Here is a 49,906-nt window from a genome sequence, read left to right as displayed (position 1 = left end):
CCCCGTCAACCTCCAGCGCGTTCTACAAGTCCAGACCCACCCGCGGTGAAAGAGACGCCTCGACTGCCCGCGTACCATCGACCGGCGTCATCCGCGAAAGCGAACTCATGAATAAGACGGGCTAGCGGTCGTGTGCCAGCCGGCGCGGTCCAGGATCAGCACGGCATGCGCGCCCCTGGCGACGTGCCGGCTGATCTCGTCGATGTGTTTCTGCATGGCCTCGGTGTCGACATAGGGCATGGTTAGCGCCGCCCCCGTGCTCCGTGCGGGACAGATGGCGCCGAACAGGTAGGCCGAGGAGTAGCGTTGGTCGGCGGGCTGGCGGGGCCGGGTGCCGCGGCGCGCCCACTGCCGAACCACGCCGTTCGCAGGGAAATCGATCCACCGGATCGATTTCTCGTCCTGCTCACTCTGGCCGATACGGTTCGGCGGGAAATCGCGGGTCCATCCACGATTTCTTTTCCGCCTCACCATCCTGGAACCAGATCTCGACCGGCTTGTCCTTCGGCAGGTCGGCGAGGTGGGCGCTCAGCGTGCGCGCGAAGTTTTTTTATAGGCCTCGACGATCTCGCCATCCTGCGCCGGATGGCGCGGTCGCGCGCTGACGTGGGTGAAGCCCAACTGCTTCAGGAGCTTGCCGACATAGCGCTCGTGAAAGGTCACCCCGAAACGCTGCTCGATGACCCGCTTGAGATCGACGCGACGCCACCGCACCACGCCGTCGACCGCAAGGTCGGAACCTTGCTCCACGATCCGCGCAAGCTCTGCCTTCTGCTCGGCCGAGAGCCGCTGATTGCGGCCGGCGCGGTGGCCGTCGGTCAGCCCGTCCGGACCCAGCTCGTTGAAGCGATGCACCCAATCGCGCAGCGTCTGGCGATCCATCCCGCCGGTCCGGGCTGCCTCCTCGCGGCTCATCCCGGCCACCGCCGCCAGCGGCAGGAGCCGCCGGCTCTGCCGTACGTCCTTCGTCCGCCTCGCAGCCCGCCGCAAATCGTCGGCCGTGTAGTCCGCCCGCATCTTCACCGCTGATCCCATGGCGAATCTCCTTTCGCGACAGGGAATCACGAAACGGAGGCGGGCGGAATTGCGGAGAGTCTGCGGGAAGAGCCGTTGGTATTAGGTATTCTTCCGAGAGCAGTCTGTCAGACTGACCGGCCGATCAGTATCACCGAAAATCGTCCCGCGCAGGCCGTCGCACGAGAATTGCCGGCGTAGTGCCAAGACTTTCGGGATCGGATGGTTTGGTGTGCATCTTTTTTCGGCGCTTGGCTGGCGGACGAGCAACGAACTGGATGCTCGCCAAATCCCCTTGCGGCCGATGCTCATTTCTGCGAAACCCTGCAGACGTCACTCCCGGTCGATCACCCGGGAGTGCGGTAGCCGTGCAGCTAGCCACGGGCAGGCGGCACAAGAAAAAAGTCGAGAAACGAGTTGCTGAGAACAGTAGCCTAGATAAAAGCACCCATTGCGGTCGGCTCCGGAGGGGCACATGGACTGATCGCGAAAGCAGTGGAGAATCCGGGTTGATCTCGATCCCAATGACGGGACCTGTCGTTGCGCCCCCACGACACCGGTTCCTGCGCGTCCGCTATCAGCTTCTCGGAGGCCTGCTATTCGCAGTCGGGCTGCCCGTCCTTCTTCGTAGCCTCGACGGGACGTGGGTTCTCGCAGCAGAGACGACGCAGAACACGGTTCTCGCCGCTGTCTGCGCCCATGTCCTCGGCTTCCTCGCCTTCCGGCGGCTCGGCAGCTTTCCAGGCGTCGCTGCCGCGGGCTTCATCCTGCCTACCTTCGCGCTCACCTATGGGTTCATCTTCGCAGTCATCTTCTTCTTCCGCATCGACTACAGCCGGTTTCAGGCTGGCGGCAGCTTCATTCTTTCGACCCTTTGGTATTTCGGCTGGAGCATTGCGGCGCGGCGTGTCGTGCGGCACAGACTCGCCATCGTGCCGGGCGGCAGCGTAGCGGGCATCGAGCGTATCCAGAACGTGGCCTGGCACTACCTCTCGTCTCCGGATCAGGCGCTGCCGGGCATAAACGGCATCGTTGCGGACCTCAGGGCCGATCTTTCCGAGGAATGGGAGCGCTACATCGCCGACGCCGCCTTGGCGGGAATCCGGGTCTACCACGTCAAGCAGGTGACGGAATCGCTGACCGGGCGGACCGAAATCGAGCACCTGTCCGAGAACACGCTGGGCTCGCTCAATCCCGACCAGTTCTACCTGTCGTTCAAGGAACTGGCCGACCGGCTAGCCGCCGTGGCCGTGCTGGCGCTGCTCGCCCCGCTCTTCGCGGCGATCGCGCTCGCGATCCGGCTGGATACACCTGGGCCGGTCCTCTTCCGCCAAAAGCGGATGGGCTATCGCGGCAAGGTCTTCACTGTCTACAAGTTCCGCTCGATGCGGGTGGGGCCGGCCGGGGAGGGCGGCCGCGAGCACGCGATGACGCGCCCGGGCGACGGCCGGATCACGAGGGTTGGCCGCTTCCTTCGCCACTCCCGGCTCGACGAGCTGCCGCAGGCGCTGAACATCATTCGCGGCGAGATGAGCTGGATCGGGCCGCGGCCGGAAGCGCTCTCGCTCTCGAACTGGTACGAAGGCGAACTGCCGTTCTACCGCTACCGGCATATCGTACGCCCGGGCATTACCGGCTGGGCCCAGGTCAACCAGGGCCACGTGACGGAGGTGGACGATGTGCTCGAGAAGCTCCACTACGACTTCTACTACATCAAGAACTTCTCGCCCTGGCTGGACTTGGTGATCTTCCTACGGACCATCCGGGTGATGGTCAGCGGCCATGGTGCGGTATGAAGGGCGGCCGCGGCCACGGCGCACGTGACAGGCCGCGGCCTCGGCAATCGTGCCCCGGAGTTTGCGTTATCGGGCGTTTGGGGAAAATCGGATCAATAAAAGGGCAGGAGATCGCCCGCATGGGCGTGACGCACCCCTCGTCCGGGCTGACACTTGAAGAGGTGTCCATATGGGATTGAGCCAGACGCTGCGCTTCATCGTGAAGCACCCCATGACCGTGGGCGTCCGGTCTCGGCACTTGCGCGGTTCGCCAGGTGGCAGGTGCAGAGCCGTCTGCAGGACGAGGTCATTATCGACTGGATCGACGGAGCCAAGCTTGCCGTCCGGCGCGGTATGATCGGCGCCACCGGCAACATCTACTGCGGCCTGCACGAATACGTCGACATGCGCTTCGTGCTCGACACGCTCCAGCCCGGAGATCTCTTTGTCGATATCGGGGCGCCTGTAGTAAGCTACACGGTCCTGGCCTCGAAGGTCCGTTGAGCGCGGACGATCGCTGTGGAGCCCGATCCTGATACCGCGCGAGCACTGCACCGCAATATCGAGCTGAACGAAATCGGCGGCAGGGTGCGCGTGGTCGAGGCCGCACTTGGCACCAAGGAAGGCACGTTATCTTTCAACCGTGGGACAGGACACCGTCAATCGCGTCGCGCGAGAGGCAGAAGGGCAGACCCGGCAGGTCCCCCTGAAAACGCTCGACGGCGTCCTCGGCGGCGAGGTGCCGAGGATCATCAAGGTCGACGTCGAGCGGTTCGAGGCGGAGGTCTTCAAGGGCGCGATACGGACACTCGGCGATCCGCGGCTCCGGGCGATCATCACCGAAGGGCAGGACGGAGGGGTTCTGGGCATGCTGCAGCCGGCGGGGTTCGAGCGGAAGATGTACTTTCCGGGGGGCGGGGCGCTGGAGACCGGTCAGAGCGTCATGTCCAGCAACGCCCTGTTGGTTCGCGCACTTGTCTGAGCAACCGGCCGTCCAGATGCTCGCTTCCGCCATCGTCCAGAACGTCACGATTGCCGAATCGCAAGTCCAGCGCATGACTGACCTCTCCATCCGCCCCCTGCCCTCTATAGCCCGCCGCATAGCCCACGGCAGCTTCTGGACCGTGCTGGGCACGGGCACGGGCCGTGTGTTGAACCTTGTGGCGATGATCTTCGCCGCGCGGCTTCTGGGGACGGAGGGGTTCGGCGGATTCGGGCTCGTGCAATCGACACTGGGCCTGTTCGGGATGTTCGCGGGCGCCGCCCTGGGTGCGACGGCGACGCGGTTCATCGCGGCGACGCACCGCACCGATCCCGAACGCACCGGCCGGATCATCGGCCTCGTCACCGGCTCGGCCCTCGTCTCGGCGGCGCTGTTCGGGGTCGCGATGATTGCGCTCGCGCCCTGGCTGGCGCGGGCGGTCCTCGAGGACCCCGACCTGACCCTCGCCGTCGCGCTCGGGGCAGGTCTCGTGGGGATGGGCGTGCTGCGCGGGGTGCAGGATGCGACGCTGGCCGGGTTCGAAGCGTTCCGGCGGATCGCGGTCCTGCGCTTCGTCGAGGGGGCCGCGGCGCTCGCCCTTATCCCCCTGCTCGTGGCGCAGTTCGGGCCCGCAGGCGGAATCGCCGCGCTTGTACTGGCTGGCAGCATCGCCTTCCTGCCGGGGATGCATTTCGCGCGGCGGGAACTGCAGGCCCATGGGGTAGCGACGCGCTGGCGCGGGGCGTTGGCGGAGAGGCGACTGCTTCAGGATTTCAGCGCGCCGTCGCTGCTCGCCAACAGTGTAGCGACGCCGGTGCTCTGGATTTGCATGCTGATGCTGAGCCGCACACCGGACGGGCTTGCCGAGGTCGGCATCTACAACGCGGCCTATCTGTGGCACGGGACGCTCGTCTTCGTGCCGATGGCCATCACCTCGGTCAGCCTGCCAATCCTTGCGCATGCCTGGGAAAAGGGAAATCGCGCCGCCTTCCGTCGGCTGTTCCTCAGGGTGCTGGCGCTCGGTACCTTGATTGCCCTCGTTCCCGCGCTGGCCGTCGCCGCGCTGAGCCCGCTGTTCATGTTTGCATATGGCGAGGGGTTTGAGTCGGGTTACCTCGTTCTCGTTCTGCTCGCTCTCTCAGCACCATTTCACGTGGCCACGAATATCGCGACGGCGGCGATCCAGAGCATGAATCGAGCATGGTTCCTTCCGGTCACCCATGTTGTTTGGGGCGCTGCTTTGCTGATAATCTCTACTCTTGCGATCAGTTCCCACGGCGTGGAGGGGCTCGCCCTCGCCTTTCTGACAAGCTATTGCTTGCTCGCAGTGTTAAAGATTTTACTGATAATGTTCTTAATTCCCGTACATGGCTTTCATGCTTGATTTTCAATTTTTGTCTGATCTGGAGGCAGTCTCTCAATGCAGCTCGAACAGCTGATGTACTTCATTCAAGGATTTGCAGGGGGCTTCGGTACAAAGCCGGTATGTCCTAGCTGTGCCAGTCAACAGGCAGAAGGCATAGATCGGAAATACTTCCACCAACTCCTGAGATGTACCAATTGTGGTCTACTTTTCCGCTTTCCTCGTGAGACTGAGCGCGATATGGTCCGCTTCTATCAGACAGGTTACCAGCAATCGGGCCTGACTACCGATCTGCCCGATGATGAAACGCTCGCGACCCTGATGACGTCAAATTTCGTAGGTACAGCGAAAGATTTCACTAGGTTCATTGATCTCTTCGGGGTTCTCTCAATTGCCCCTGGGGCGAGGGTTCTAGATTTTGGTGCGAATTGGGGGTACGGGATGCACCAATTTCAGAATGCTGGGTTCTCCGTGACGGGCTTTGAGGTCTCTGTGCCACGTGCAGCATTCGGTGAGAAGCTCGGTCTCAAGATTCATACTATTTGGTCAAATGTGGTCAGTGCGTCGCCATTCGATGTGGCTTTCTCGGCCCATGTGCTTGAGCATACACCGGATCCGGCAGAGGCAATCAAACGTCAAATCTCTGTCCTCAAGCCGGGTGGCTATCTCATAGCTGTGTTTCCGCATGGATCGCCAATTTACCGTGACAGCGACTTTGAGGGGTTCCATAAGCTTTGGGGACGGGTGCACCCAGTGCTTCCTACTGTTGAATTTCTAACCAATACCCTCCCTTCATCAAATTGCTTCATCGGAGCCCTGACCGACGCCGACCTGAAGAGGATAGCGAGTTGGAATGGAACATCCAAATTCATCGGCGATACGACTCGAAGTGAGCTTCTTGTTGTTTTTCGTGCATGATCAGTAGATCTCAACGAGATCCGGCCTCCCCGCAGATTCCCGCAGATGTTGCGAGAGCTTCAGTCTCCGTCCTCGTGATTCAGATGGGCGCCCGCCGCGCCTACGAACTCGCCCGGATGCTTGAGGATCGCGGCGCGCTCGCGGCCCTGCACACCTCGACGGCCTGGCGCGAGGGCGAAACGCCGTCCCGGCTCTATAGCCAGTTCTTTGGAATGACGGACAGCATCGTGAAGCGGCGCACCGTGCTGGGCATTCCGGCGCACAAGGTCCGCACGATCTTCCTGTCGGAGCCGGTGGGCAAGCTCTGCGAACGCCTTGGGACGGGCCATCAGACCCGGTTCCGGGTAGAGGACTGGGTGCTCGGCCGGTCGGCCCGCAGGGCCGGGCTTGCGGGCGCCTCCGTCGTGCTCAACACCACCGGCAACGGCGGAACCGCTTTCCTGCGCTGGGCGCGCGGGCAGGGCGCGCGCATTGCCACCGACATCGTGATCACCCCGAGCGTGTACGACATCCTGGCCGAGGAACGGCGGCGCTGGCCGGGGTGGGAACCTGCGCCGGGTTTCGCGACCGACGCCGTCCGCTATCGCCGCCATATCGAGGAGGTGGTCGCGGTCTCGGATCTGCTGCTCAGCCCCTCGGAAACGGTAGATGACGGACTTGCCACCGTGACAGGGTTCGATGCGGGCAAACTCGCACGCGTTCCCTACGGCCTGGGCTCGGCCATCCTGCAGGCGGGTGCGCCGGTGCCGAAGCGCGTGCTGTTCGCCGGGCAGGCGGGGCTGCGCAAGGGCCTGCCCTATCTGGCCGAGGCTGCGCGTCTGCTCACCCCGCTGGGATACGACATACGCGTCGCGGGGACGACGCCGGCGGGGATCCGGGAGCGCCCGGACTGCGCGGCCCTGACGTTCCTCGGCCACCTGGGACCCGACGAGATGGCCCAGGGATTCCGAACCGCCGACGTCTTCTGCCTGCCGTCGCTGGCCGAGGGGATGGCGAGCGTGACGCTTGAGGCGCTTGCCTCCGGCCTGCCGTGCGTCGTCACGCGGTCGGCGGGCGCGCCGGTACGGGACGGGGTGGACGGGGCGATCGTACCCGAGCGGAACGGCCCGGCCATCGCCGCGGCGATCCGGGCCATCTGCGAGGACCGGCCGACGCGCGCCCGCATGTCCGAGGCCGCCCTGTGGACCGCCTCGGCGCATAGGCTGGAGGTGGTCGGCGACCGGCTTCATGCGGTGTTGGCGGGGCTGGTAGGGGCGCATGGTTCGGCGGACCTATCGCACCCGTGCCTGCCACCAAAATCTTTCAGGTGAAAGGGATAGATCAAGTGGAGCAGAGTGTCGTTTTTGCTTGCGCTCTGCTCAACATTTTATTGATGTTCGTTGCTTTTCGTAGACAGATGCTATTCGTTTTTTTTTCGGCATCTTTTTCATTCGCATATTTCATGTTGCGCCCAATTCTTGTATATCACGGCTTTTATTTTCGATACCGGGCTCTTTATCCAGAGTTTCTTTTGATCCCGCCATCATACTGGGGCATCGCAGCGCTTCTCGCTATTATCAATGTTGTCTTCCTGTTTTGGCTATACCTCCGCTTCGGAAAGCAAGAGCAATCGATCTGGGCCAACTGGACGCGGATTCCGGAAAGAAACCCTGACCGCGCAGGCTTTTTCGCTGCCATCCTTGCTGCATTATTTGTGCATGGAGAAGCTGCATACTACTTCTGCCTTGCCTATCTTATTGTCTACAAAGCTCGCGTATCTACAAAGCTTTCCGCTGCGGCCATAGTCATGATATTTGCTGTCACGACAGAAGATCGGCGCCACTTCGTTGGGGTACTCATTCTTGTCTTGGTTGCTTTGATCCAGGCCAACAAGAACAGCTTCACGAAAGCGTCGATATCGAGCCTCCTGACACGGACAGTATATCTGGCTATCGGAGTCATTGGCGTGATATTAATCGTCATACTGTCGATCTATTATCGCAGTCCTGAGAACCTACAATCAATCATGAACTGGCGCAATGCGACCGTCATTATCGAAATGCAGCTTGACTTCGCGCATATCCCCGAGGTCATGGTCAAGATGCGGATAGGCGGAGAAAGCAACCGATCCATTGGCAAGATTTTTCTGAAAAGTCGGGAAGACCTGCGCGCGTTGCGTCGACACGACGTAGGATCATTTGTCGCGCTATCTGCAAAAAATATCCGGAAGATAGTACAGTTTATATGAGAATGCGATCTGTGTAGAGAGAATGTTTTTATACCATCGCTGCCTTTCATGATGCGCGTGCGGGAGTGAATTATTTTCGGGGAGATGGCGTAGCGATTGGAAATATTCACCTCATCTTGCGAGGCCGGTTATTGGCTCGTCGACGACATGAGCGTCCTGCGCCGAATGCCGCGCTCGCGCTGATCTGCGAGAAGCCGAGCTTGTGCGGCATGTGAGCGTCTGCTTGACGCGGTCGCAGCCTTGCGCACATTGTTTCGGGCGCCGCGCGTTGCGGCACGGCGACACGAGAGGTGGCTCGGTCAGGCCCTGCAAGGTATGGACGGCTCGTCGTGGCGAAACTACCGGCCTCCCTTGTGTCCACGGCGATTCATCGCCATTCAGTGAACGCGCTATCGTAGGCCAGCCATCGAAACGGATTCGGGCGCCATGAACCATGAAGATCCGAAGCCATTCGCCTATGGCCTTTTCGAGAGGCTAGGCCGGCGCACGGCTGTCGTTGGGGTGATCGGCCTCGGCTACGTCGGCCTGCCGCTTGCTGCGGCCTGCGCGCGGGGCGGCTTCAGGACCATCGGGTTCGACGTCGACGCCTCCAAGGTCGAGATGCTGAACGGCGGGCGTTCATATATCGACGCCGTCGTGTCCAGCGACCTCGCCGTCTTGGTCGGTGACGGGCGGTTCCTTGCGAAGGGGGAATTCTCGTATTTGGCGGAATGTGACGTTGTCGTGATCTGCGTGCCGACGCCGCTGACCCGCCATCGCGAGCCGGACCTCAGGTACGTCACCGCCACGGCCGAAACCATAGGCATCCTCCGCCTGCGCGGCGCGCATGTCGACTACCACGATCCGCACGTGCCCGTGATACCTCCGACCCGCGAGCACGGTCAGTACGAAGGCGTCCGGTCGATCGAAATCACCGCCGAAGCGCTGAGGGGCTGCCACGCTGTCGTCGTCTCGACCGACCACGACGCGGTCGACTACGGCCTGGTCGCCGAACACTCCAGGCTGGTCATCGACACCAGGAACGTCTTCCGGCGAAAGGGGATCGAGTCCAGCGCAGTGGTCAAGTCCTGAGACACGGGCAAGAGCCTCCTTTGGGACTACGGCGCCTTACAGCGGCTGGCTGACGGCTTTCGGACATGCGGTTCAAGGCCGAAGCCATCATGCCGCGTTTCCAGGGTTGCGCTCGACGCTGCCCCCGGCGAGGAACGCCTGGTACGCCATGGCGATTCCCTCCTCCAGGCCGATGGTCGGGGACCAGCCGAGCGCCCGCAGCCGCCCGGCGCTCATAAGCTTGCGCGGCGTGCCGTCCGGCTTTGTGAGGTCATGTACGATGCCCCCCTCGTAGCCGACCGCCCTGCACACGAGCCTGGTTAGATCGAGGATGGTGACGTCCTCGCCGGAGCCGACGTTCACGTGCCCGTCGTCCGAATAGGAAGTCATCAGATGAACGCAGGCGTCGGCGCAGTCGTCGACATGCAGGAATTCGCGTCGCGGCGTACCCGTGCCCCAGACCACGATCTCCGGCGCGCCGCGGACCTTGGCTTCGTGCGCCTTTCGGATCAGCGCCGGCATGACGTGGCTAGACGAGAGGTCGAAGTTGTCGCCCGGCCCGTAGAGGTTCGTCGGCATCGCGGAGATGAAGTCTCGCCCATGCTGGCGCCGGTACGCCTGGCATAGCTTGATGCCTGCGATCTTGGCGATCGCGTACCACTCGTTGGTTGGCTCCAGCGGCCCCGTCAGCAGGGCCTCCTCGACGATCGGCTGCTCTGCGAACTTGGGGTATATGCAGGACGAACCGAGGAAGAGCAGCTTCTCCACGCCCGCGCGGTGCGCCGCATGGATGACGTTCGCCTCCAGGATCAGGTTCTCGTAGATGAAATCCGCCGGATAGCGGTCGTTGGCGAGGATGCCGCCCACCTTCGCCGCGGCGAGGAACACCACTTCCGGCCTATGCGCCTCGAACCAGCGCTCGACCTGGTCCTGGCGGGTGAGATCGACCTCGGCGCGCCCGGCAGTCAGGACCGTGCATCCCTCCGACGCCAGCCGCCGCACGATGGCCGAACCGACCATTCCGCGATGGCCGGCGACGTAGACCTTCTTTCCGGCAAGGGAAAACATGGATGTCAGGCGTCCTTCATCACCGTCGCGGTCTGCATGACCCTGAGATCCTCCTCTACCATCTCCCGGCATAGGTCGCGCACGGAAGTCTCGTGTCGCCAGCCTAGCTTTTCCTGCGCCTTGCGCGGGTCGCCGATCAGGAGGTCCACCTCGGTCGGGCGGAAGTAGCGGGGATCGACCTCCACCATGCACCTGCCCGAGAGAGCGTCAAAACCCTTCTCCTCGACGCCCGACCCGCGCCATTCGAGCCGGATGCCGACGTCCTCGAAGGCCCACTCCACGAAGGTGCGCACCTGCGTCGTCTCGCCGGTGGCGAGCACGTAGTCGTCGGGTTCGTCCTGCTGCGTCATCAGCCACATACCGCGCACGTACTCGCGCGCATGGCCCCAGTCGCGCCTGGCGTCGAGGTTGCCCAGGAAGAGCCGCTCCTGCTTGCCCAGCCTGATGGCCGCCGCCGCACGCGTGATCTTGCGGGTCACGAAGGTTTCGCCGCGAAGCGGGCTCTCGTGGTTGAACAGGATGCCGTTCGACGCGTGCATGCCGTAGGCCTCGCGGTAGTTGACCGTGATCCAGTAGGCATAGAGCTTGGCCGCTGCATACGGGCTGCGCGGATAGAACGGCGTCTTCTCGGACTGCGGCACTTCCTGCACCAGGCCATAAAGCTCGGACGTGGACGCCTGGTAGAAACGCGTCTTCTTCTCCATTCCCAGGATGCGGATGGCTTCCAGGAAGCGCAGGGTGCCGACCGCGTCGGCGTTCGCGGTGTACTCCGGGGTCTCGAACGACACCATCACATGGCTCTGGGCCGCAAGGTTATAGATCTCGTCCGGCTGGCTCTCCTGGACGATCCTGATCAGGTTCGTGGAATCCGTCATGTCGCCGTAGTGCAGGAAGAAGCGGCGGTCCTCGGCGTGCGGATCCTGGTAGATGTGCTCGATACGGCTCGTGTTGAACGAGGACGACCTTCTCTTGATCCCGTGGACGACGTAGCCCTTCTTGAGCAGCAGGTCGGCGAGATAGGCCCCGTCCTGGCCGGTTATCCCCGACACGAGCGCGACCTTGCGGCCTTCTGTATTGGCGTTGATCATCTTTGGGGGCCTGCCTCGTATCCGCTCCGTGGGTGGTCAAGCCACCCATATATTCACAGTTGCGCCGACACAACCTCGGCGCAGAAGACCCAGCAAATTAACGGCTTCTCTCGCAAACATCGTGCTTGCGAGATGGTCGATGCCGTCCTGGAAGAAGTTATTGTTACGGGCGCATGAAAGTAGGGGAGCTTGCCCCTTGGTGCGGAGCTATGGCCGCATGGTCTTCGGAGCCATTTCCTTTTCGGTGAATAGAGAAAGAACCTCAGGGAACGACGCGAACCCGGCTTCCCGTATTTTTCCATGGCACCTCGAGAAGCGCGGGGCAATGGCAGGCTGCAGAAGTTCTCCGACCCGGACGTGAGCACTGCGGGCCTTGTTGCCTGGATGCGACAGCGCTTCGGATATCGTCAGGACGGGAGTTACGCAGGCGTCCGTTCCTGCGAAATGCTCCGCCCAATCGTCCCGTGACCGGAGGGCGAACCGCCCGGCGATGAGGCTCGTGAGATCCTTCCATGAGGAACGGTCGTGCTGGACGATGGACGCTGGCTCCAGACCGAGCCCGGCAAGCAGCTGCTGGAAAAACTGCGGCTCGATCGCGCCGACTGCGACATGACGCCCATCGGCGCATTCGTAGCAGCGATAGAAGGGTGCGGCGCCGTCGAGCAGGTTGTCGCCGCGGGCGTCGCTCCAGCCGCCCTGCTGTCTAAGGGCGACGAACATGCTCATGAGGACGCCAACGCCGTCCGTCATCGCCACGTCTACGACGTCGCCGCGACCGGTGTCCCGCGCCGCAAGGACGCCCGCGAGGACGCCGGTCACAAGGAACATGGCGCCGCCACCATAGTCGCCGACCAGGTTGAGCGGCGGGGGAGGGCAGCCGTCCGAGTTGCCGATGGCGCCGAGGGCGCCCGAGAGGGCTATGTAGTTGATGTCGTGGCCTGCCGTTGCAGCCAGCGGCCCGGTCTGGCCCCAGCCGGTGCTCCGGGCATAGACCAGTCTTGGATTCCGGGCGAGGCAGGTTTCCGGGCCAAGCCCCAGACGCTCCATCACTCCTGGCCGGTAGCCTTCGAGAAGCGCGTCGGCATGGTCGACGAGCTCCAGCGCCCGAGCCACGTCCCCGGGCTGCTTCATGTCGAGCGTCAGGCGCATCCGCCCGCGGTGCACGATGTCCTCGCCGAGATTGCCGTGTGCGGCCTGGCCCCCCGGCCGTTCGAGACGGACGATAGTGGCGCCGAGATCCGCCAGGATCATGGACGCGAGCGGGACAGGCCCGATCGCGTCCATCTCGACGATCCGCACGCCTTCCAGCGGTCCGGCCATCATGCGTCTCCTTCCGTATGGGCTTGTTCCCTGCCGGTTGACATCCCGGGAACATGTGTGACTATCGGGTAACAATGGTGAAGGGCGAGGATAATGGCGGCGCGGGCGCTACGGGAAACGGGGGCACTCGTCGTCGGCGGAACAGCCGGGATAGGCCTGGCGAGCGCTCGGGCACTGCTTCGAGCGGGCGTGCCCCGGGTGGTCGTGGCGGGACGGTCGCCCGCGCGGGGCGAAGCCGTCCGCCTGTCCCTGGAGGAAGAGTTTCCGTCCGCGGAAATCGGATACCTTGCCGTCGACGCGACGAAGCCCGGCGAACTGGAGACGATAGTCGGGCAGGCCGTCGCGCGGCTCGGCCGCATCGATGTCCTGGTCAGCACCGCGGGAGGCGATCCGCGGCCGAGGCTCCTGCACCAGATTCCGCTCGATGCTCTCATGCCGACGATCGAGATGGTGGCCGGCGGCACGATCCTGCCCGCGCGCGCTGTTCTTCCGCACATGATGGAGCAGGGCGGAGGATCGGTGATCTGCCTTGCTTCCGACGCCGCCAAGGTGGCGACGCCCGGAGAAGCCGTCATCGGCGCGGCGATGGCTGCCATCGTCATGTTCTGCCGGGGAATGGCGTGGGAGGCAAAACGGAGCGGCATCCGCGTCAACTGCCTGACGCCGAGCGTGGTGTCGGACACGCCCCTGTACGGCCGGCTCAAGGAAGATCCGTTCTCGCGTAAGCTCTTCGCAAAGGCGGAGACCATGGCTGACCTCGGGGTCGTGACGGCGGCGGACCTCGCCGACCTCGTGGTGTTCCTCGCCAGTCCTTCCGCTGCGCGCATCACGGGACAGACGATCAGCGTCACGGGCGGCATCTCCGCGGCCTGAGGCTTCACAGGACGCCCAGTATGCGACGCGCCCGGGATGCGTGCGGGGCATCGACCATGGCGCCATCCACTACCGCCACGCCGTCTCCGGACGCTGCCAGGGATGCAAGGACCGCCTCTGCCCAGCGTAGCTCCTGCGCGTCCGGACGGAAGACCGCATTGATGACTTCGACCTGCGCCGGATGGATCGCCGCCTTGGCGTCGAAGCCGTCGCGCCTTGCCTGCTCGGCTTCCCGCCGCAGGTCGTCGAGGTCGCGGAAGGCGGTGTGGACGGCGTCGATGGCCAGCACTCCGGCCTTCCTCGCCGCCATCAGGCAAAGGTCGCGTGCAAGTCGGAACGGTCCGGAATAGCTCCCGTCCGGACTGCGGTTGCCGGTCGCGCCGAGGTCCGCCGCAAGATCCTCGGCGCCCCAGAGCAGGCCCTTCAGGCGCGGATGACGCCAGTCGGATGCGGCAAGCGACAGCACCGACGCCGAAGTCTCGGTGGCCACGGCGAGGATGCCCGGCGCCGAGGAGCCGCTGTCCAGCCGCTCCGCGATCCGCGCCACGTCGTGCGGTCCCTCCGCCTTGGGCAGCATGACGAAGTCGGGCCGGAGCGCGCGGACCAGCTCGATGTCGCCCTCGCACCAGCCCGTCTTCAGGCCGTTCACGCGGATCGCCGTCGCAGGTCCCTCGCCATGCGGCGCACGGTGACGTGCCAGCGTCTCGCGCGCCTCCTCCTTCATGGAAGGGCGGACGGCGTCCTCGAGGTCGAAGACGACGACGCCAGCCCCGCTGGCCCGTGCCTTCCGGAACATCTCCGGCCTCGAGGCCGGCACGAACAGGAGCGAGCGCATGTCAGGCGGCCGCAGGCTTCATCCGCATCAGCGCCTGCCGGTCGCAGACGCCGCAGACGACGCCGTCCTGGTTGAGCGCCTCGTGGCGGAGCGTGACTATGCCCTCGCCCGGGCGCGACCGGCTTTCGCGCTTCGCAAGCACCGTGGTGCGGATCCGGATCGTGTCGCCTTCGAACAGCGGATGCGGAAACTTGACGTCTGTCATGCCGAGGTTCGCGACGGTCGTTCCGAAGGTGGTGTCGTTGACCGACATGCCGACCATCAGCCCGAGCGTGAACAGGCTGTTGACGAGCGGCCTCTTCCAGACGCTGTTTGCCGCCGCCACGTTGTCGATGTGCACCGGCTGGGTGTTCATCGTGAGCAGCGAGAACCATTTGTTGTCCGCCTCGGTGATCGTGCGGGTCCACTCGTGCTCGAAGATCCGCCCGGCTTCGAATTCCTCGAACCACAATCCGGCCATCGCTAGCTTCCTTCCTGGGGTATGATCTCGATAAGCATGGCGCCTGTCGCCACGACGTCTCCGATCGCTTGATGGATCTTGCCGATGACGCCGTCCGAAGGCGCCCTCAGCGTGTGCACGAGCTTCATCGCTTCCATCTGGATGAGGTCGTCGCCCTTCCTCACGAGGTCGCCCTGCGCGGCGAACAGGGCCGTCACGACGCCCGGCAGCGGCGCCGCGAGGCGAGTGCCGCTCGCGTCGCCGGCGCCGTCGGCGGGCGGCTTCTCGATTGCCAGGCCGACGTGCACATGGACGGCGAGGCCGCCGGCGGCGGCCATGACGACGTCCCCCTCCACCGCCGAGATCAAGCCCTCGGGCACTGCCCTGCGGACGCCGTTGGCCGTCTTCGCGACGAGGCCGGATGGCCCGCCGAAGACGGTCACGGCCGTTTCGGCGCCGTCGCGGGAGACAGCCAGTTCCACCTGCGCGGGACGGCGCTGCCCCATGACGCGGAACCCGCTTGCGCGCCGCCACGGATCGGCCGCGTCGCCCATATGCGCTTCGACCCATGCGATCGCAGCGGCCCCCGCCAGGCCGTCGATCTCGGCTGGATCGGGAACCCAGCCGCCGGGGAAGGCTTCCGCGAGGAAATCCGTCGTCAGCGTTCCGTTGAGGAAGGCCGGGCGCGAGACGCAGGACCGCAGCATGCCCGCGTTCGTCGCGACCCCGAGAATGGCGAGGCGCGCGAGCGCTTCGTCCAGGCGGGCGACCGCGGCGGCGCGGGTGGCGCCGTGGACGATAAGCTTGGCGACCATGCTGTCATAGTGCACCCCGATCTCGGAGCCTTCGGCGATCCCGGTGTCGAAGCGCACGCCTCGGGGCACCGAAAGCCGCTTGATCCGCCCGGTCGCCGGCTGGTAGCCCAGCTCCGGCCGCTCCGCGGCGATCCGCGCCTCGATCGCATGGCCGCGCTGGCGGATTTCCTCCTGCCGCGCCGGCAGGGACTGGCCTGCGGCCACCATGATCTGCCATTCCACCAGATCGATGCCGGTGATCGCCTCGGTCACCGGATGCTCGACCTGCAGGCGCGTGTTCATTTCGAGGAAGTACGGCTCGTCGGCGCCGGCCTCCATGATGAACTCGACCGTTCCAGCCGAGCTGTAGCCGATGTTCCTGCCAAGCTTGAGCGCGCGCTCGTAGAGCCTGGCGCGCACCGCGTCGGACAGGTTGGGGGCGGGGGCCTCCTCGAATACCTTCTGGTTGTTGCGCTGGACCGAGCAGTCGCGCTCGAAGAGGTGGACGAGGTTGCCGTGTTCGTCGCCGGCGAGCTGGACCTCGAGGTGGCGTGGGCTCGTGACGAGCTTCTCGAGCAGCACGCTGCCGTCGCCGAAGGCGGACAGGGCCTCCTGCTGGGCCGACTGGAGCTGCTGCGCCAGCTCTGCCTCGCCATCGACGCGGCGCATCCCGCGGCCGCCGCCGCCGGCCGACGCCTTGATCAGGACCGGGTATCCGATGAGGCGCGCCTCCTTCAGCAGGCGCTCCGGCGACTGGTCGTCCCCATGGTAGCCCGGCACGGTCGGCACGCCCGCTGCCTGGGCGGCCTTCTTGGCCTCTATCTTCGACCCCATCGCCGCGATCACGCCGGCGGACGGCCCGATGAACACGAGGCCCGCTTCGGTGCAGGCGCGGGCGAAGGCGGCGCTCTCGGACAGGAACCCGTATCCTGGGTGGACGGCGTCGGCTCCGCTTGTGCGCGCGGCCTCGATGATCGCCTCGATCCGCAGGTAGCTTTCGACGGCGGGCGCGGGTCCGATGCGGATCGCTTCGTCGGCGATGCGGACATGAAGCGCCCCCGCGTCGGCGTCCGAATGGACGGCGACGGTGCCGATGCCGAGGCGGCGGCACGTGGCGAAGACGCGGCAGGCGATTTCCCCGCGGTTTGCCACGAGGATCCGGTTGATCGGCCGGGGAGCGGTTGCGAAGCGGCTCATCATCACATCCGGTAGACGGGGCGGTTGGCCTGGATCGAAGGGCGCATGGCGCCGGTCGCGAGGCACAGGGCAAGCACGGTCCGCGTGTCGCGGGGATCGATGATGCCATCGTCCCAGATGCGGGCGGTGCAGTAGTACGGGTCCGACTTGGACTCGAACATGTGGCGAAGGTCGGCTTCGTAGGCGGCGAGCTCTTCGACTGTCGCTGCATTGCGCGATATCGAGGCCCGCCGGAGGTCCATGAGGACCGAGGAACCGACGTCCGGGTTCATGCCTCCCAGCCTGGCGTTCGGCCACATGAACATGAAGCGGGGGCGAAAGCCGCGGCCGCTCATGCCGTAGTTGCCGGCGCCGTAGGATCCTCCGGTCACGAGCGTGTAGCGCGGCACGCGCGCGTTCGACACCGCATAGACCAGCTTCGCCGAGTTCTTGGCGATGCCGCCCCGCTCGGCGTCCGACCCCACCATGAACCCGGTGGTGTTCTGCAGGAACAGGATAGGCACGCTACGTTGATCGCAGAGCTCGATGAAGTGCACGCCCTTGAGCGTGCTGTTGGAAAAGAGCACGCCGTTGTTGGCGATGATGCCGACCGGCAGGCCTTCGATATGGGCGAAGCCACAGACCAGGGTCTCTCCGAAGAGCGGCTTGAACTCGTGGAACTCGCTGCCGTCGACGATGCGCGCGATGATCTCGCGCTGGTCGAGCGGGCGCGTGAGGTCGGTTCCCACCACTCCCGGGAGGTCGGCGATATCGTAGAGCGGCTGGCTCGCCATGCGGACGTCGCCCGACAGCGGCTGCGCGTAGTTCAGCGCGCCGACCATGTCCCGGAGCCTGGAAATCGCCTCGCGCTCGCTGGCGGCGTAGTGGTCCGCGACGCCCGATACCGTCGCGTGCATGGCGGCGCCGCCGAGCGTGTCCCGGTCGACGACTTCGCTGATCGCGGCCTTGACGATCTGCGGCCCGCCGAGATGGATCGACGAGTTCCCGGCGACCATGACGAATTCGTCGGCGAGTGCGGGAATATAGGCGCCGCCGGCCGTGCATTCGCCGAACACCGCGGCCAGTTGCGGAACGCCTTCGGCCGACATGCGGCACTGGCGGTAGAAGGTTCCGCCGAAGTGCTCCTGGTCGGGGAAGACGTCCTCGAGGTTCTGGAGGTTCGCGCCGCCGCAGTCGACGAGATAGACCACCGGCAGGCGGTTCTCCCATGCGATATCCTGCGCCCGGATGTGCTTGCGCACGGTCTCCTTGTAGAAGGAGCCGCCCTTGACGGTCGCGTCGTTCGCGATGATGACGCAGGTCACGCCCCGGACCGTGCCTATGCCGGTGACGATGCCGGCCGACGGCAGGCTGTTTCCGTAGATGCCCCAGGCAGCGAGCGGGGACAGTTCCAGGAACGGCGTCAACGGATCGACCAGCAGGTCTATCCGGTCGCGCACGAGCAGCTTGTCGCGCTGGTGGTGGCGCGCGATCATCTTCGCTCCGCCGCCGGCGAGCGCCCACTCGTACTTCTCGAAGAGGTCCGCCAGCAGGGCGCCATAGGCGCTCGCATTGGCGGCGAACGACGGGGCGTCACGGTCGATCTGGCTTTTCAAGACTGCCATGTGGCGGCTCTCGCGGAGGTCGGGGTCATCTGGTTGCTTCCGTTGTCGGGACGGCGTCTTCGGCGATCGGTTCGAGGTGCGTGAACTTGTCCTGCGACGGGACGGCAAGGAGGTTGTCGGCCCGCAGCCTCGTCAGGGCCCTGAAGCGGTCCGCGACCGTCTCCATCGAGAAGGCCGCATCCGGCGCAGCGAGCAGCTCGAGCGATATCGCCTCGCGATGCCCCGAACGGTCGACGCGCAGCCGTGCCTCGAGCACTCCCGCGACCTGGTCCGCCAGGGCGCGCAGGTGATCGGGATAGACGAAGATCTCGCGGATTTTGCGGGCCGCCCCGACGCGCCCCTCGAGGGGCGCCAGCCTTTCCACGCCTCCGTCGGGTGCGAGTTCCATCGCACGGCCGAGGTCGCCTGTCCCGAACCGGATCAGCGGCCAGCCGGGCGAAAGGGTCGTCACCACGATCTCGCCCGCTTCGCCGCAGGGCAGCGGCTCGCCGCTGGCCGGATCGCAGATCTGGACGTAGCGATCCTGGTGGATCCGGTAGCCGGGCTCGCCTTCCACCTCGTAGCCGATCAGGCCGAAATCGGCGGTTCCATAGATCGACCATGTCTTCAGGCCGTATCTTTTTTCGATCGCGCGGCGCTTTTCGCTCCACGCGCCGAACTCGCCGCCGAGAAAGGCATGGCGCAGCCCCCAGTCGCGCGGCAGCGAGCGTCCGGTGGCGGTCAGCCGCTCGGCCAGCGTGGCGAAGAAGGCGGTGCTGCCCAGGAAGACGGTCGGCTTCAGCGACACCAGCAGCTCCGCCTGCAGCTCGCTGTTGCCCGTGCCGGCGGGGATGACCGTTGCCCCTGCCGCGCGAAGCCCGCGGTCGAACAGAAGGCCGGCGGGGACGAGATGGTAGGCCCAGGTGTTGAGGGCCAGGTCGCCCCGCCCGATGCCCGCCGAGCGGAACGCCATGTCCATCCCATGTCCCCCGGCGTCGCATGCAGGCGACGGTTCGCATATGGGCCCCGGCGACACGTACACATGCGCAAGGTCGGCGATGTCGCAGGCGAGGAACCCGCCGAAGGGCGGGTCGGCTGCCTGCAGCGCGATCAGCGCCTCCTTCTTGAGGACCGGCAGGCGCGCCAGCGCAGCCTCGTCCGCGATCGCGTCCGGATCGATCCCTGCCGCGGAGAAGCGTGCCGCAAGCGCGGGAGCGCGCCTGGCGGCTTCGGCGTAGACGGTCCTGATACGCGCGAAGCGTTCGTGCGCCTGGGTCATCCGAGCCACCGCTTGCGCCGCCTGTAGTGCTTTATGTTCTGGAAGCGGTTGCGTCCCTCCGCGCCGGCATAGCCGAGATAGAACTCCTGGACGTCCTGGTTGCTTTCAAGCTGTGCGCGGGTGCCGTGCAGGACGATCCGGCCTCCGTCCATCACGTAGCCGTAGTCGCACTGCCCGATCGCGGCGCGCGCGTTCTGCTCGACGAGCAGGATGGTCAGGCCTTCCTCGCGCTTGATGCGGCCTATCGCCTGAAAGAGCTGCTCGACGAGTATCGGGGCCAGCCCCATGGAAGGCTCGTCGAGGATGAGGAGCTTCGGGCGCGCCATCAACGCCCGTCCTATCAGCAGCATCTGCATCTCACCTCCAGAGAGGTAGCCGGCCGTCCGCCTCAAGAGGTGAGGCAGTCTCGGAAAGTAGCCGTAGACGCGGTCGAGATCGCCGGCGACGGCCTTCTGGTCGGTGCGCCGGTGCGCGCCGACCAGAAGGTTCTGCTCCACCGTCAGGTGTTCGAGGACCTTCCTGCCCTCCAGCACCTGGACGATGCCGAGGCCGAAGATGCCGGCGGGGTCGCCGTTCGTGATGTCGGCGCCGTCGAAGGCGATCTTCCCGGCGGTGACCGAGCCGAGGTCGGAGTGGAGCAGGCCGGAGATGGCCTTCAGCGTCGTCGTCTTGCCCGCTCCGTTGGAGCCGAGCAGGACGACCATCTGCCCGTCAGGCACCTCCAGGTTCGCCGAACGGAGAACCTGGATCACGCCGCCATACACGACGTCGACGTTGGATAGCGACAGGCCCATGCGCTTGCTCCATTCCTGTCAGGTCACCACTTCTCGAGCGCGGGCACCGCCAGCCAGCCGCTGCCGATCGCCTCGATCCTCCCGTTCTTGACCACTTCGGCTGTCGCCTTGATGTCGCCGACGGGGAAGGGAGCCGTTTCGTCGAAGTCGAGGGTCGGAAGGGCGCCGAGAAGATCCTCCTCGGTGAAGGTGTTGCCGAGCAGGGCGGCCCGCATCGCCTCGCCCGTGACGTTGTCGGCGCCGACCTCCGCCACCGCCTTCTCCAGAACCCGCAGCGCCAGGAGCGCCTGGGCGGCGGACTGGGCGGTGATCAGGCCCCACTGGCCGTCCTTCTTGTGCTCCTCGTAGACCTTCTCGATCGCGAGGTCCGGCCGTTCCGGCGCGGCGAAGGAGAAGGCCGAGAAGGAGCCTTCCAGATCGGCGAGATCGATGCCCTTCGCGACTTCGGTCAGGCCGTTGTGGGTGGAGGCGATGATGGGGATCCTGACGTCCAGTTCTCCCATCGCCTTGGCCGCGGCGATGACCTGCGCGGTTGTCCCTCCGACAAGGAGGACGTCCGGATTTCCGGCGGCGAGCGTCCGGACATTGGCGGTCAGCGATACCGGCGCCGTTTCGGCCCACTGGGTGTCGAGCACCTCGAAGCGGTCGGGGTAGGTCTCGGCCAGCTTGCGGACGCCGTTGACCTGGTCGACGAAACCCGCCTGGTTCTGCGTGCTGATGGGGCCGATGACGAGCTTCGAGCCCTTCTCTTCCTGAAGATGGGAAAGGAGGCCCGCGAACTCATGGCTGTAGGTGGGGCGGATCGAATAGTGCCAGCCGTCCGGCACCCAGACGAGTCCCACCATGGCGGTGCCGATCAGCATCGGCACCTTGTCGTTGGGCAGCCGCTTCATCAGGGTCACCAGGTCGGGGGAACCGAACCCGAGATGGATGATCGGCTTGTCGGACGACAGGATCGAGGGCCAGGTCTTGGCGATCTGGGCCGAATCGTAGCGCATGTCGTAGATCTTGACCTGCACGTTGACGCCCAGCTTTTCGCCGACTTCCTCGTTCCACCAGTCCGCCACCGCGTTGATGCCGGACATGGCGTTGGGCATCACGTCGGCGAAGGGGCCGGAATAGTCGGAGCTCGCCGTGATCACGTAGTCTGCTGCGGATGCGGTCAGGCTGGAGGCCGCGAGCAGGGCGGCTGCCAGTATGCTCCTCTTGTACGTCATGTCTTCCTCCCTTTGTATCGGCCATTGCGGCCGACCGTTGCTGGCCGCCCGTCAGTTGCGCGGAAACGGCCAGAGCTGGAATGCGGTCCGGAGCACCGACCAGCGGTGCGCGAGGCCGCGCGGTTCGAAGATGAGAGCGGCGAGAATGCAGCCGCCGAGCGCCACCGAGGTCAGCGCGAAGAGGACGCCCCCGCTCGCGCCGGACTGCATCAGCGTGTTGGCGACGTGGTGCAGGCCTTCCTGGAGCAAGGTGATGAAGACGACGCCGAGGATGGCGCCCAGCGGACTGTGGGCGCCGCCGACGATCAGCATTCCGAGGTACCAGACCGAGGCGAACAGCGTGAAGCTCGAGACTGTCACGAACTGCAGGAAATAGGCGGTGCAGGCGCCGGCCACGCCGGCGAAGAGCGAGCCCACGAAGAAGGCGAGCAGCTTGGTGCGGAAGACCGGCACGCCCATGACCTCGGCGACGACGTCGTTGTCGCGCACCGCTAGCATCGCTCGACCGAAGCGCGATCGGTGGAGGTTGAACGCGGCGACCGTCAGCAGTGCCGTCAGCACGAACGTGAAGTAGTAGAAATGGACTGGCGCGCCGAGAACGAGAGCGCCGATCCTGGCAGGCTCGACCGACATGCCGACCAGCCCGCCGAGCCAGTGCATCGGCAGCGCCAGGATGACGATCGGAAACACGACCTGGGCGGCAAGCGTGGTCAGGGCGAGGTAGAAGCCCTTTACCCGTGCCGCCGGCAGGGCAAAGAGGATCGAGACCAGGCCGGTGACGAGGGCGGCGAGCGGAATCACCAGGTAGAACGGGATGCCGTACTCGGAGAGCTTGGCTGCGGTGAAGGCGCCGACGCCGACGAAGGCGGACTGCGCCACGTTGATCTGGCCTGCCATGCCGACGGTGACGTAGAGGCCATAGACCGCCATCAGCGTGATGAACATGTGGGTGAAGACGCCGAGCATGTAGGGGCCGGCGATCACCGGATAGGCGAGCAGCCCCGCCACGAGCGCGACAAGCCAGAGCCGCGAACGCTTCGTGCGCAGGACGCGCGCGTCATGAGCGTAGGCGAGCGAGTGGATTCCCGTCGGAAGCATGGACTCAGAGCCTCTCGATCTTTTTCCAGCCGAACAGACCCTGCGGACGGACCAGCAGCACCGCGATCATCACCGCATACGGCAGAACGCCCGATGCCGCGCCGTTCGTGAGCGGGTCGAGATAGGCCGTCGCCATTGCCTCCCCGACGCCGATCAGGATGCCGGCCAGCGGCGCGCCGCGGATGGATTCCAGTCCGCCGAGAAGCGCGACGGGCAGCGCCTTGAAGCCGATGGCCGCGACCTCCAGCGAGACGATGCGTCCGGACAGGAGCACCATCGCCGCGAAGGTCGCCACCACGGTGCCGAGGATCCAGGCGACGGCGATGGCCCACCGGACCGAGACGCCGAGGGAAAGCGCGATGTCGTGGCTTTCGGCCACTGCCGCGAGCCTCAGTCCCTGGCGCGTCCGGGTGAAGAAGGCATGCAGGCCGAACGCGAGGACGAGCGTGAAGGCGCCGCCCAGGAACAGCCGCGTGTTGACGAGGAACGGTCCGATCATGAACCCGCCCTCGGGGAAGATGACGGGAAACGACCGGGTCTCGGCGCCCCAGACGATCTGGGCCACGCCTCGCAGCAGGATGAGGAGCGCGACGCTGGCCATGAAGATCGCGAAGGCAGGCTGGCTGATGAGCGGCCGGAAGACGAAACGCTCCAGCGCCAGCCCCAACAGGATGCAGGCGCCGAAGGTGACGGCGAGCCCGACCGCCAGCGGAACCTCGTAGCCGGCCTGGCTGGCGCCTAGCGTGAACGTCCACAGGAAGAGCGCGCCGAAGACAAGGATCTCGCCCTGGGCCAGGTTCACGATACGGGACGCGCGGTAGATCACGACGAAGGAGATCGCGACGAGGCCATACACGAGGCCGACGAGCACGCCTTCGATGAGGATCTGAAGAAATCCGGTCACGGCTGGTCCCCCATGCGGTTGAGGGCCACGGTGGCGCGCAGCGCGCTCGTCGTGCCGTCCTGGTAGCGGATCTCGACCGTCGTCTCGAGCGAGGCGTCGCCGCGGTAGAGCGCCTCGATCATCCCGGCGTAGCGCTCGTGGATCTGCTCGCGCCGAAGCTTGCGCGAACGGGTCAGCTCGGACTCGTCGGCGTCGAGTTCCTTTGGCAGGTTGGCGAAGGCGGTGACGCGGGCGTGCGGGTCGACGAGCAGGTTGACGCGGCCAATGGCGTCCGCGACCTCCTGGCGGATCGCCGGCAGCTGGCTCAGTTCCGGAAACGTCCCGTAGGCGAGGCCCTTCAGCTCAGCGAAACGGCCGGCGATCTCGGCATCGATGTTGATGAGGGCTACGACACGGTCACGCGTCGCGTCGCCTATGACGATCGCGTCGCGGATCATCGGGGAAGCCCGCAGGTGGTTCTCGATGAACTGCGGCGGATAGCCCAGGCCATTGGACAGCTTCCGCAGGTCCTTGATCCGGTCGAGGAAGATCAGCTCGCCGTTCGCGTCGACGCGAACTGCGTCGCCCGTGCGATAGCCTTCGTCGCGGGTGCCCATCTCGGCAGTGGAGACGTCGTCGCGCAGGTAGCCCTCGAAGGCGAGCACGCGCAGGCGAAGCTGCCCGTCGTCGTCGATCCAGCCTTCGATGGGACCCGAGATGGTCGGGTCCGAGGGCATCAGCGATCCCATGGTGCTGGGATTCTTGCTGCCGGGCCGATGGGTCGAGATCAGGCCGACCTCCGTCGAGCCGTAGAGGTTGCCAAGGGGAATGCCGAAGGCGCGGAACCGTTCGAAGAGTTCGGCCGAGAGGCCCGATCCCCCGGACAGGACAGCGCGGGCGCGCGTGAGGCCGAGAAGCTCGCGGATGCCCGACAGCACCAGCCTGTCGGCGAGCGGATGGAGGACCGTGCGGCCCAGCCAGCCCTCGGAGCCCTGTACGCGCCGCCTTCCGCGCTCGACGCCCCACCGGTAGAGCATGCGGCGAAGCGGGCCTGCATCCATCATGCGGGCCTCGATGTTCGAGGCCTGCATTTCCCACTGGCGCGGGGTGAACATGAGGAATTCGGGGCCGATCTCGCGCAGGTCGCGCTGCACGGTCTCGGGCTTCTCCGCGAAATGGACGACGAGAGGGGCGAGCAGCGGCAGGGCGACGCCGAAGAACTGCTCGGCGGCCCAGGCGGGCGAGATGTAGGAGAGGTAGTTGCCGCCCGGCCTGACGTCGAGCGCGCCCATCAGGCGGTGGGCGTTGTCGAGGATGAAGGCATGCGAGAGCATGGCAGCCTTCGGGCGCCCGGTGGTTCCCGAAGTGTAGCAGTAGACGGCGACGTCGGAAGCGCTGCCTCTCGCGATCTCGGCCTCGACCCATGCGTCGTCGCGGTAGCCGCGCGCGGTCTCGCGGACCGTCTCGATGGAGACGAGGCGGGGGTCTCCGTAGTTCCACAGGCCCCGCCCGTCCAGATAGACCACCCGGCGGATGGATGGCGTCTCTTCGGCGCAGGCCAGGATCTTGTCGACCTGCTCCTGGTCCTCGCCCATCACGATCGCTGCGCCGGAATGGCCGAGCGCGTAGCCGAGCTCGCTGGCGGTGGCGTCGGGATAGATGCTGACCGTTACCGCGCCTATGGATAGGGCGGCGAGTTCGAGGAGGTACTGCTCCTCGACGTTCTCGGAAACGAAGGCGAGCACCTCTCCACGCTCGAGGCCAAGCGCTGCCAGGCCGCGGGAAAGAAGCCGGACCTCCTCGTGGACCCAGGCCCAGGAGCGGCCACGCCAGACGCCGGCGCGCTTGGACTTGAGCGCGATGCGGCCGCCGAAGTAGCGGGCATTGTCACGCAGGAGCTGGGGCAGGGTCCGGCCCTCGGCCTGACGGCCGGTCTGGACGACGTCGGCGCGGAACACGTGCCGGGTCATCCGTCCGCCCCGCCGAGATAGGCGTTTACGACGCGCGGATCGGCCGAGACTTCCGCGGGGGTCCCGGTGGCGATGACCTCTCCGAAATCGACGACCGTCACCTGGTCGGAAATCGCCATGACGACCTCCATGTCGTGCTCGACGAGGACGACGGGGATGCCGAGGCCTTCGCGGATGTCGAGGATGAAGCGGGCGAGGTCGCCCTTCTCCTCGGTGCTCATGCCGGCCATGGGCTCGTCCATGATCAGGACCTTCGGCTCGAGCGCGAGCGCGCGGCCGAGATCGACCCGCTTCCGGTAGCCGTAGGACATGTCGCCGACGACGGCGTGGCGCATCTCCTCGAGTTCGAGGAAGTCGATGATGGTCTCTGCCTTCGCGGAGAATTCCTCCTCCTCGCGTCGCACCGCGCCCCAGTAGAAGAGCGCGCCGAGGAAGCCGGTCTTCATGCGGCAGTGGAAGCCGGACAGGATGTTCTCGCGCGCGGTCATCGACGGATACGTCTGGATGCCCTGGAAGGTGCGTCCGATGCCGAGCGCGGCGCGCCGGTGCGGCGAATGCGCGGAAACATCCTCGCCGCGGAAGCGGACCGACCCGCCCTGGGGCCTGTAGAAGCCCGAGAGGCAGTTCAACAGGCTCGACTTGCCGGCGCCGTTGGGGCCGATCACCGCGTGGATCTGCCCTTCCGCTACGCGAAGGGACACCGACCGCAGCGCATGGACGGCTCCGAAGCGCAGGCTGAGCCCCTCGGCTTCCAGCACGGCCTGTCGTTCTCCTCCCGGCTTCAAGGCGATATCCTCCGTCCCGGCGCCCGTGCTGCGGACGCTCGCTGTTCGTTTCCAGCCGATCTTTCGTCGGTCATCCAGTCGTCCGGCGCGGTTTCATCCGGGCCGTCGGGGACCGGTTCGAGACGCCCTAGTTGAACGTCACGTCCAGTCCGCATTCGCGGGCGATGAGCAGCGTCTGGATCTGGGAGGAGCCATCGCCGATCGTGCAGATGCGGTTGTCGCGCAGGTAGCGCGAGACGGGGCAGTCATCCATGAAGCCCCAGCCGCCATGGACCTGGATCGCCATGTTGGCGACTTCCGAACCGGTCTCGGTGGCATGCAGCTTGGCCATCGACAGCGCCATGAGGTCCTCGCGGCCCTCGTCGACCTGCCAGGCCGCGCGGTAGGTCACGAGCCTCGCGCTGTCGACCTTCAGGGCCATCTTGGCGATCATTTCCTGGATCAGCTGGAGCCGCCCCAGCGAACCGCCGAAGGCCTGCCGCGACTTGGCATAGGCGATCGAGTGGTCGAGGCTTGCCTGGGCGAGGCCGAGCGAGCAGGCCGAGAGGAAAAGGCGCGCCGCCTGATAGCCCTTGTGCAGCACCCAGCGGCCGCCGTGCTTCTGTCCGACGATCGCGGTCTCGGGCAGCTGGCAGTCGTCCAGATGGAGCGGTCGCGTGTCGGAGGAGCGCCACCCCATCTTCCGGTACTTCTCGCCACGCGTGTACCCCGGCGTGTCGTTCGGCACGAGGAAAAGCGTATACTGCTTGCGCGGCTCCTCCCTCGGGCTGGAGACGCTGAGAATGAGCGTGAAGGAAGAGATGTCGGTGCCGGGGTTCGTGATGTAGGCCTTCTCGCCCGTCAGGGACCACACGCCGGAGCGGATCTCCGTAGCCCGCGTCTTGAAGCCTGCGGTGTCGCTTCCCGCGTCGGGCTCGGTCCCGGCGATCGAGCAGATCTTCCTTCCGGCGACGATGTCCGGCAGCCAGCGGCGCTTCTGGTCCTCGGTGCCGAACCGGGCGACCGTCATTCCCGTCGCGATCGACACCATGGCCGACACGGCGATCGACTGATCGGCGCGCGCAAGCTCCTCGATCGCCAGGACCGCGTCGAAGACGCCCATGCCCAGGCCGCCATGTTCCTCCGCGAAGGGGATCGCCATGACGCCGAGGTCGCCGAGCCTGGTGAAGAGTTCCGTGGGGAAGACGGCGTCGCGGTCGAGTTTCTCGGCCAGCGGCGCTATCTCGGCCTGCGCGAATTCGCGGATGCGTTCCTGCAGTGCCTTCTGGTCCGGCGTCAGATCGAAATTCAAGTCTTCCTCCTCTCGCGTGCGGTCCGGCGTTTCCTCCCCCGGACCTCAAGTATCCCCTCATTCATTATCCGACGGCGAGGACGGCGGCGGTGAGGTCGTTTTTGCGGATCAACGCCTGGAAGCGCTGGATCAGGGCGTATAAGTCTGGCTCCGGCATGTTGGGAATGGCGTCGTAGTAGAGGCAGCCCTGGCGGAACAGGGAATGGACGCGGCGCTTGACGGTGTTGCTTTTGAGAAGGCGGTCCATGCCGAGCGCTTCGCCGGCGCCGCCGAGCAGCGTCAGCAGCATGACGGCGATGGCGCTGATCAAAAGCAGCCTGTCGCGCCGGTGGGGATCGCCGACGCGCGCCGCGCTCAAGCCCATGCCGAAGCGAAGGTCCTTGGTGTCCCTGAACTCGGGCTCGATGCTCCAGCGGCGGGAGTATGAGTTGACGATCGCACGCGCCGTCGCCTGGCCGTCGCTGGCGGCCAGGTGCCAGGCGTCCTTCATGCCCTTGGCGTGGACGCAGACGACCGCGCCGACTTTGTGTTTTTCGCGCGAGATTTCAGCGTCCGCGAGCTTGCGCGCCCGCCCGCCGATGCCGACCCAGTCCCTGGCGCGGCGCGTCTGGCCGCCGGCTGCGGTCACGTAGGTGTCGCCGCGAAAGCGGATCACATAGGCAAAGCCCAGCCTGGTGAGAAGGCCAAACAGCTTGACGTCGCCGAAGCCACGGTCGGCGAGGATCGTCACCCTGGTTGCCTCGGGCAGCGCCTGCTTCAGGCGGACCAGACACGCGTCCTCGATGTCGTTGCGCTTTCCGGTCAGTTCGGCCTTGAACACGGAAAGCCACAGCAAAGGCTGGGCGCGTCCATGCCGGGTGACCAGGCTGAGCACCAGCGTCGACTGATCGTCGGCATCGAACTCGGTCCAGTCCATGGCGACGACGATATCGCGGCTGGCGCCGATCGCCTCCTTGATCCAGAGCGGGAACAGCTCCCACACATCGATGCCCTGGTTGCTCAAGAGACGGTCGACCTGCTTGATCGCATGCTTGGCCGACTTGCCGCGCGCCTGCGCCAGCGCCTGACCGATGACGGACACCGCCAGCGCGGCGCTCGTCATCACCCCCAGCACGGCATTCGCAAGCGAGCAGACGCGCTTGACGTGGAGGTCCGAACCGAACAGAGAAGTCAAGTAATTTTCAATGAATTCAGCTCGTTGCGCACTCGCCCGCATCGCTCCGCCATCCCTTCGACCGATTCGTCGACAAGCGGTATCCCGAGCGCGAGCGGCAAAAGTGAGTCGTTCGTGAAATGAGGGGATTCATGAGCCCCCGGACCGGCGTCGCTAGTTGTGAATGCCGGCCGTCAGCCTTTCGCTCGGGTGGGCGGCGAGGCCGCGCGTCGCCATCTCGATCAGAGCCTCGGCCACGTCCTCGGCTGTCCAGGGTCCGTCGGGCGAATACCATTTCGTGACCCAGTGGACCGCGCCGAGCAGCATGAACATCGCGAGCTTCGGGTTGAGGGTGAGGATGCTGCCGTCGCTGATCCCCTCCTCGACGAGCCGCCGCATGCGCTTCTCGAAATCGTCGCGCAGCGCGATGATGTGGTCGGCCTGCGTGCCTGTCAGTGCATTCTCCTCGAGGATCAGCACCGGGACGCCCATTGTCCCGATCATCTCGCGCAGGTAGCCCGACATTCCGATCTGTATCTTTTCCAGCCCGTTTCGCCCTTCGTCCTCGCCCTTGTCCATGCATTCGCGGGCGATTTCCATCGCCTCTTCGTGGCAGGCGTAGAGCAGGTCCTGCTTGCTCTGGACGTAGCGGTAGAGCGCGGCCTTGCTCACCCCGAGCCTCAAGGCGACGTCGTCGAGCGTGGCGCCATGGCTGCCGCGGCGGTTGAACACCTTCGCGGCCTCGCGGATGATGGCCTTCCGCTTCATTTCCAGCACTTCTTCCCTGTCAGGAAGTGTGTTCGCCCAACGTGACATTCGATCTCCACCCGCACGGCGTGCTCTGTTGCATTACCCTACGGGTGTTTCAGTGAATGTCAATTCCCTTCAGTGACTATCCGGTAACTTGTGTGACGGGCACGGGCGCTGGCGCGTCGGCGAGGCTCGCCTGCTCACGGGGAACGGCCGGCCGGTCTGTTGCTGTCGCGGAGACGGCAGCCCCGTCCTGTTGAAGGCGTGCAGGCGGGAGGACGGTTACGTCGAGCCTGCGCCGCGGCCTGACAGACGCCGTGCAAGGCAGTTGAAGCCCGGTTCGCAGGGACCATCCGCGCCATGCGCGCCCGACCTGAACGAACTCGTCGCCTCGGCTGCGATCCTCCTGGAAATGCGCCCCGTGACGGGCGCCGCGACCTTGACGCTGCTCCGGTCGGTAACGCGGCTTCCGCTGCGTCGCCTATCCCGCTAGGGTTTCATTAACAGTCACTAAAATATCCATTGTTTGCGACAACGTCAAAGGGCAGGGGACATGCGCGTATTCTCTACGTTTTCCGGCATCAGCGCCGCTACTGCGGCCTGGAGGCCTATGGGCTGGACCTTCGTGGGCTACGCCGAGGTCAATCCCTACGCCTGCGCCGTGCTCGCGGCGCGCTGCGGCGCCACAAGGCCGAAGTACATGCCCTATGCCGAGCACGCCTATCTGATGGACGAAAGCGAAGGCCTGCTCGCTCGGCTGAACGAGCTTTCCAGGGGAAATGGAAACGTAGTGCAGCGATACTCGGAACAGCCGCTGGATTTCGAGAACCTCAACCGTTTCCAGCGGGTGGAGGCATACGAGAGGTTCCATGAGACAGTCTGGAAGCAAGCCGCCAAGGAGCTCAGGAAGCGCGAGGAACTGCTCAGGCTTCATCGGCGCACGAGCTATGAGGTCATTGGCGCCGTCCCAAATTTCGGAGACATCTGGTCGATCACCGACGACGACCTCGAAGCGCTCGGGCCGGTCGACCTGCTTGAGGGCGGCTCTCCCTGCCAGGCTTTTTCAAGTGCCGGCAAGGAGGCCGGGCTGATAGACTTCCGGAGCGCGTTGATGCTGGCGTACCTCGATCTTGTCGAGCGCATGAGGCGGATCAACGGACTGAAATGGGTTCTTTGGGAAAACGTAAAGGGAGTTCTCGGTGACAATGGAAACGGGTTCGGACATCTGCTTGGAAGGCTCGTCAAGGAGCGGGGAACTGCCGTCGGTAGGGACGGACTGCGATACGCCAACGCTGGTTATGTATCCGGGCCAGACGGTTCGGTTGCCTGGCGCGTCCTCGATTCTCAACATTTCGGCAGGCCCCAGCGTCGCGAGCGCGTATTTGCTCTCGGATATGTTGGAATGGGACCTGCCCGCAGGGATCCTCGCGACATACTCTTCGAACCGGTCGGAGAAGGATCGGCTGCTCCTCGAAAGAAAAAACCACGCGAAGAAGCCGCTCTCGCCCTTTCTGGCAGAAGCGCTGGAGATGTCCCCCGATCCGAACGGCTAGCTGTCTTCATGGCCGGGCAGACCAAGGCGGCATTCAGCATTGCCGAGTCGCGCACGGTGTGTCCGACGCTCCGGTCCGTGTCTTCGGGATCGAATTCCGTTCCTCGCGTAGCCTATGCTTTGGACGAAAAGGCCGGACGCTCGGCTGATCCATCCGTCGCTGCGCCGCACTACGTCGTCCGCAAGTTGCTCCCGCTCGAAGCGGAACGGATCCAGGGCTTCGAGGATGGCTGGACGGAAGTGCAGGTAAACGGCCAGGTGATGCCGGACGTGCCGCGGCACGCCTGTATCGGAAACTCGATGACTGTCGACGTCATGCGCTGGATCGGGCAGCGTCTTGACGAGGCAATGGATGCTGGCGTCGAAGGCAAGGCTGCATAGAAGCTGCCGTCTTCCTGCCCCGAAGGCGCTACCGTCCGGGGTTTCCGGCGCATCGCCACCGGATGGCGCCTGAAGGCCAGCCGCGTCAGGTCGTCCAAGGCGACTTCTGATCAAGAGCCAGGCCCGCAGCTGCGATATGCCTGCAGCAGCGGGCGGGTCTCTTCGGCTGAAAGGGCTGCGGGGTCCCCTCAGCGACTTCGGTGTGCTCGCGGTATGGGTCTTCCGGCTCGACACCGTCCGCTCCAATGCTCGGGTTCGTGCGGGCGCCCCATGGCGAAGGCCTTTGCGATCGGCGTTGGACGCCGGCAGGCTCCCGGCGGTCAGCGGTGGTGCAGCCGCGACAGACTATGGCCAGCGTCCATCGCGTCATCAGCAGCCTGCCGACCGCCAAGGCCGACTTGCATTGCTCCGGGAAGAAAGCCGGGGCCCCCGGAGGGGATGCGCCGAGGCTGCAAGCCGGCGCCTCCCTCGGAATACCACCGCGCAGAATGCTGGGCGCGGCGAGGGTCGGCAATGCGCTGGAAGCATGCCGTGGGCATCCCGCCGGGCGCGCCAGCCGGGCTTGTGCAACGTGATCAGAGCGGCCCAGGGCATCCTCCTCATCCGCAGGCTATCCGGAAGGTCTGCCCGCTTCCGCGAGGCCCGGCGTGCGCGATTTCCTCAATGCCGCGGCAACTCTGTGCTTCTCCTGCCGGCAGGAGGCGATGTTCCAGTGCACTCGCGGCGACAACTGTCCGCTCGCCGAAGCATCCCCCGCCACGGTTGGAGAGCACCGCTGTCTCCTTGTTGACACCCGGCGGCGTAGCCGATGCGAGCCACAGGTTTCGTGTGGAACTCTACTTTGCCGCTCAGGTTCCCGGGAAGACTTGCCGCTGCGTAACATGCTGATGCTGCTGGAAAACGCCGTTTCGCTCGAATTTTATCATTGGCAGTCAGATTTCAGCAGGAGTGGATTTCATAGGGTCTACACAACCAGAACGACATGCAAGGGGACATTGCCATGACACAGAACGACAGCTTGCCGGAGAAGCCCTTCCGAGAGGCCGACGCCGCGCCTGACCATGACGAGCGTCAGGCATCCGCTAACGCTCGTCAGGCGTCCGGCGCAGCCGGGCAGCCTGCGTACCTCCGGTCCACCGGAGCATCGGCCAAGCCTCGATCCGGTCAGGAGATGAAGGATCAGCGTGGCCGGGGAAGGCGCCGTCAGGCTGCCTCCCGCGTACAGGCTTCTCACGCGGACGGCACAGCAGCTGACGACGCCGAGGGCGTATCCGGACAGGAGCCTCCCGTTGACGATGCAGCCCGCGCACGGGCGATGGAGGTTCGGCACGGACGCGAACTGAACGAGACGCGGGACCGTCTGGAGCGCTGGCGCGTCAAGCAGGCGAGGGAAGCGTTCCGAACCGGCGACCAGTGGTCCGAACTGACGGCCAGGCTGTCCGTGAAGGAAGTTTCCGCCTTCCTTGCCGCAGAATGCCAGATCCCGCGTCGCGACGTCGCCCGGTTCGTGCGGCTGGCAAAGGTCCTGGGCGCCGATCGCGAGCTGTACATCGAAAAGGGCGTCGCGGTTTCCGTCCTGCTCGACCTCGCCGGACAGGACGAAGCCGTCCGCTCCGAGGCGCTGCGCATGATCCGGTCGGGCCGCTCCCTCCAGAGCAAGGAACTGCGCGCGCTGAAGCGCGACATCAGCCTCGAACGAGCCGCCGCCGAAGGCGCCTTGGATAGGACCCGCATCCGCGACCTGCGCAACATCGCCGTCCGCAAGGCGCGCGCTGGCGTGGACGCCTGGCTTGCCTCCCTGGAAAAGGTCGTCAACGCGGCTCACGACGTCTCCGAGTTCGACATGCTGAAGGGGAACACGCTGACGATGGCGCCAAAGAAGATCGATCGCCTGGCCATCAAGGCAGCAAAGCTTGTCGAGGAGCTGCCGGCGCTGGTCGGCAGGGAGTTCGCAAAGGCGCCGGTTCCTGACCGGCCCCGTTCGGGAAAGTCGCCGGGGAGCTGGCCGGAGGTCTTCGCCACGCTCAGGGCGATGGCGAAGCGCAGGATGTTCATCGAGCACCGCTACGAACGTCCGGAAACCACCGTAATGGACTTCGACCCCCACATCGTGGCGCAGCTGGCCTGGGCGTTCGGCTATGACGGCTGCACTGACGGCGACAAGGCCCGTGACCGCATGCGTGAAGCCGGCTCGGTTCCTCTGGCGACGCAGCCTGGGCCGGAGCCGACGCCCTTCGACCGGCGGAACAAGCCTACCGTCCTGGAGATCTGCGCCGGCGCCGGGGGGCAGGCGCTTGGGCTTCACGCGGCGGGCTTCTCGCATGCCGGCCTCGTCGAGATCGATGGCGACGCCGCTGCCACCCTCAAGCACAACCGGCCGAGCTGGCCCGTGCTGAACGCGGACCTCCGCGGACTCGACCTATCCCATCTCAAGGGCGTCGACCTTCTGGCCGGAGGCGTTCCGTGCCAGTCCTTCTCGGCGGCCGGAATGCGGCTGGGCGCCAACGACGAACGCGACCTTTTTCCCGAGGCGTTGCGTCTCGTTCGCGAGCTGAGGCCGCGGGCCGTGATGCTGGAGAACGTCACGGGGGCCTTGCACGTCGGAAACGCCGTCAACCGGCTGCGTATCCTATCCGCGCTTGCCAGCCTCGGATACGACGCTGAATGGCGGGTCATCGACGGCTCTGAGTTCGGCCTGCCGCAGAAGCGCCGGCGTTCCGTCCTTGTCGGCTTCCAGCAGGGCATCATGCACCGTTTCCGCTGGCCTGTCGCCATTGGCACACCTGCGCCTACGGTGGGCGAGGCGCTCTTCGACCTCATGTCGGCTAACGGGTGGGAACACGCCGGTGAGTGGGGCGAGCGAGCGAACGGCCTTGCGCCGACCCTCATCGGCGGTAGCCAGCGCAAGAAGGGCATCGACCTCGCTCAGGAGAAATCAAGGCAGGCGTGGATGAAGATCGCGGTCAACCCCAACGGCAGGGCCCTTGAGGCGCCAGGCCCGGGCGTTCCGGCGGACCACAATCCGAAGCTGACGCTGGAAATGATGGCGCGGATCCAGGACTTTCCCGAGTGGTGGAGCTTCAAGGGCAGCCCTCAGCAGGCCTTCCGGCAGATCGCCAACGCCTTTCCGCCACGCATGGCGTTCGCGGTCGGGGCCTCGATCATGCGCGCGCTGACAGGCCGCGAGATCGACCTCCCGGCGGCGCTGCTGAAACCGCTTGCCGAACCCGAGAAGGTTCCTTCGGAGTTCGCAAGGAAGTTCAGCATGGAAGCGCGGCGGCAGTCGGCGCAACGGGAATGACGCCGTAGCCCGGCGATCGGTCCGGCACGCTTCCGGCGACGATGACATGTCCCGGCCGGAACGGATCCCGGCCGGGCAGCCAAAGGCCTCGGGCCAAGGACATGGGCGGCTTCCAGGCCGCCCTGTCGTCGGTCTTGCCCGCGCCAACGTGCATCTCGTCGCGCTGGCGGGGGTTTTCTGCCGCCTGCCCAGCGAATGGTCTGGCGCGGTGCTGTATCGGCATGGAGTAAAAAAAACTGCCTGCGGAAAGGCTGAGGCAGACAGTGCCTGTGCGGGATCACGGGATCAGCGGCCCGGGAAGACCTGTAACGGTCAGCCACCGGCGGCAGCGGAAGAGCCAGGCCGCGATGGTTCGGGCGCGGGGCGTTCGCGCCGCCACGCCGGGCTCCTGCATTTCCATCAGGACAACGGGGCAGGGGCAGCCAACGCCCCGAAAACGGCCGCAGCCATCTTGGCGGCCGGCGGAGCGCTGCGGCTGCTGCGCCGGCGGCGGAAACTCATCCCTTCGCGCCCTGGCCCCGCGCGTAGACGTCGTCGTACCTGATGATGTCGTCCTCCCCGAGATAGCTGCCGGTCTGGACCTCGACGAGGACCATCGGCACCTTGCCTGGGTTCTCCATACGGTGGACGGCGCCGAGCGGTATGTAGACGGACTGGTTTTCGGTCAGGAGCCGGGCCTCGCCGTCTATGGTCACCCTTGCCGTCCCCTGCACCACGATCCAGTGCTCCGACCGGTGGTGGTGGCTCTGCAGGCTGAGCGCGGCGCCCGGATGGACGTGGATGCGCTTGACCTGGAAGCGGTCGCCGACGACGAGCGACTCGAACCAGCCCCACGGCCTGTGGTCCTTGGGCAATTCGGTCGCCTGTGAGGCCCCTTTCTTCCGGAGGGCCTCGACCGCCAGCTTGACGTCCTGCGCACGGCCGAGGTCGGCGACAAGGACCGCGTCGTTCATCGCAACGACGATGACGTTCTCGAGGCCGATGCCGACCAGTTCCACGCCGTCGCTCTCCGACCGCAGCAGGCTCGACCGGCAGTCGATGGCCGTTACCGCGCCTGATGCGGCTACGCCCATCGCGTCGCGCGGCGTTTCGCTCCACACCGCGTCCCAGCCGCCCAGGTCCGACCATGCGCCCCCATAGGGAACGACCGAAAGGTTTGAGGCCCGCTCCATGATGGCGTAGTCGATCGAGATGTCGCGCGCACGCGACCAGGGCTCGGGGGCGAGGCGGAGGAAGCCAAGGTCGGACCGTGCGTCGGCGAAGGCGGCGCGCACGGCTGCAAGCACGTCGGGCGCATGGGCTTCGAAGGCGGCGACCATGTCCGAGGCCGAGAAGAGGAAAATGCCGGCATTCCAGAGGTAGTTTCCCGCGGAGAGCATCGAGGCGGCCCGTTCCGCGTCCGGCTTCTCGACGAAACGCGAAAGCCCGACCGGATTCCCCCCGGCGACGTGCCTGTCCGAAAGCTCGAGATAGCCGTAGCCTGTCTCGGCGCGGGTAGGCGCGATGCCGAAGGTGACGATCTCGCCGCGCGCCACGGCGGAGAGCCCCCGCTCGACGGTCGCACGGAATCCTTCCGCGTCGGGGATGACGTGGTCAGACGGCGACACGAGGAGGATCCCTCCCGGATCCCTGTCAAGGACGAACAGGGCGGCGGCCAGGATCGCCGGCGCGGTGTTGCGCCCCTCCGGTTCGATGATCACGGCAAGGGGGTCAAGCCCGGCGCCCGCGAGCTGTTCGGTGACGATGAAGCGGAAGTCGGAATTGGTCAGCACGACAGGCGCCGAAAAACCCGCGCCGACGAGCCGGCTGGCCGACGCCTGGAAGAGCGTCTCCTCGCCGACGAGCGGGACGAACTGCTTGGGATAGCTCTTGCGCGACAGCGGCCATAGACGGGTGCCTGATCCGCCGCAGAGTATAGTGGGATAAATCATGTATCGCTGTGTCCGCCCGGAATGCACCGGCAAGAAACCAGATAAGCCCGGCCGCCGCAAGGACGGAAACCAGGCGTCAGATCGCTTCGCGGACCCTCGCCAGGAACCGCGCCAGTAGGTCCGCGGCGTCCCCTGGACGCCCGGCTTCGGCGTAGACGCGGAACTCCGGCGCGTTGCCCGACGGACGGAGGTGCACGATCGCGCCGCCGTCGAACCGGACCCTAAGGCCGTCCGTCCGGTCAAGGGCGCTTTCCCGGCCGGCGGGCTCGAAGAAGCCGGCGCGGAACGCCGGGTCAGCGAGCCTGTCGAGCAGCCGGAGCGCCGCTTCGGCCGGGATTCCGGCAAGCCGGTCCGCCGCGGTGAAGCGGGGCGGCAGGGCGTCGACGAGCCCGGCCAGCGTCAGTCCTTTGGATCTTGCCGCGGCGAGCGGCGCAAGCATCGGCAGGAGCGAATCGCGCGTCATAAGCGGCGCGATGTCGCCCGCGGGCGCCTTTGCGGTGTAGCCCAGCAGGAAGCCGCCGTTTGCCTCGAAGCCGACGACGCGCCTGCCGGGGTCGGCCGCGAGCAGCGCTTCCATCGCGGCTATCACGTAGGGGGAGCCGATGCGGGTGAGGCGGACCGTCGTGAAGCCGGGAATGAGGCTGACCATGGAGTTGGACGAAACCGGCGTACAGACGGCGTCGGCTCCGAGCGCCTTCGCCGTGAGCACGCCCAGCACGTCGCCGGGCACGACCCTGCCCGTCCCGTCGGCCAGCATAGGGCGGTCCGCGTCGCCGTCGGTGGACAGGATGGCGTCCAGGCCCTCGGCCGCGCACCAGCCGGCGAGCATCGCGCGGGTGCCGGCGTCCACCGCCTCGGTGTCTACCGGGACGAAGTCCCCGGAACGCGCAAGCGCCACGACGGTCGCTCCAAGCGCCTCGCAGACGGCCGACAGGGCATCACGAGCGACCGACGAATGCTGGTATACGCCAAGGCGCAGCCCGGATAGGGCCGTCGGCCCGAACGCGGCGGCATACCTCGCGACGAACCGGTCGCCGGCTTCCGGGCAGGGGCGGATGGCGCCGCCGGAGGCGGCCGCCGGCCGTCGCCCGGCCTCGTATGCCGCCGCGATCGCGGCCTCCTCGCGCTTCGAGATCTCGCCTGCCGGTAGGTAGAACTTGAGGCCGTTGCGGTCGGCCGGGATGTGGCTTCCCGTGACCATGATGGACGCCGCGCCTGCCGACATCGCCTCGGCCGCCAGCGCGGGCGTCGGCAGCGCGCCGCAGTCGCGCACGTCGACCCCCGCGCGCACCGCCGCCGCCATCACGTCAGCGGCGATGCGGGGCGAGGACGCGCGCAGGTCCTGGCCGACAAACAGCCCGGCGCCGACGGGGCACGCCGCAAGGAAAGCCTCGGTGTAGCCCGTCACGAGGCCCGGAGTGAGTTCTACGACAAGGCCGCGAAGGCCGCTCGTGCCGAATTTGGGAGCCAGGATCCATACCTCGGGTGTTTGCTGCTTCGGACGTGACTATGGACCGAATGGCACGGGGCCATGTCAAGGCCCCGGAACGCAGCCGCGGATCTGCCGGGACACCGGTCGCGCCGGCTCGTGCGGGTCTCCTTCCTGTGCCGGCGCCGCGCAGGACGGCTGCGTCCGCAAGGGACGAGGGAGGGGCGTCGGCTTGATGGCCGCTGGAATAGCCGCGCCCTAAGCCTTGCGGCCGGGCTCGGGCGTGGCGAGAAAGAGGCCCCTTCTTGTGGGCCGGTCAGCCGAGCCGCTCGAGCGACGTGGTGGCGACCCTGTCGGCGACGCGTTCCTTACCGTCGATGATGACCGTGCTGACGGCGCTTGCCGCGGCGTCTGGGTCGCCTTGCGCGATCGCGTCTGCGATGTGCCGGTGGCGCATCGCCGTCCGTAGGTGGCGTTCGGGCTCGCCGAAGGGCGAACTGAGCTTGAAGCTCGTCACAAGCGCCGCTTCGATCAGGTTGCCGAGCGAGTAGAGGAAGGGGTTCTTGGCGGCCGCCAGCATGGCCAGGTGGAACTCCAGGTCAGCGAGTGCGAAGCTCTCCATCGAGGTCGCCGTCCGCATCTTCTCGGTGGCCTCGACCATGGCCGCCACGTCCTGGCTCGTCGCATGCCTGGCGGCAAGCCGCGCGGCATAGGGCTCGAACGCCAGGCGTATCTCGCTCAGGTGCGTGATGAACTGGCCGTCGATGCCGCTTTCCAGATGCCACGTCAGGACGTCGGCGTCGAACAGGTTCCACCGGGTGCGCTCCGTGACGCGGGTGCCGACCCGCGCGCGCGGAATGACGAGACCCTTGGCGGTGAGCGTCTTCATCGCCTCGCGCAGGACCGTCCGGGAGACGGCGAAGCGGTCGGCAAGTTCGGCGTCCCCGGGCATCAGGCTACCGCTGGGGTAGAGCCCGCCTACGATCGCCTTGCCGAGCTCGTTCACCACATGCGAATGGCTGTTTCGAACGATGTTTCCCGAGATGGCAGTCTTGAGCATCACGATCCTCGACCGGGCCTGTCCGCCGTGCCGCGTTCGCGGGTAGAGACCAGAACGAGCCCCTTCTGCAGCAGAATGAACGCAAAGAGCAAGAATCCGATAACGATCTTCGTCCACCAGCTCGACAGCGTGCCGTCGAAGACGATGTAGGTCTGGATCAGACCCATGATGAGGACGCCGACGAGGGTGCCGGCCACGAAGCCGCTGCCGCCGGTGAGCAGCGTCCCGCCGATCACGACCGCGGCGATCGCGTCGAGTTCGACGCCGACGGTGGCCAGCGAATATCCGGCCGACGTGTAGGTGGCGAAGACGATGCCGGACAACCCGGCGAGAAAGCCAGACAGTGCGTAGATGGCGATGGTCGTGCGTGCGACGGGGACCCCCATGAGCGAGGCCGTGGCCGCTCCGCCGCCAAGTGCATAGACGTTGGTGCCGAACCTCGTGCGATGGGCGAGGACGATGCCTGCAAGGAAGACCAGCAGCATCAGGCCGCCTATGAACGTCAGGCGGCCCTTGCCCGGCATGAGCCAGTACGCGTCCTTCAAGACGTCGAAGAAGTCGTGGTCGATGGGTACCGCGTCGATCGAGAGCACGTAGGCCATGCCGCGGGCGAGGAACATTCCTGCGAGGGTCACGATGAAGGGCGGCATTTCCAGAAAATTGATCGTCGCGCCCATGCAGGCGCCGAACAGCGTGGTGATGACGAGCAGGAGGACGAAGACGGGGATCGGGTGCAGGCCGGTGTCGCGCAGCATCACGGCGATGAAGACGCCGGAGAAGGCGATGACGGAGCCGATCGACAGGTCGATGCCTCCCGACAGGATGACGAAGGTCATGCCGACGGCGGCGATGCCGAGGAAAGCGTTGTCCGTGAGCAGGTTGCCCACGACACGGGTCGAGAGGATCGCCGGGAACTGGATGAAGCAGACCGCATAGGCGGCGAGAAAGATCACGACGGTCGCGATCAGCGGAAGCATGCGTGCGTTCATGGCGTCACCGTGCGTGTGTCGGCCGGATCGGTGCCGGGCTGCCGCCTGAAGAAGATCGCTGCCGTCCGCGTCGCCGGCGACTGCAGGACGAGGATCGTCAGGACGATCAGGGCCTTGATGATCAGGTTGAATTCGGGCGGGAAACCCGACAGCAGAATGCCCGTGTTCATCGCCTGGATGATGAGCGCGCCGATGAGCGAAGCCAGGATCGAGAAGCGCCCTCCGAGAAGCGACGTCCCGCCGATCACGACCGCAAGGATGGCGTCGAGTTCCAGCCAGAGCCCGGCATTGTTGGCGTCCGCGCCGCGGATGTCGGCCGCGGCGATAATGCCCGCAAAGGACGCGCAGAGCCCGGAGGCCATGTAGACGGCGATCAGGAGCACGCGCGAATTCACGCCCGCCAGCGTGCTGGCGCGCAGATTGACGCCGATCGCCTCGATCAGCATTCCGAGTGCCGTCCAGCGGACCACCAGCGTGAAGAGGAGACCAGCGATCATCCAGATGATCACCGGAGTCGGCACGGTCAAAATCGATCCCGACCCGATGAAGATCAGGCCTTCCTGATTGAAGGTGAGGATGGCGCCTTCGGTGATGAGCTGAGCGATGCCGCGCCCGGCGACCATGAGAATGAGCGTGGCGACAATGGGCTGGATGCGCAGGACCGCGACGAGGAAGCCGTTCCAGAGGCCGCAGGCGAGGCCGGCAGCGATCGACAATGCCAGCGTGGCGGGCAACGCGTATCCCTCGGTGCTGCCCCAGGCCGCCGTCGCCCCGCAGATCGCCATGACGGCGCCGACGGAGAGGTCGATGCCCCGCGTCGCGATGACGAGCGTCATCCCGATCGCCAGGAGAGCTACTGGCGCGCCGCGGTTGAGGATGTCGATGGGGCTGCCGTAGAGCCGGCCGTTGGCGATCCTGACCTCGAAGAAGCCGGGAAAGACGATCGAGATCAGCACCAGGATGGCCGCCAGGATGGCCAGTTGCGGAGCGATCCTCCGGGCAAAGCGCGCTGCGCCGTTCATGCCTGCTGCTCCGCTTCGTGCGATGCGATCGCCTTGACGATGCTGTCGGTGGTGATCTCCGCGCCCGCGAGTTCGGCCACGTGCCGGCGGTCCCGCACGACGATCACGCGATGGCTGTAGGCGACCAGTTCGTCCAGCTCGGAGGAGATGACGAGGAGTGACATGCCCTGGGCGCAAAGCTCCTCGATCAGGCGGATTATCTCGGCATGGGCGCCGACGTCGATGCCGCGCGTCGGTTCGTCGAGGACCAGGAAGGTCGGATTGGTCGCCAGCCAGCGGGCCAGCATGACCTTCTGCTGGTTGCCGCCGGACAGCAGGCCCACGGGCTTCTCGGCGTCCGAGGTCCGGATGTCGAGACGACGAATGAACTGGTCGGCCAGTTCGACCTGGCGGCGCGGCGGGATCGGGCGCGACCATCCGGCCCGTGCCTGGAGGGCGAGCACGATGTTTTCGCGGATGCTGAGATCGCCGATGATGCCGTCGGTCTTTCGGTCTTCCGGACTGAAGCCGAAGCCTGCCGCCACCGCGTCGCGGGGCGACTTCAGATCGATCCGCTCGCCGTCCTTGCGGGCATCGCCGCTGTCGTGCGGCGTCACGCCGAAGATCGCTTCGGCCGTTTCGGTGCGCCCCGAACCGAGCAGTCCGGCCATTCCGATGACCTCGCCGCGCCGGACGGCGAGATCGAACGGCGCCATTCGACCGCTTCGCCCGAAGCGCTCGAAGGTGAGGTGGGGACCGCCGGACGGCGCGTCGGTGCGGCCGGTCACGCGCGTCTCCTGCTCCAGCTCGCGCCCGAGCATCATGTTGACCAGCTTCATCCTGTCGAGGTCGCCAACCCTCTCCGTGCCGACCAGCCTGCCGTTGCGCAGCACGGTGATGCGGTCGGAGACGTCGAACACCTGGTCGAGGAAGTGGGAAATGAAGACGATGCCGAGGCCGCGCCGCTTCAGGGTGCGGATGACCTCGAAGAGCATCTGCACCTCGTGTGCATCGAGGCTGGCCGTCGGTTCGTCGAGGATCAGCACCTTGCCGGAAAGCCTGACGGCCCTGGCGATGGCGACGATCTGCTGGACCGCGACCGAGTAGGTGTCGAGGTTGCGGGACACGTCAATGTTCAGCCCGTAGTGGGACAGCGTCTCCCTCGCCTGGCTCTTCAGCCGGCCCTGCGAGACGAAGCCGAACCGCCGTGGCTGGTGTCCGAGAAAGAGGTTTTCAGCGACTGTGAGGTTGGGCAGGAGATTGACCTCCTGATAGACGGTGCCGATGCCCAGGCCCTGCGCGTCGAGCGGGTCCCTCGGGTGGATCAGCTGCCCTTCCAGCAGGACGTCGCCGGAATCGCGCCGATAGGCGCCGGTCAGGCACTTGATCAGGGTGGACTTGCCGGCGCCGTTCTCGCCGAGCAGGGCGTGGACTTCGCCTGCCACCAGCGTGAAATCGACCGCGTCCAGCGCGATCGTGCCTGGAAACCCCTTGGAGACCGCTTCCGCACGGAGGAGCGGTGGATTTTCGGCCACTGTGTTCATCCTCGACTTGATAGCACACCGATGGACCCGCCCCGACGACGTGCATCGGAACGGGCCGGTCGATCATGACCGGCGCCGCGCGGTCAAGCGCGGCGCCGACGTCTCGGGAGGTATCAGTAGCCGAGATCCTTGCGGCGCTCGTACTCGCCCTTCGGATCGTCCGCCTGGGTGTAGAGCTTGGACTCGGTCTGGATGAACTTCTCCGGCATGGTGCCGTCCTTCATGAAGGCCGCGAGGGCGTCGAAGGCAGGACCGGCCATGTTCGGGGTAAGTTCGACCGTGGCATTCGCCTCGCCGGCGGCCATGGCGACGAAGATGTCCGGAACCGCATCGATCGACACGACGAGGATGTCCGTTCCAGGCTTCAGGCCGGCTTCCTTGATGGCCTGGATCGCGCCGACGGCCATGTCGTCGTTGTGGGCGTAGAGCGCGCAGATGTTGGCGCCGCCGCCCTCGGCCTTGAGGAAGCTCTCCATCACTTCCTTGCCCTTGGTCCGGGTGAAGTCACCGGTCTGGCTGCGGGTGATCTTGATGTTGTCGTGGCCCTTGATGGCGTTTTCGAAGCCCGTCTTGCGGTCGATGGCCGGGGACGAGCCGGTCGTGCCCTGGAGTTCGACCACGTTGCACTGCTTGCCCGCAAGCGTGTCGACGAGCCAGTTGCCGGCGACCTCGCCCTCGTGCACGAGGTCGGAACCGACCGCGGTGAGGTAGAGATCCTTCGAGGAGTCCACCATGCGGTCGAGGAGCACGACAGGGATCTCGGCTTCCTTCGCTTCCTCGAGCACCGAGTCCCAGCCGGTGGCCACGACCGGCGCCAAGAGGATGGCGTCGACGCCCTGGGCGATGAAGGAGCGCAACGCCTTGATCTGGTTCTCCTGCTTCTGCTGGGCATCGGCGAACTTCAGATCGATGCCACGCTTCTCCGCCTCCTGGCGGGTTACCGTCGTCTCGGCCGCCCGCCAGCCGGACTCCGATCCGATCTGCGAGAAGCCGATCGTCTGGGCAAGCGCGCCCGACGACATGAGTGCGATGGAGACCAGCGCGCCTGCGCTGATCCCGGCCATTTTGAACAGCATTGAATCCTCCCTGGAAACTGCAAGGGCGTGTGCCCGGGCGACAAAAAATCATACTATATTATTTTTGTAAACTGTCGGAATGAACTGCGTTGGATCGGCCGCGCCCGGATGGGAAAGGCGGGCGCGGGAGGGCGAACCGGCGCCGAAGGCTGCCCTGTAAGTCAGCACGGAGCCTTGACCCCATTCCGGAACCCAATAAACCTCTGATTTTCCGAGATGAATCCGAGATTGGTGGGGTCACCGCCGGCGCCGATATATGACCCTCCAAGACGGAGAATTCCGTCGAAGAATCATTCTCTTGCCGTCATCCGTGTCGGGGGGGGCGAGATTCGGTGCTGATTCAAGGAGTCACAGATGCGACTGGTCTGACAACAGCGAGGTCTCAACAGGCAACCTGCTTCCTCTCGCGGGAGGCAGGCGTAGCATCGCGCCGCAATTCGAAACCGTATCTCGTGAGCTCGAAGCCGGTCGCGGCGCAAAGGCCCGATACAGCCGGATCGTTGAAGCCTCCAAGGAATAGCACCTTCGCGCTGCCGACCCGCCAGGCAAGCTTGATGGCGAAACTGACCAACCTTTTGGCTAAGCCGTTCTGACGATGGTCCGAATGGGTCACCACGTTCTCGATCATGGCGGTTGGCTTTCCAACCCAGGTGGCGTTGGGGATCACCACAAGCGTACAGGCGGACACGAGTTGCTCGTCCAGGAAGCCCGCGAGGATTGTTACTCCAGGTTCTTCGAGTGCCTGCTGGAATGCATCATGAGCAAGCGCTTGCGCGAAGATCGGGTAACGTGGGTACAGGTGCCGGTACAGCGACGTCAGCTCCGGCAAGTCACCATACGCAATGGATCGAATGCGGAGTGGCGGTGTCATTGCTCTGCTCGGTTATGTCGGGGTTCTGAGCAAGGAACACCAATACTTCAGCAATTCATATCCGGAAAGACTTGTCTATCAGGTTTCTCGTCCTCGTGTGAATCAGCACCGTTCCCGAGGCCGGTCTCCCGGCGCCGAACGCCCTGGACTGGAGCATCGCATGAGTTTCGTCGATCACCATGAGCCGTCCGACGGCTCGCCCGAGGGCCGGCTTGCGCTGCTCGGCATCGTGATTCCGCCGCCGCCGCCGCCGATCGCGAACTTCCTGACCCACGTTCGCGAGGGCAACCTCATCTTCCTGTCCGGCCAGGGACCGCGGGAGGCAAGCGGCTACCTGCACACGGGCAAGGTCGGCGCCGACGTAACCGTCGACGAAGCTTATGCCCACGCGAGGCTCACCGGCGTCAATCTGCTGTCCGTCATGCACCACGTACTCGGGGATCTCGGCCGGATCAGGCGCATCGTGAAACTGCTCGGCATGGTAAACGCCGTGCCGGAGTTCGGCGACCACCCCGCCGTCATCAACGGCCGCTCCGATCTGTTCGTGAAAGTGCTCGGCGACCGGGGCGAAAACGCGCGGTCCGCCGTGGGAGTCGGTTCCCTGCCTGGGAACTAGTCGAAATCGAAGCAGTGGTCGCCGTACAGGGATGATGCAGTCGCATCCGATGCGCCAGACAGTCCCTTTGGCCCCTATCCGCACCTGGCAGTCTCCATAAGCGGTGCCGCGCGGCCACGCCGCCGCGCTCGGGGCCTTGCCCGCACCTGCTGCCTCCGACGTGTCCGTTCCTATCATGTTCACGGCTGGCAGGCAGAAGGGGAAAGTGGAGGGCACGCCACCTCTCCAGGTTGACGCAACGTACGGTTGGCCTTATGGAGGTGCAAGTTTTCTTTGAAGCGACGATGGGCGGGAAAATGGCGGCGCGCATCAATCTTCCCGGCGGCATGCTCAAGATCAAGCGGTACATCGAGTTGCGGAGCGTCGAACGCGCGAGGGAGGTCCCGGTCCTCAAGGTTGGGATTTGGTACTTCATCTGGTGGCGACGCGAGGACCGCTCCCGCTGAGGGAGTTTTCCCAAGGACTTGCCGGGCCGCGGGCCCAAGGACAGCCGCCCGGCGTCCTACGCGACGGAAGTGCTGATCCAGGCTTCTTTCGCGAGCTCTGCGGTGGGCGGCGAAGGACCTGACGGATTTCGAACCGAGCGCGATCCGGCCCCGACCTTCCGAAAAACGACGTGCCGCACGCCGGGCGTGGATGACCGCCTGGCGGCCCACGGCATCTTCTGGTGCCTGCGCCCTTCAGACCTACGGCTATGATCTGCAACCTGTTCAACGGGTGGCAGGAAAGAACGGTCCGAATCGGTTCCTGGCCCGCACGACCCGGGCGTTCGACGACCACGCCGCCGCTGGTCGACGCCTCCGTCGTCAGCCTCAACCGGCGGCGGCGACGGAAAAGAGGCGGCTTGATCTACTTGTCGGCCGCCCTCGAGACGGGGTCAATGGCCAACCTTGATGCGCTCTCTCCGCGTCGAGCTTGCGGCAGGCGCCCCAAGCGACGTCAGGCACGCCCATCATCTCTCGGGCATCTTGCGCAGTGAAGCTATGCGAGGCGGCCTTCTGGAGTGGCAAATGCGACATGCTGGTACGGCGCGCATCCTTTCAATCCGCCAGATGGACGATCGATTTGCCGATGTTCTCGCCGGACAGCATTCCAAGAAACGCCGGGACAATTTCCCCGAACCCCGAACGTGCGTGCTCGCGGTGGACTATCTGTCCAGTTTGCAGCCAGTTGGCCATCCTATCTTCGAATTCGGGAAACTTGCGTTCAAGATCGGAGACAATGAAGCCCTGCACCGTAAGCCTGCGTGTCAGCACAAGGCGCATGAATTCGTCGAGCGCCGCTGGATCGGCGTGCTGCTGGCCGCTGTACTGGGATATCAGCCCGCAGACGACGAGACGTCCGAAGTCGTTGAAGGCTGACGCGACGGTACGCGAGATCTCGCCCCCGACATTGTCGAAGTGGATGTCGATACCGTCAGGACAAGCGGCGCCGAGACGGGCAGCCAGGTCTGGTTCGCGGTAGTTCAGGCCCGCGTCGAAGCCGAACTGCTCGACGATCGCGCGGCACTTTTCCTCGCTGCCGGCGATGCCGACGACGCGGCAGCCTAGCAGCCTGCCGATCTGGCCCGCGATCCCGCCCACTGCGCCGGCTGCGCCTGTCACGACGAGCGTCTCGCCCGCCTCGGGTCTGCCGATATGCATGAGGCCGGCATAGGCCGTCATGCCGGTCATTCCCAGGGGGCCCAGCCACGCGCCAGGCGACGCGACCGAAAGATCGATTCTTCTGGCAGCCTCTCCGCGGACCAGAGCATACTGCTGCCACCCGCCGGGGATCACGACATGGTCTCCCGGAGCAAGGCCTGGCGCGCGCGACTCCAGGACCAAGGCGACAGCCCTTCCGGGTATCGCTTCCCCGATCCTGAGGGGGGGCGTGTAGCTGCGGCGGTCGTACATCTTGAGACGCAGGTAGGGATCGACCGAGACCGTTACATTGCGGCAGAGGATTTCGCCGTCGCGGGGAGCCGCGACGTCAACCAGACGCTCTTCGAATACGTCGGGCGCGGGCTTTCCGTCCGGCCGGCGGCAAAAATAGATCTGGCGGCTCTGCATGTTGTTTCCTTCGTCATTGTCGGCGTCTGCTTCGTCCACGACGGCCACGAACCTCCGTCACGCCGGACGACCGTAGGTGCCGCGCAGCGTGACGCAATCATGCGCCCGTTTCGACGGGAGGATTCACAGGAGTGAAACTTTCCCGCCGCTGCTTGATTTTCCTGCTGAAAGGTGAACTGCCGATCATCCGCACCGATCGGACTGGGGCGTGTGCGTCAAATCCTGCAGACCGGGGGGGGCCATGCGGCCGGTCGTGCAGCCAAGCGAGTCCAAGCGTCTTGGCTCGCGCAGGTCTTCCCTGTTAAGGCAGCGCTTGGCCTCCGTCCATGTCTCTTGGCTTTCAGCGGCGGGCGTTGCCGTCATTCAACGCCCGCATTGTTGTTGCCAGGTCGCGAGTGTGGCGCAAGATTGCCCGTCGGGATATGCCTTAGCCACAAAGGGATACGAGCATCATGTCCAAGGACGTCAAGCGGCGGGAGTTCTACGACGCAGCCTTCGGCGCTTTCGAGGCACATCGCCAAGGCTTGCAAGGAGGCACGGTTCCGTCCCCGCGCGGTCGCCTGCAGGTCTCCGGCGGAGGCCGCGTAACAAGCTTCTTTGGCTTTTTCACCGCTTGGTTCACCGGCCCGTCAGCCTCGGCGACAAGCTCTGCGGAAGAGGGGCCGGGGAAGGAAGCCACGCCGGCACATGAGTGACGGCGGCTCGCCTGTAGTTCCGTCCGACGTTTCAGCGGTGGCGACCATCCCCCGCTGCCCGGGCTTCTAGATGCGCCCGTGCACCGTGATGCGGGGGGCGCTGCATTCTGGAAACCGACGTTCATGGTCAGCGTAGACAGCAGGGCGTCGGCGGCAAGCTGCGCGAAGCTGGCGAAGGCCATGGCGAAGTCGAGGATCGACGCCACTGCGCCGCCTTGCACGACGCCGGCGCCCTGCCGGAAGGTGGGCTGCGGCCCGTGGCCGAGTTGCGGAAGAGGGGGTAGAAGGGCTCGCTCCTGGCGTCGAGAGCGATGGCCAACGCGCTGCTGTCGACGGGGTGGGCGACGTAGCCACTGGCCACGAAGCGGCGGTCGAGGACGAGGTCGGAGTTCATGCGTGGTCCGCTCAGCCGGCCTCACTGCCCTCTGCTCGGTACGCCGCCTTGTTCGACCATCTGCACGAACACGCAGCGGGCGAATGCAGCGTGGCTTGCGCGCTATCGTCATCGCGGACGGACGCACTGTGCGCTGATCAGGCGGCCCTGCGCGCAGCCTGCCGACGACGGACCCAGCGTTCCTTCGCAGACGGCCCCACCTTTCAGCTTCTCTTCTTTGAGCTGTGTTTAATTTAGTAATAACTTAAATAGCATGCTCTTAATTCGAGCCGTAGAGGTGTGAGCGCCAGGCGATTTGAGGCGTCGTGCATGTCGCACGGTCGCCCGCGCCGTTATCGGCATCGGGGGGAGGGGAGCATGGGTTTCTTCAAAGCGGGGCTTTCGTCGAAGGCGGGAAAGGCGAAGGTCGCTGAACTGGAAGCGAAGGTTGCAGCGATCGTCCGGTCACAGGCGGTCATCGAGTTCGGTCTCGACGGTATCATTCTCGCGGCCAACAAGAACTTCCTCGACACGGTGGGATATGCCGAGGCAGAAATCGTCGGCAAGCACCACTCGATGTTCGTCGATGGCTCGTTCCGCTCCAGTGCCGAATACAAGGCCTTCTGGGATCGTCTCAGAGCCGGAGAGTTTTTTTCCGGCAAGTATGCCCGCGTCGGCAAGGGCGGACGCGAGATCTGGATTCAGGGTTCATACAACCCGCTTTTCGATGCGAACGGCAAACCGTACAAGGTGATCAAGTTCGCATCAGACGTCACCGAGGCGGAAATGCAGCGGCGGCGTCAAAGCGAAGACGAAAGTGCGGCCCGAAGCGCGCAGCAGCAGAGCGTCATCGGGGCGCTCGCCGAGGGGCTGCGCAACCTGGCCGCGGGAAACTTCACAGATGGAATCAGGCAGCCATTTCCGGCCGAATACGAGGCCCTGCGGGTGGACTTCATCAAGGCCATGGACGCGCTGCAGGGCGCCATGGCCTCGATCGCGAAAAGCGCGGAGACGGTGCGCAGCGGGACGAGCGAGATCATGCGCGCATCGGACGACCTGTCGAAGCGGACCGAGCAGAATGCGGCGAGCCTGGAGGAGACCGCGGCGGCGCTGAACGAGCTGACCGAGACGGTGCGCCAGACGGCCGACGGCGCCCGCAAGGCGGACCGGACGGTCGCCTCGACCCGCTCGGATGCGGAGAAGAGCGGCGAGATCGTGCGCCAGGCAATCACCGCCATGGAGCAGATCGAGAAGTCGTCGTCCCAGATCGGCCAGATCATCGGCGTGATC

Annotated in this window: 40 protein-coding genes and 2 pseudogenes; 15 read left to right on the top strand and 27 right to left on the bottom strand. The window is 65.6% G+C overall.

All coding sequences use genetic code 11. The annotated features are described in order from the left end of the window. Positions 1-126: 126 nt before the first annotated feature. Positions 127-1,035 (bottom strand): annotated as a pseudogene (locus N1F91_RS25700) (IS630 family transposase); the annotation flags it as partial. Between the two features lie 488 nt (positions 1,036-1,523). Between N1F91_RS25700 and N1F91_RS25695 the strand changes: the two are divergent. The 8 genes from N1F91_RS25695 to N1F91_RS25660 all read left to right on the top strand — a co-directional run bounded on the left by N1F91_RS25695 (position 1,524) and on the right by N1F91_RS25660 (position 9,350). Beyond that, a complete protein-coding gene (locus N1F91_RS25695; protein ID WP_289996384.1) occupies positions 1,524-2,810 on the top strand; it encodes a sugar transferase in 1,287 nt (428 codons plus the stop codon). Positions 2,811-3,071: 261 nt separating this feature from the next. Further along, positions 3,072-3,293 (top strand): hypothetical protein, encoded by a 222-nt coding sequence (locus N1F91_RS25690; RefSeq protein ID WP_289996383.1) that lies wholly within the window; start codon positions 3,072-3,074, stop codon positions 3,291-3,293. A 139-nt stretch (positions 3,294-3,432) separates the two neighbouring features. Next, the gene (locus tag N1F91_RS25685; RefSeq protein ID WP_289996381.1) at positions 3,433-3,771 is read left to right on the top strand and encodes an FkbM family methyltransferase; all 339 of its coding nucleotides are present in this window, start codon (positions 3,433-3,435) and stop codon (positions 3,769-3,771) included. Between the two features lie 16 nt (positions 3,772-3,787). After that, positions 3,788-5,155 carry an oligosaccharide flippase family protein gene (locus N1F91_RS25680; protein WP_289996379.1) on the top strand — a complete coding sequence of 456 codons (1,368 nt, stop codon included), beginning with the start codon at positions 3,788-3,790 and terminating at the stop codon, positions 5,153-5,155. Between the two features lie 36 nt (positions 5,156-5,191). Continuing rightward, positions 5,192-6,052: a methyltransferase domain-containing protein gene (locus N1F91_RS25675; RefSeq protein WP_289996377.1), complete on the top strand. Its 861-nt coding sequence runs from the start codon at positions 5,192-5,194 to the stop codon at positions 6,050-6,052. A gap of 83 nt (positions 6,053-6,135) precedes the next feature. Next, positions 6,136-7,362: a glycosyltransferase family 4 protein gene (locus N1F91_RS25670; protein WP_289996376.1), complete on the top strand. Its 1,227-nt coding sequence runs from the start codon at positions 6,136-6,138 to the stop codon at positions 7,360-7,362. A gap of 14 nt (positions 7,363-7,376) precedes the next feature. After that, complete coding sequence (locus N1F91_RS25665; RefSeq protein ID WP_289996375.1) at positions 7,377-8,279, top strand: hypothetical protein; 903 nt, start codon at positions 7,377-7,379, stop codon at positions 8,277-8,279. A gap of 426 nt (positions 8,280-8,705) precedes the next feature. Next, positions 8,706-9,350 carry a UDP binding domain-containing protein gene (locus tag N1F91_RS25660; RefSeq protein ID WP_289996374.1) on the top strand — a complete coding sequence of 215 codons (645 nt, stop codon included), beginning with the start codon at positions 8,706-8,708 and terminating at the stop codon, positions 9,348-9,350. Between the two features lie 87 nt (positions 9,351-9,437). Here the strand turns inward: N1F91_RS25660 and N1F91_RS25655 are convergent, their stop codons facing one another. The 3 genes from N1F91_RS25655 to N1F91_RS25645 form a co-directional block, all read right to left on the bottom strand. Next, a complete protein-coding gene (locus tag N1F91_RS25655) occupies positions 9,438-10,397 on the bottom strand; it encodes a GDP-L-fucose synthase (RefSeq protein ID WP_289996372.1) in 960 nt (319 codons plus the stop codon). Positions 10,398-10,402: 5 nt separating this feature from the next. Further along, positions 10,403-11,485, bottom strand: a complete 1,083-nt coding sequence (gmd, locus tag N1F91_RS25650) for a GDP-mannose 4,6-dehydratase (protein WP_289996371.1) — start codon at positions 11,483-11,485, stop codon at positions 10,403-10,405. Between the two features lie 207 nt (positions 11,486-11,692). After that, the gene (locus tag N1F91_RS25645) at positions 11,693-12,808 is read right to left on the bottom strand and encodes a CaiB/BaiF CoA-transferase family protein (protein ID WP_289996370.1); all 1,116 of its coding nucleotides are present in this window, start codon (positions 12,806-12,808) and stop codon (positions 11,693-11,695) included. Between the two features lie 90 nt (positions 12,809-12,898). Here N1F91_RS25645 and N1F91_RS25640 point away from each other — a divergent pair, with 90 nt between their 5' ends. Beyond that, on the top strand, positions 12,899-13,678 hold the full coding sequence (locus N1F91_RS25640; protein WP_289996369.1) for an SDR family oxidoreductase: 780 nt from the start codon (positions 12,899-12,901) through the stop codon (positions 13,676-13,678). A 4-nt stretch (positions 13,679-13,682) separates the two neighbouring features. On the opposite strand, the gene N1F91_RS25635 is transcribed toward N1F91_RS25640, so the two are convergent. The 14 genes from N1F91_RS25635 to N1F91_RS25570 all read right to left on the bottom strand — a co-directional run bounded on the left by N1F91_RS25635 (position 13,683) and on the right by N1F91_RS25570 (position 29,764). Then, on the bottom strand, positions 13,683-14,513 hold the full coding sequence (locus tag N1F91_RS25635) for a CoA ester lyase (protein WP_289996368.1): 831 nt from the start codon (positions 14,511-14,513) through the stop codon (positions 13,683-13,685). A gap of 1 nt (position 14,514) precedes the next feature. Continuing rightward, positions 14,515-14,973, bottom strand: a complete 459-nt coding sequence (locus N1F91_RS25630) for a MaoC family dehydratase (protein ID WP_289996366.1) — start codon at positions 14,971-14,973, stop codon at positions 14,515-14,517. 2 nt (positions 14,974-14,975) lie between these two features. Then, positions 14,976-16,943 carry a biotin carboxylase N-terminal domain-containing protein gene (locus N1F91_RS25625; RefSeq protein ID WP_289996365.1) on the bottom strand — a complete coding sequence of 656 codons (1,968 nt, stop codon included), beginning with the start codon at positions 16,941-16,943 and terminating at the stop codon, positions 14,976-14,978. Between the two features lie 2 nt (positions 16,944-16,945). Beyond that, positions 16,946-18,547 (bottom strand): carboxyl transferase domain-containing protein, encoded by a 1,602-nt coding sequence (locus N1F91_RS25620; protein ID WP_289996364.1) that lies wholly within the window; start codon positions 18,545-18,547, stop codon positions 16,946-16,948. A gap of 25 nt (positions 18,548-18,572) precedes the next feature. Then, the gene (locus N1F91_RS25615; protein WP_289996363.1) at positions 18,573-19,805 is read right to left on the bottom strand and encodes a hypothetical protein; all 1,233 of its coding nucleotides are present in this window, start codon (positions 19,803-19,805) and stop codon (positions 18,573-18,575) included. Continuing rightward, a complete protein-coding gene (locus N1F91_RS25610) occupies positions 19,802-20,599 on the bottom strand; it encodes an ABC transporter ATP-binding protein (RefSeq protein WP_289996362.1) in 798 nt (265 codons plus the stop codon). The genes N1F91_RS25615 and N1F91_RS25610 overlap by 4 nt, the downstream gene beginning before the upstream one ends. A gap of 23 nt (positions 20,600-20,622) precedes the next feature. Beyond that, entirely contained in the window at positions 20,623-21,816 is a 1,194-nt protein-coding gene (locus N1F91_RS25605) for an ABC transporter substrate-binding protein (RefSeq protein WP_289996361.1), read from the bottom strand. A gap of 51 nt (positions 21,817-21,867) precedes the next feature. Continuing rightward, positions 21,868-22,914 carry a branched-chain amino acid ABC transporter permease gene (locus tag N1F91_RS25600; RefSeq protein ID WP_289996360.1) on the bottom strand — a complete coding sequence of 349 codons (1,047 nt, stop codon included), beginning with the start codon at positions 22,912-22,914 and terminating at the stop codon, positions 21,868-21,870. Positions 22,915-22,918: 4 nt separating this feature from the next. Continuing rightward, positions 22,919-23,818, bottom strand: a complete 900-nt coding sequence (locus N1F91_RS25595) for a branched-chain amino acid ABC transporter permease (RefSeq protein WP_289996359.1) — start codon at positions 23,816-23,818, stop codon at positions 22,919-22,921. Next, positions 23,815-25,767 (bottom strand): AMP-binding protein, encoded by a 1,953-nt coding sequence (locus N1F91_RS25590; protein WP_289996358.1) that lies wholly within the window; start codon positions 25,765-25,767, stop codon positions 23,815-23,817. Before N1F91_RS25590 ends, N1F91_RS25595 begins: the two co-directional genes overlap by 4 nt. Then, positions 25,764-26,552: an ABC transporter ATP-binding protein gene (locus N1F91_RS25585; RefSeq protein ID WP_289996356.1), complete on the bottom strand. Its 789-nt coding sequence runs from the start codon at positions 26,550-26,552 to the stop codon at positions 25,764-25,766. The genes N1F91_RS25590 and N1F91_RS25585 overlap by 4 nt, the downstream gene beginning before the upstream one ends. 127 nt (positions 26,553-26,679) lie before the next feature. Then, positions 26,680-27,843 (bottom strand): acyl-CoA dehydrogenase family protein, encoded by a 1,164-nt coding sequence (locus tag N1F91_RS25580; protein WP_289996354.1) that lies wholly within the window; start codon positions 27,841-27,843, stop codon positions 26,680-26,682. Positions 27,844-27,907: 64 nt separating this feature from the next. Continuing rightward, positions 27,908-29,017: an IS4 family transposase gene (locus N1F91_RS25575; protein ID WP_289996353.1), complete on the bottom strand. Its 1,110-nt coding sequence runs from the start codon at positions 29,015-29,017 to the stop codon at positions 27,908-27,910. A gap of 153 nt (positions 29,018-29,170) precedes the next feature. Continuing rightward, positions 29,171-29,764, bottom strand: coding sequence for a TetR/AcrR family transcriptional regulator (locus N1F91_RS25570; protein ID WP_289996352.1), 594 nt, complete (start codon positions 29,762-29,764; stop codon positions 29,171-29,173). A gap of 592 nt (positions 29,765-30,356) precedes the next feature. Between N1F91_RS25570 and N1F91_RS25565 the strand changes: the two genes are divergently transcribed. Then, entirely contained in the window at positions 30,357-31,679 is a 1,323-nt protein-coding gene (locus N1F91_RS25565; RefSeq protein ID WP_289996351.1) for a DNA cytosine methyltransferase, read from the top strand. A gap of 1,315 nt (positions 31,680-32,994) precedes the next feature. Beyond that, positions 32,995-34,980 carry a DNA (cytosine-5-)-methyltransferase gene (dcm, locus tag N1F91_RS25560; protein WP_289996350.1) on the top strand — a complete coding sequence of 662 codons (1,986 nt, stop codon included), beginning with the start codon at positions 32,995-32,997 and terminating at the stop codon, positions 34,978-34,980. Between the two features lie 497 nt (positions 34,981-35,477). Here dcm and N1F91_RS25555 read toward each other — a convergent pair whose 3' ends face one another. The 8 genes from N1F91_RS25555 to N1F91_RS25520 all read right to left on the bottom strand — a co-directional run bounded on the left by N1F91_RS25555 (position 35,478) and on the right by N1F91_RS25520 (position 44,881). Next, entirely contained in the window at positions 35,478-36,911 is a 1,434-nt protein-coding gene (locus N1F91_RS25555) for a mannose-1-phosphate guanylyltransferase/mannose-6-phosphate isomerase (RefSeq protein WP_289996349.1), read from the bottom strand. Positions 36,912-36,987: 76 nt separating this feature from the next. After that, the gene (locus N1F91_RS25550) at positions 36,988-38,382 is read right to left on the bottom strand and encodes a phosphomannomutase (protein WP_354670565.1); all 1,395 of its coding nucleotides are present in this window, start codon (positions 38,380-38,382) and stop codon (positions 36,988-36,990) included. 274 nt (positions 38,383-38,656) lie between these two features. Next, a complete protein-coding gene (locus N1F91_RS25545) occupies positions 38,657-39,400 on the bottom strand; it encodes a FadR/GntR family transcriptional regulator (protein ID WP_289996348.1) in 744 nt (247 codons plus the stop codon). After that, the gene (gene yjfF, locus N1F91_RS25540) at positions 39,400-40,389 is read right to left on the bottom strand and encodes a galactofuranose ABC transporter, permease protein YjfF (protein WP_289996347.1); all 990 of its coding nucleotides are present in this window, start codon (positions 40,387-40,389) and stop codon (positions 39,400-39,402) included. The genes N1F91_RS25545 and yjfF overlap by 1 nt, the downstream gene beginning before the upstream one ends. After that, positions 40,386-41,411, bottom strand: a complete 1,026-nt coding sequence (locus N1F91_RS25535) for an ABC transporter permease (protein WP_289996346.1) — start codon at positions 41,409-41,411, stop codon at positions 40,386-40,388. The genes yjfF and N1F91_RS25535 overlap by 4 nt, the downstream gene beginning before the upstream one ends. Continuing rightward, complete coding sequence (gene ytfR / locus N1F91_RS25530; RefSeq protein WP_289996345.1) at positions 41,408-42,934, bottom strand: galactofuranose ABC transporter, ATP-binding protein YtfR; 1,527 nt, start codon at positions 42,932-42,934, stop codon at positions 41,408-41,410. Before ytfR ends, N1F91_RS25535 begins: the two co-directional genes overlap by 4 nt. Positions 42,935-43,047: 113 nt before the next feature. Next, complete coding sequence (gene ytfQ, locus N1F91_RS25525; protein WP_354670564.1) at positions 43,048-44,010, bottom strand: galactofuranose ABC transporter, galactofuranose-binding protein YtfQ; 963 nt, start codon at positions 44,008-44,010, stop codon at positions 43,048-43,050. Between the two features lie 382 nt (positions 44,011-44,392). Continuing rightward, entirely contained in the window at positions 44,393-44,881 is a 489-nt protein-coding gene (locus N1F91_RS25520; protein ID WP_289996344.1) for a GNAT family N-acetyltransferase, read from the bottom strand. Positions 44,882-45,041: 160 nt separating this feature from the next. Between N1F91_RS25520 and N1F91_RS25515 the strand changes: the two are divergent. After that, positions 45,042-45,532, top strand: a pseudogene (locus N1F91_RS25515) (RidA family protein). A 219-nt stretch (positions 45,533-45,751) separates the two neighbouring features. Further along, entirely contained in the window at positions 45,752-45,943 is a 192-nt protein-coding gene (locus N1F91_RS25510) for a hypothetical protein (RefSeq protein ID WP_289996343.1), read from the top strand. 594 nt (positions 45,944-46,537) lie between these two features. Here the strand turns inward: N1F91_RS25510 and N1F91_RS25505 are convergent. Further along, a complete protein-coding gene (locus N1F91_RS25505) occupies positions 46,538-47,596 on the bottom strand; it encodes an NADP-dependent oxidoreductase (RefSeq protein WP_289996341.1) in 1,059 nt (352 codons plus the stop codon). A gap of 404 nt (positions 47,597-48,000) precedes the next feature. On the opposite strand from N1F91_RS25505, the gene N1F91_RS25500 reads away from it, so the two are divergent. After that, positions 48,001-48,243: a hypothetical protein gene (locus tag N1F91_RS25500; protein WP_289996340.1), complete on the top strand. Its 243-nt coding sequence runs from the start codon at positions 48,001-48,003 to the stop codon at positions 48,241-48,243. Positions 48,244-48,994: 751 nt separating this feature from the next. Then, on the top strand, positions 48,995-49,906 hold a 912-nt coding region (locus N1F91_RS25495), incomplete at its 3' end, for a PAS domain-containing methyl-accepting chemotaxis protein (protein ID WP_289996339.1).

The organism is Aquibium sp. ELW1220 (assembly GCF_030398385.1).
Lineage (GTDB): Bacteria > Pseudomonadota > Alphaproteobacteria > Rhizobiales > Rhizobiaceae > Aquibium.
This window is presented reverse-complemented; position numbering and strand designations above follow the sequence as displayed.

What these genes read in the sequence shown, in the direction of transcription:
- N1F91_RS25680 (WP_289996379.1), top strand. Translation starts at nt 3,788, where the DNA reads ATGCTCGCTTCCGCCATCGTCCAGAACGTCACGATTGCCGAATCGCAA.
- N1F91_RS25675 (WP_289996377.1), top strand. Translation starts at nt 5,192, where the DNA reads ATGCAGCTCGAACAGCTGATGTACTTCATTCAAGGATTTGCAGGGGGC.
- N1F91_RS25670 (WP_289996376.1), top strand. Translation starts at nt 6,136, where the DNA reads ATGGGCGCCCGCCGCGCCTACGAACTCGCCCGGATGCTTGAGGATCGC.
- N1F91_RS25660 (WP_289996374.1), top strand. Translation starts at nt 8,706, where the DNA reads ATGAACCATGAAGATCCGAAGCCATTCGCCTATGGCCTTTTCGAGAGG.
- N1F91_RS25655 (WP_289996372.1), bottom strand. Translation starts at nt 10,397, where the DNA reads ATGTTTTCCCTTGCCGGAAAGAAGGTCTACGTCGCCGGCCATCGCGGA.
- gmd (WP_289996371.1), bottom strand. Translation starts at nt 11,485, where the DNA reads ATGATCAACGCCAATACAGAAGGCCGCAAGGTCGCGCTCGTGTCGGGG.
- N1F91_RS25645 (WP_289996370.1), bottom strand. Translation starts at nt 12,808, where the DNA reads ATGATGGCCGGACCGCTGGAAGGCGTGCGGATCGTCGAGATGGACGCG.
- N1F91_RS25640 (WP_289996369.1), top strand. Translation starts at nt 12,899, where the DNA reads ATGGCGGCGCGGGCGCTACGGGAAACGGGGGCACTCGTCGTCGGCGGA.
- N1F91_RS25635 (WP_289996368.1), bottom strand. Translation starts at nt 14,513, where the DNA reads ATGCGCTCGCTCCTGTTCGTGCCGGCCTCGAGGCCGGAGATGTTCCGG.
- N1F91_RS25630 (WP_289996366.1), bottom strand. Translation starts at nt 14,973, where the DNA reads ATGGCCGGATTGTGGTTCGAGGAATTCGAAGCCGGGCGGATCTTCGAG.
- N1F91_RS25625 (WP_289996365.1), bottom strand. Translation starts at nt 16,943, where the DNA reads ATGAGCCGCTTCGCAACCGCTCCCCGGCCGATCAACCGGATCCTCGTG.
- N1F91_RS25620 (WP_289996364.1), bottom strand. Translation starts at nt 18,547, where the DNA reads ATGGCAGTCTTGAAAAGCCAGATCGACCGTGACGCCCCGTCGTTCGCC.
- N1F91_RS25615 (WP_289996363.1), bottom strand. Translation starts at nt 19,805, where the DNA reads ATGACCCAGGCGCACGAACGCTTCGCGCGTATCAGGACCGTCTACGCC.
- N1F91_RS25610 (WP_289996362.1), bottom strand. Translation starts at nt 20,599, where the DNA reads ATGGGCCTGTCGCTATCCAACGTCGACGTCGTGTATGGCGGCGTGATC.
- N1F91_RS25605 (WP_289996361.1), bottom strand. Translation starts at nt 21,816, where the DNA reads ATGACGTACAAGAGGAGCATACTGGCAGCCGCCCTGCTCGCGGCCTCC.
- N1F91_RS25600 (WP_289996360.1), bottom strand. Translation starts at nt 22,914, where the DNA reads ATGCTTCCGACGGGAATCCACTCGCTCGCCTACGCTCATGACGCGCGC.
- N1F91_RS25590 (WP_289996358.1), bottom strand. Translation starts at nt 25,767, where the DNA reads ATGACCCGGCACGTGTTCCGCGCCGACGTCGTCCAGACCGGCCGTCAG.
- N1F91_RS25570 (WP_289996352.1), bottom strand. Translation starts at nt 29,764, where the DNA reads ATGAAGCGGAAGGCCATCATCCGCGAGGCCGCGAAGGTGTTCAACCGC.
- N1F91_RS25565 (WP_289996351.1), top strand. Translation starts at nt 30,357, where the DNA reads ATGGGCTGGACCTTCGTGGGCTACGCCGAGGTCAATCCCTACGCCTGC.
- dcm (WP_289996350.1), top strand. Translation starts at nt 32,995, where the DNA reads ATGGAGGTTCGGCACGGACGCGAACTGAACGAGACGCGGGACCGTCTG.
- N1F91_RS25555 (WP_289996349.1), bottom strand. Translation starts at nt 36,911, where the DNA reads ATGATTTATCCCACTATACTCTGCGGCGGATCAGGCACCCGTCTATGG.
- N1F91_RS25545 (WP_289996348.1), bottom strand. Translation starts at nt 39,400, where the DNA reads ATGCTCAAGACTGCCATCTCGGGAAACATCGTTCGAAACAGCCATTCG.
- yjfF (WP_289996347.1), bottom strand. Translation starts at nt 40,389, where the DNA reads ATGAACGCACGCATGCTTCCGCTGATCGCGACCGTCGTGATCTTTCTC.
- N1F91_RS25535 (WP_289996346.1), bottom strand. Translation starts at nt 41,411, where the DNA reads ATGAACGGCGCAGCGCGCTTTGCCCGGAGGATCGCTCCGCAACTGGCC.
- ytfR (WP_289996345.1), bottom strand. Translation starts at nt 42,934, where the DNA reads ATGAACACAGTGGCCGAAAATCCACCGCTCCTCCGTGCGGAAGCGGTC.
- ytfQ (WP_354670564.1), bottom strand. Translation starts at nt 44,010, where the DNA reads ATGCTGTTCAAAATGGCCGGGATCAGCGCAGGCGCGCTGGTCTCCATC.
- N1F91_RS25520 (WP_289996344.1), bottom strand. Translation starts at nt 44,881, where the DNA reads ATGACACCGCCACTCCGCATTCGATCCATTGCGTATGGTGACTTGCCG.
- N1F91_RS25510 (WP_289996343.1), top strand. Translation starts at nt 45,752, where the DNA reads ATGGAGGTGCAAGTTTTCTTTGAAGCGACGATGGGCGGGAAAATGGCG.
- N1F91_RS25500 (WP_289996340.1), top strand. Translation starts at nt 48,001, where the DNA reads ATGTCCAAGGACGTCAAGCGGCGGGAGTTCTACGACGCAGCCTTCGGC.